The sequence below is a fragment of the Superficieibacter electus genome (assembly GCF_002915575.1).
GTDB lineage: Bacteria > Pseudomonadota > Gammaproteobacteria > Enterobacterales > Enterobacteriaceae > Superficieibacter > Superficieibacter electus.
This window is the reverse complement of the sequence record NZ_PQGD01000001.1, coordinates 287207-344877: the sequence shown is the minus strand read 5'-3', so window position 1 is coordinate 344877 and position 57671 is coordinate 287207. Positions and strand designations below refer to the sequence as shown.

Here is a 57671-nt window from a genome sequence, read left to right as displayed (position 1 = left end):
AAACGGTTCTGGTGCTTTCTTCTCTGGCCTATTTGATTATCACCGCGCTGTATCCTTTCTGTCATTCTATTGAAGTACTGCTGCTGGTTCGCGTACTGCATGGTGTCGCCTTCGGGGTGATTACGACAGTGAAGGGGACGATTTCAGCGCGGCTGATACCGGCCTCCCGACGTGGAGAGGGCATCAGTTTTTTCTCATTAGCAATGGGACTGGCAATGGTGGTAGGGCCATGGGTCGGTCTTAATATGGCGCGACATGCGCTTTATATTCCGGCGTTCTGGCTGTGCACCGCCGTCGCGTTGGTGGGCATCCTGCTGTCCTTTATTGTTGCGGTGCCACCGGTGATCCGCCATGCTGATGGCTCTGCGCCAAAACTGGGCTTCGCTGCCATGTTTGACCGTGGTGCGATGCCTTTCGCCGTCGTCACATTCTTTATGACTTTTGCTTATGCCGGCGTATCTGCTTTTCTTTCACTTTATGCTCGTGAGCTGGATTTGATGGCGGCGGCCAGTAATTTCCTGCTGTGCTACGCGGTGTTCCTGATGATATGTCGAACCTTTACGGGGAATATCTGCGACAAAAAGGGGCCAAAGTACGTGGTATATCCCTGCCTGTTGGCCTTTACCATTGGACTGGTGGTGCTTGGTTATACTCATGGCAGCGTGATGATGATCCTTTCCGGTGCGCTGATAGGCATCGGTTATGGGTCAGTGACGCCGGTTTTTCAGACCCAGATTATCAGCTCAGTTGAACCGCATAAAATTGGCGTGGCAAACTCACTGTTTTTTAATGCGATGGATGCAGGCATGGCCATTGGGGCTTTCATTATGGGCCTGATGGTGGAAGGCGCAGGATACCGGGCTATTTATCTGATGGGCGCGGTGGTGGTTATGCTTGCCGGCGCACTCTATATTGTACAGATGAAAAGGCGTGGAAACGTCAAACTGGTTTCCACACACGAATTGCATTAACGGTTACATTTCCAGTTCAATATCACCTTTTGCCCTGCAACAGCAGGGCAAAATTTCGCCGGGCTGGATAAATGCCAACGGCTGGGTCAGCCATTCTACCTGTCCCGCCACCAGCCGGGTGCGGCAGGAACCGCAGTAGCCCTCACGGCACTGATACTCCACCGTCACCTGATGAAATTCCAGCGCGGCCAGCAGCGACGGATGTTCATCCTGGCACAGCAGATGTGTGCCAGTGATGCGCAGTGTAACCCGGCTCATCAGAGTTGGAAGTCGCTCAGATCGTCAGTATTGACTTCAGAGTCAATCTGACCGACCAGATAAGAACTGACTTCCACTTCCTGCGGCGCGACCTGCACGTTGTCGGAGACCAGCCAGGTGTTGATCCACGGGATCGGGTTCGAGCGGGTCTGGAACGGCAAATCAAGCCCGACAGCCTGCATACGGATATTCGTGATGTACTCAATGTACTGGCACAGAATATCTTTGTTCAGGCCGATCATCGAGCCGTCGCGGAACAGGTAGCCTGCCCACTCTTTTTCCTGCAATGCCGCCTGCACAAACAGGTCATAGCATTCCTGCTTACACTCTTCGGCAATCTCTGCCATTTCCGGGTCATCGTTGCCGGAGCGCAGCAGATTCAGCATATGCTGGGTTCCGGTCAGATGCAGCGCTTCGTCACGGGCAATCAATCGGATGATCTTGGCGTTGCCTTCCATCAGTTCACGCTCGGCAAAGGCGAACGAGCAGGCGAAGCTGACGTAAAAGCGGATGGCTTCGAGCGCGTTAACGCTCATCAGGCACAGATAGAGTTTTTTCTTCAGCTCGCGCAGGTTAACGGTAATCGTTTTACCGTTTACCTGGTGCGTACCAACGCCGAGCAGATGCCAGTAGCTGGTCATCTCGATTAATTCATCGTAGTAGCTGGAAATGCCGTCCGCACGCTTCTGGATCTGCTCGTTGGTAACGATATCGTCAAACACGATCGCCGGATCGTTCACAATGTTGCGAATAATGTGGGTATAGGAGCGCGAATGAATCGTCTCGGAAAACGCCCAGGTCTCGACCCAGGTTTCCAGTTCCGGGATTGAAATCAGCGGCAGCAGGGCCACGTTCGGGCTACGGCCCTGAATGGAGTCCAGCAGCGTCTGATACTTCAGGTTGCTGATGAAAATATGTTTTTCGTGCTCTGGCAGCGCCTGATAGTCGATGCGGTCGCGGGAAACGTCCACTTCTTCCGGACGCCAGAAGAAGGAGAGTTGCTTTTCAATCAGCTTTTCAAAGATGTCATATTTTTGCTGATCGTAGCGTGCCACGTTCACCGGCTGGCCAAAAAACATAGGTTCCAGCAACTGGTCGTTTTTCGTCTGTGAAAAGGTGGTGTATGCCATGAATTGGAGTCCTTTATAGGATGAATGCCGGGTGGCGCTTTGCCTACCCGGCATCGTTCATCAGATCTTACATGCGCCGCTTTCGCAGCCATCATCCTGAATAGACGGTGCCAGGTCATCCTGGGCATCTTCCGCGCCATCGCGGGTGTTCTGATAGTACAGGGTTTTCACGCCAAATTTGTAGGCGGTAAGCAGGTCTTTCAACAACTGCTGCATCGGCACTTTTCCGGACGGGAAACGCGTCGGGTCATAGTTGGTGTTGGCTGAGATCGACTGGTCGATAAACTTCTGCATAATTCCCACCAGCTGCAGGTAGCCGTCGTTGTTTGGCATTTCCCACAGCAGTTCGTAATTGTTTTTCAGGTGCTCATAATCCGGCACGACCTGGCGCAGAATACCGTCCTTCGATGCTTTAATGCTGACATGGCCGCGCGGTGGCTCAATCCCATTGGTGGCGTTTGAAATCTGCGAGGAGGTCTCAGACGGCATCAGCGCAGAGAGCGTGGAATTGCGCAGGCCGTGGGTTTTCACGGATTCACGCAGTGCTTCCCAGTCATAATGCAGCGGCTCGCTGGTGATCCCGTCGAGATCTTTCTTATAGGTGTCGATCGGCAGAATCCCCTGCGCATAGGTGGTTTCATTAAACCACGGGCAGGCACCTTGTTCTTTCGCCAGCTCGTTCGACGCTTTCAACAAATAGTACTGAATGGCTTCGAAAGTCTGGTGGGTCAGATTGTTGGCGCTGCCATCAGAGTAACGTTTACCGTTTTTCGCCAGCCAGTAGGCGAAGTTAATCACGCCGATACCCAGCGTACGACGACCCATCGCACCGCGTTTGGCCGCCGGAATCGGGTAGTCCTGATAGTCGAGCAGGGCGTCCAGTGCGCGAACGGCCAGCACCGCCAGATCTTCGAGTTCGTCGAGGTTTTTAATCACCCCGAGGTTAAAGGCGGACAGCGTACACAGCGCAATTTCACCGTTTTCGTCATTAACATCGAGCAGCGGTTTGGTCGGCAGCGCGATTTCCAGGCACAGGTTCGATTGACGAACCGGCGCAACCTGCGGATCAAACGGACTGTGAGTATTGCAGTGGTCAACGTTCTGAATGTAGATACGACCGGTAGAGGCACGCTCCTGCATCATCAGCGAGAACAGCTCAACCGCTTTGATGCGCTGTTTACGGATGCTGTCATCTTGTTCATATTGGGTGTACAGACGTTCAAATTCATCCTGATCGGCGAAGAAGGCGTCGTACAGGCCGGGAACGTCAGACGGGCTGAACAGCGTGATGTCGCCGCCTTTGAGCAGACGGGTATACATCAGTTTATTGATCTGCACGCCGTAGTCCATGTGGCGCACGCGGTTGCCTTCAACGCCACGGTTGTTTTTCAGCACCAGCAGGCTTTCCACTTCCAGATGCCACATCGGGTAGAACAGCGTTGCGGCTCCGCCGCGCACGCCGCCTTGCGAGCAGGATTTGACCGCCGTCTGGAAGTGTTTGTAGAACGGAATACAGCCGGTGTGGAACGCTTCACCGCCGCGGATCGGGCTGCCCAGCGCACGAATGCGGCCGGCGTTGATACCGATACCGGCACGCTGAGAAACGTATTTCACAATCGCGCTGGAAGTGGCGTTAATGGAGTCGAGGCTGTCACCACACTCAATCAGTACGCAGGAACTGAACTGACGGGTCGGAGTGCGCACGCCGGACATAATCGGCGTCGGCAGAGAAATTTTGAACGTCGATACCGCATCATAAAAACGCTTCACGTAATCGAGACGGGTTTCGCGCGGATAGTTAGAGAACAGGCATGCGGCAACCAGAATATACAGGAACTGCGCGCTTTCGTAGATTTCACCGCTGACGCGGTTCTGCACCAGGTATTTTCCTTCCAGTTGCTTAACGGCAGCGTAGGAGAAGGTCATATCCCGATCATGGACGATAAACGCGTCCATCTGCTTGAACTCTTCTTCCGTGTAGTCTTCCAGCAGATGTGTATCGTACTTGCCTAGCTCAACCATTCTGGTCACGTGGTCGTGCAGTGCAGGCGGTTCAAACTGCCCGTAGGCTTTTTTACGCAGATGGAAAATCGCCAGGCGGGCGGCCAGATATTGATAATCCGGCGCATCGCGGGAAATCAAATCCGCTGCGGCTTTGATAATCGTCTCATGGATATCGGAAGTCTTAATGCCATCATAAAACTGGATATGCGAGCGCAGTTCTACCTGCGAAATGGAGACGTTATTCAGCCCATCTGCCGCCCAATCCAGCACGCGATGGATTTTGTCGAGATTGATGCGCTCAGTGCGACCGTCACGCTTTGTCACCAGCAGACTCTGATTCATGTGCTTTTTACCTGTCCGTGAAGAAATATCCCCCGCTTATCCACAAAACGTCGCTGTGACTAACTCTGTGGATAAATACTATATGTAGGGGGTGATGAATAAAATGAACGCTATATGGTGAGTATTCTAGTAAGGATTCTTTTGAGCACAAGAGTTGATTTTGAGGTTAAATTGAGGTTGCGAAAGCGTAAGAAAGGCAAAATCCACGTCACATAAGGGCTGGAGGGCATGTCAATAATCTGGAAAAAAAATAGATATTTTGATCGAGCGCTGATTTCTTCAACGAATAAAAAGATTGCGCCTTTTGATACCGCGCAATCTTTAGAAATTTTTTTGCTAACGTCAGTCGTTTTTCGCCGTGGTGTGCAACATGTAGTTAACGTCAACGCCAGGGGCGAGTTTAAACGTATTGCTCAGCGGATTATAATGCAGACCGGTCATATGGATCTCTTTAAGCGAGGTCTGATCCACCCAGCCCAGCAGTTCGGAAGGGCGAATAAATTTCTTCGCATCGTGCGTTCCTTTCGGCACCATGCGCAAAACATACTCAGCCCCAACCACCGCCATCAGCCAGGCTTTACCATTACGATTAATGGTAGAGAAGAAAACATGCCCGCCGGGTTTAACCAGTTGCGCACAGGCGTTCACCACGGATTGCGGGTCAGGTACGTGCTCAAGCATTTCCATGCAGGTGACCACATCATAGTGCTGCGCATGTTTTGCCGCATGTTCCTCGACCGTCTCCTGCACATAGTCTACCTCAATCCCGGATTCCAGTGCGTGCAGACGGGCTACCTGTAACGGCTCCGCGCCCATATCCAGCCCGGTGACGTTTGCACCTTCACGCGCCATACTTTCAGCGAGAATGCCGCCGCCGCAGCCGACGTCCAGCACCTTTTTACCAAACAAGCCACCTGAGCGCTCCGCGATGTAACCCAGACGCAACGGGTTGATTCGGTGCAGAGGTTTAAACTCGCCTTCCAGATCCCACCAGCGTGACGCCACCGCTTCAAATTTAGCAATCTCCTGATGGTCAACATTCGGGGCCACCGGGGTTTTTTCGGCATTCATTGGCACTTTTACTCCTTATTTGGCAAGTCGTTTGAGTATATCAGCACTGCGCGATGAAGAAAGCCTTCCCGCAGCGCCATTCCCTTTACCTGTCTCATTACGATTGTGTTATAATTTGCGACCTTTGAATCCGGGACACAGTAGAGGGATAGCGGTTAGATGAGCGACCTTGCGAGAGAAATTACACCGGTTAACATCGAGGAAGAGCTGAAGAGCTCCTATCTGGATTATGCGATGTCGGTCATTGTTGGCCGTGCGCTGCCGGACGTCCGAGATGGCCTGAAGCCGGTTCACCGTCGCGTACTATACGCCATGAACGTATTGGGCAATGACTGGAACAAAGCCTATAAAAAATCAGCCCGTGTCGTGGGTGACGTTATCGGTAAATACCACCCTCATGGTGATACCGCCGTTTACGACACCATTGTTCGTATGGCGCAGCCATTCTCCTTGCGTTACATGCTGGTAGATGGCCAGGGTAACTTCGGTTCTGTCGATGGCGACTCCGCCGCAGCGATGCGTTATACGGAAATCCGTATGTCGAAAATCGCTCACGAACTGATGGCCGATCTCGAAAAAGAGACGGTGGATTTCGTCGATAACTACGACGGAACGGAACGCATTCCAGATGTCATGCCAACTAAGATCCCGAACCTGTTAGTCAACGGTTCCTCGGGGATCGCGGTCGGGATGGCGACCAACATTCCGCCGCACAACCTGACCGAAGTGATTAACGGTTGTCTGGCGTATGTTGATGACGAAGACATCAGCATTGAAGGGCTGATGGAACACATTCCCGGTCCGGACTTCCCGACGGCGGCGATCATCAACGGTCGTCGTGGTATTGAAGAAGCCTATCGTACCGGGCGTGGCAAAGTGTATATCCGCGCCCGCGCGGAAGTCGAAGCCGACGCCAAAACCGGGCGTGAAACCATTATCGTGCATGAAATTCCGTATCAGGTGAACAAAGCGCGCCTGATCGAGAAAATCGCCGAACTGGTGAAAGACAAACGCGTTGAAGGCATCAGCGCACTGCGTGACGAGTCTGATAAAGACGGTATGCGCATTGTGATTGAAGTGAAGCGTGATGCGGTGGGTGAAGTTGTCCTCAACAACCTTTACTCGCAGACGCAGCTCCAGGTGTCCTTCGGTATTAACATGGTGGCACTGCACCATGGTCAGCCGAAGATCATGAACCTGAAAGAGATCATCGCCGCTTTCGTACGCCACCGCCGTGAAGTGGTGACGCGCCGTACTATCTTTGAACTGCGTAAAGCCCGCGATCGTGCGCATATCCTTGAAGCGCTGGCGATTGCGCTGGCCAACATCGACCCGATTATCGAGCTTATTCGTCGTGCGCCGACGCCGGCCGAAGCGAAAGCCGCCCTGGTGGCGCGCTCGTGGGATCTGGGTAACGTTTCTGCAATGCTGGAACGCGCAGGCGATGACGCCGCGCGTCCGGAATGGCTGGAGCCAGAGTTTGGCGTGCGTGACGGTCAATATTATCTGACTGAACAGCAGGCACAGGCAATCCTGGATCTGCGTTTGCAGAAACTGACCGGCCTTGAGCATGAAAAACTGCTCGACGAGTACAAAGAGCTGCTGGAACAGATTGCGGAACTGCTGCACATTCTGGGCAGCGCTGAACGGCTGATGGAAGTGATCCGCGAGGAGCTGGAACTGGTACGCGATCAGTTTGGCGATGCGCGTCGCACAGAGATCACCGCCAACAGCGCTGATATCAACATTGAAGATCTGATTAGCCAGGAAGACGTGGTCGTCACGCTTTCTCATCAGGGCTATGTGAAATATCAGCCGCTGACCGATTACGAAGCCCAGCGTCGCGGTGGCAAAGGCAAATCAGCCGCCCGTATTAAAGAAGAAGACTTTATCGATCGCCTGCTGGTGGCCAACACCCATGACACCATCCTCTGCTTCTCCAGCCGGGGTCGTTTGTACTGGATGAAGGTTTACCAGTTGCCGGAAGCCAGTCGTGGCGCACGTGGTCGTCCGATCGTCAACCTGCTGCCGCTGGAAGCCAACGAGCGTATTACCGCTATTCTGCCGGTACGTGAGTACGAAGAGGGCGTCAACGTCTTCATGGCAACCGCCAGCGGTACGGTGAAGAAAACGGCGCTGACCGAGTTCAGCCGTCCGCGATCTGCCGGTATTATCGCGGTGAATCTGAATGAAGGCGACGAGCTGATTGGCGTTGATCTGACCTCCGGGGCGGATGAAGTCATGCTGTTCTCGGCGGCCGGTAAAGTGGTGCGCTTTAAAGACAGCGCGGTCCGTGCGATGGGCCGTACGGCGACCGGCGTACGCGGTATCAAACTGGCGGGCGTTGATAAGGTTGTGTCGCTTATCGTGCCGCGCGATGAAGGCGCAATCCTGACCGTTACGCAAAATGGTTACGGTAAGCGTACCGCGCAAAGCGAGTATCCGACCAAATCACGTGGTACGCAGGGCGTTATCTCTATCAAGGTTACCGAGCGCAACGGTTCCGTGGTTGGCGCGGTCCAGGTCGATGATTGCGATCAGATTATGATGATCACCGATGCCGGTACGCTGGTGCGTACCCGCGTATCGGAAATCAGCGTGGTAGGTCGTAACACCCAGGGCGTGATCCTCATCCGCACGGCGGAAGACGAAAACGTGGTCGGTCTCCAGCGTGTTGCCGAGCCGGTGGATGATGAAGAACTGGATTCGATCGACGGCAGTGTTGCGGAAGGGGATGAAGACATTGCCCCGGAAGCAGATACTGATGATGACGTGGCGGACGACGCTGACGAGTAACGCACTATACAACGTATGACGCGTAAAAAAAGGGCTGGATCTTCCGGCCCTTTTTATTGCCGTTGCGGGTAGCGTGTTTTACCGCTACTTTATTTCCATTCGATTGTTCTGATGGCTGCTTCCTTTGAAATACCTTGCCTCTTTTCGTAGCACTCTTAAAATCTCGCGCTATATGTTTCGCGCGCTGGCGCTGCTGCTCTGGCTGCTTATCGCGCTGGCCTCCGTCTTTTATATCGTCAATGCTCTTCACGACCGCGAAGCGGAGATTCATCAGGAGTTCACCCTGAGTGCCGATCAGGCGCAGCGCTATATACAGCGCACGTCGGATGTGATGAAAGAGCTAAAATATATCGCTGAGAATCGTCTCACCGCCGAAAATGGCGTATTGACGGGACGTAACCGGCTTAATGATATGAATGTCCCGGAATTTGCGCCGCTATTTCCTGATTCTGACTGTACCTCCATGGGGACGGCATGGCGGGGATCGCTGGAGTCCATGGCGTGGTTTATGCGCTACTGGCGGGATAATTTTTCCGCCGCCTACGATTTGAATCGTGTATTCCTGATCGGCGGCGAAAATCTGTGTATGGCGAACTTTGGTTTGCGCGATATTCCGGTTGAGCGCGATGAAGCCCTGAGTGCCTTGCATGAACGGATCATGAAATACCGTAGCGCGCCCCAGGAAGAACGCAGTGATAATCTGTTCTGGATCAGCCGGGGACCGCGTCCTGGGGTAGGGTATTTCTATGCGCTGACCCCGGTCTACCTGGCAAACCGTCTTCAGTCGCTACTGGGCGTCGAGCAGACCATCCGGATGGAAAACTTTTTTACACCGGGTAATTTGCCCATGGGCGTGACCATTCTGGATGAAAATGGTCATTCCTTAATTTCCCTGACCGGACCGGAAAATACCCTGCAAATCGATTCCCGCTGGCTGCAGGAACGGATGTGGTTTGGCTATACCTCCGGCTATCACGAGCTGGTGCTGAAGAAAAATCTGCTGCCATCTTCGCTGAGTATCGTGTATTCAGTGCCGGTAGATGTCGTACTGGAACGTCTGCGGATGTTGATCATGAATGCGCTACTGCTGAACATCCTGGTTGGCATCGGCCTGTTCTGGCTGGCACGCCTCTATGAGCGCAGGCTGTTTATTCCGGCTGAAACGGATGCGCAGCGGCTGGAAGAACATGAGCAGTTTAACCGCAAAATCGTGGCTTCTGCCCCGGTAGGGATCTGCATTCTACGTACCCTTGATGGTACTAACATTTTGAGTAACGAACTGGCGCATGACTACCTCAACATGCTCACCCATGAAGACCGCCAGCGGCTGACGCAAATTATCTGTGGCCAGCAGGTTAACTTTGTTGATGTGCTGACCAGCAACAATACTAATCTGCAAATCAGCTTTGTTCACTCGCGCTATCGCAATGAGAATGTGGCAATTTGCGTGCTGGTCGATGTCTCTTCACGCGTCAAAATGGAAGAGTCGCTGCAGGAAATGGCCCATGCCGCTGAGCAGGCCAGCCAGTCGAAATCCATGTTCCTGGCAACCGTCAGCCATGAACTGCGCACGCCGCTGTACGGCATTATCGGTAACCTCGATTTGCTGCAAACTAAAGCATTGCCGAAAGGTGTTGATCGGCTGGTTACGGCAATGAATAACTCATCGGGACTGCTGCTGAAAATTATTAGCGATATTCTCGATTTTTCGAAAATCGAATCCGAGCAGCTAAAAATCGAGCCGCGTGAATTTTCGCCGCGCGAAGTGATGAGCCACATCACTGCCAATTACCTGCCGCTGGTGGTCAGAAAACAGCTTGGTCTGTATTGCTTTGTGGAGCCTGACGTACCGCTGCAAATGAAAGGCGATCCGATGCGCCTGCAACAGGTGATCTCCAATCTGCTCAGCAACGCGATTAAATTCACCGATACCGGCTGCATCATTTTGCATATCCAGCGTAGTGAAGAGTACTTGTCTATCCGCGTGCGTGACACCGGGGTGGGTATTCCGGCAAAAGAGGTTGTGCGTCTTTTCGATCCGTTTTTCCAGGTCGGTACCGGCGTGCAGCGCAACTTTCAGGGGACCGGGCTGGGGCTGGCGATCTGCGAGAAGCTCATCGGCATGATGGACGGCGATATTTCAGTGGATACTGAACCTGGTATGGGCAGCCAGTTTACGATCCGTATTCCGCTGTATGGCGTGGAGAATATGCCGGAAATCGTCCTGCACGGTCTGAGCGATAAGCGCTGCTGGCTGGCGGTAAACAATGCGTCGCTGTACCTGTTCCTGGAGAATCTACTCCAGCGTCAGGGCGTGCGGGTTGAGCGCTATGAAGGGCAATATCCCGATCATGAAGATACGCTGATCACCGACGGCACGGCACCACAGGCGTGGAGTGGCCGGGCGACGATCACCTTCTGTCGTCGCCATATCGGGATTCCTCAGGAGCGCTCACCAGGTGAGTGGGTACATAGCGTGGCATCGCCGCACGAATTGATCGCATTAATGGCGAGGATTTATAGCCTGGATGTGGAAGGTTCCCAGAGCGGCGCGGCGGCGTTGCCTGCGGGTGAAACGACGATGGCAGTTAATGACGACATGATGATTCTGGTGGTTGACGATCATCCGATTAACCGGCGTTTACTTGCCGACCAGCTCGGATCGCTGGGTTACCAGTGTAAAACGGCCAACGACGGTGTGGATGCGCTCAATGTATTGAGCAAAAATCACATTGATATCATTCTGAGCGACGTCAACATGCCGAATATGGACGGCTACCGTCTCACGCAACGTATTCGCCAGTTAGGACTGACGTTGCCGGTGGTAGGGGTGACCGCGAACGCGCTGGCAGAAGAGCGACAGCGTTGTCTGGAATCCGGCATGGATAGCTGTTTGTCTAAGCCCGTTACGCTGGATGTGCTGAAACAGACATTGACGACCTATGCGAGTCGCGTCAGAAAGGCCAGAGGGTAGGGACTTTACCCCGGCGATGTGCCGGGGTGAAAAGAGGATTATTCTTTATCGGCAGACGACAGCGTCACCGAGGAGAGATAATTCAGCAGGGCAATATCGTTCTCAACACCCAGTTTCATCATCGCTGATTTTTTCTGGCTGCTGATGGTTTTGATGCTGCGGTTGAGTTTTTTGGCAATTTCGGTGACCAGGAACCCTTCCGCAAACAAACGCAGTACTTCGCTTTCTTTCGGTGACAGACGTTTGTCGCCGTATCCGCCGGCACTGATTTTTTCCAGCAGGCGCGACACGCTTTCAGGCGTAAACTTCTTGCCTTTTTGCAGCGCTGCCAGCGCTTTTGGCAAGTCGGTTGGCGCACCTTGTTTGAGTACGATCCCTTCGATATCCAGTTCCAGCACCGCGCTCAGGATCGCCGGGTTATTATTCATTGTCAGTACAATGATGGAAATGCCGGGGAAATGGCGCTTGATATACTTGATCAAAGTGATCCCGTCGCCATATTTGTCGCCTGGCATGGAAAGATCGGTGATCAGCACATGAGCGTCCAGCTTCGGCAGGTTATTAATCAACGCTGTGGAGTCTTCAAATTCGCCGACAACATTCACCCATTCGATCTGTTCCAGAGATTTACGAATACCAAACAGGACGATGGGATGATCATCGGCAATAATTACGTTCATGTTGTTCATCTATAAGGCTACCTTGCTACAGTAAGCTCTTGACGTAAGCGTCAATGTCGCTGATGTATTTTTTTATGCCTGGAGCGTCTTTCTCACGAATGACCTGTTCCAGAGTTTCACATAGCTGCTTGCCGGGCACCAGATTAAGCATGGCAAATACTCCCTTCAGGCGGTGAGCCGTCTGCGCCAGCGCAGCGAAATCATCCGTTGCCGCTTCAGTATACAACTTCTTAACATCATCCGGTACCGTGTCAACAAACAGCGCATAATAGCCGCTGGCGTGAAGCTCGGCGTTTTCATTGTTTGCGCCGGGGGACTCCACACTCTCTTCCTGAGCCAGTTGCTCTTCTATCAGTTGCAGTACAGCATCCTGCATAGCATTGCTCATATTAAAGTTGACCCGCAGCTGACCGGGGCCAATTTTTCGCACGCCAGGCTCATCATCGCTTAAAAGCAAGCCTGCGGCTGTAAGATTAGACGGATTATCTGTTAAAAAGAGATCAAATTCTTGACTACCGCCTCTTTCGTCTAAAGAGATGCAGGTGGCTCCCCAGTTTTCCAGCTGTCTTACGACAATACTGCGGATTTCACTGGAAGTGATATCGATCATCGCAACGACGTCATCCAGCAGACGCTCGTCAGATTCCGTGTCCGGTGCGCTGGCAGCCATTTTTACATGCAATAAATAGCGCGTGCCCAGTTCGTCATGGGATTTGATATTAAGATGCCCGCCGAGTCTACGCGCCAACTGGTCGCAAAGCCAGAAGGTGAGCGCGTTAGCTTTACCGTACAAATCAGCCTGCGTGTCATTGAGGAACGGGAAGTGAAGATTGTCAATTTCACGCGGGGAGACACCGTTGCCGGTATCAAGAATGCGGAACGTTAAACGATCCTCCGCCGATTCATCGGCATTCACTTCGAGGGTGATCTTGCCGATAGAGGTGGCTGTAACCGCATACTGGATAAGCAGCAGCAGAATACGCCGCAGGGCATCCCGGTCGCCGTAACGTTGTTCGCTGGCAGACAAATTATTATTGATTAACAGTTGCAAACCTTTACGTTTCACTACCGGCAGAACGTCTGGCACCACTTCATTAATTAATTCCTGAATAGAAAATTCACGTGGGGCACTCTGCCAGCTGCCATCTTCCAGCATGTTCGCCAGTTGGATCTCATCGACCAGCCGCACCAGAACATCGGCGTGATGGGCGAGTTTCTGACTTTGCTCTGTGCCTAGCATCGCGGCTTGCGAGGCCAGGGCTTTGGCCGGTTGTTTCAGGGCTTCGCCAATATGATGCATAAACGCGACGCGGCCCTGCTGGTTTTTTTCATACAGCCGCTGAGCCTGCTTGAGTTTTTTACTCACCAGAACTTCTCTGTCCTGATCGCGGATAATAAATATTTGCGTGCGCGGCACGGCCTGACTGCGGAACTGGCGGATTTCATACAACTCATTGTTGATGGTTGCCTGGATCACGCCCTGATGCTGGTCCGCCATGCTGGTTATATTCTGCAAATTAAGATGCGGCAGCAAATGATCGGCGATTTTATTGCTCATGACTGTCCGGTTGGACTCGAGATCGTGTACCAGCAACCCTAATGGGAGCAGAGATACAATCTCTTCATTGATAGCGCGTAATACCCGGAGTTCATTATTAACAACCGCAGGCGCGGAGGGTTCGCCCTGCTGGCGTACCGGCTGATGACGAAAAGTGGTATAGCCAAACAGCGCCAGCGCCAGCAGGCCGATATTCAGCAGCAGCGGTAAAAGAATATTTTGCAGGGTGTCCAACAGCAGTGTGGCGAAAGGAACCTGCCACACCAGGCGCATGCCGGTGGAATTGATCGCGGAGGCAATCTCAATGCGCGAGCCATTAAGATTGACACTGGCACTGTCGGCCGCTTCTTTTTCCGCGCCACGCAGGGCTGACGGTGCGTTATCCTGTTCCAGACGGAAACTATCCAGCGGCATCGTGGGTGGGATAATATCGTTAACAGGCAAATCAAACGCAACGACCGTTGCCAGATGGCCCGGCTGATTAAACGTAGTACGTAACGTAAAGTAATAGCCATTTTGCCAGGCGAGGCGGCGCAGAGAGGAAAAACTTTCCCGCTCGTCCAGTGAATTGGCCTGCTGTAGCATCTCAGCGCGGCGGGAATCCACAATATTGCCTACGTTCGATTCTTTAAACCCGGAGGAGAGATCTTTCAGGGGCAGCGTTGAGACCAGAATCAAGCTGTTGTCCTGGCCGTTGAGATAATACATCGACCAGGGCACCGTTTCTGCGCCCCATAAGGTGTCGAGATAGGTTGACATCCGCTGGGTCATTTCCAGCGTCGAACTGTCGTGCGAGCCAAAAATAAGCGCTTCGGTTTTCCGGCGCGGTTTTTCAAGGTAGTACACATCCTGCTTCAGACGTGTTTCCTGTAACCCTTCTCCGGCGTTAAGCGGTGTGGCAGCAACGTTGTCATAAAGCTGCCAGGTGGCGTAACGCCAGGTATCAACCCGTTTATGGATTGCATGGGTGATGTCGACAACCTGATAGCTCTTATCTTTAAGCCAGGCGTTTACCGCGCTCTGGATCATCACACCCATTGTTACCAGTAATACAATGATCAGTAACAGGAAGTAGCGCGTGAGGCTCGTGGGCATTAAGGAAAACTTAGAAGGGCTCATTGTATCAGACTGACTCATTATGCATGTGTACCCGCACTGAAATAAGGAAAAACTCAGAGCCCGAGTGCAACTGAGAGACTGTATTGACCATGCTTTAGCGGCTAATCAACCCTGGCAAACTGATGTAAGCCTTTACGCTGCATGATTTTGTACTGCTGGCAGTATAAAGGGTACTGGCCGAATTTCCAGACTCTTAACGAGGTCGTTACGGACTTTTTACCATAGCAACAGGCTTTCAGCGTGCGCCGGGCATCTCTCATAACGACACTCTGTACCCTTCAGAAACGACAGCATATAAAGATCTGAGAGCACAAAATATCAAAAAAAAGGTGCTCAGACGAAGCGGTAATTATCACACTAAGTTATTAAAATGATTAATTAATAGTCGTTATAATTTCTTCTGGGTAGTACATCTTCAATGCAGAAACGTAAAGAAAGGTAAAAAAAAACCGGACGCGAAGCATCCGGTGGAAATAGGGGTAAACAGACATTCAGAACTGAATGACGGTAATAAATAAAGTTAATGATGATAGCGGTATCTATTCTAGTCGCCTTAGTGGTATTTGTTTTGGCAATCAGTGCTATAACCCGATCTGGGTATAATACATTGATTGTAAATGGAAATATTTATATTTTGATTATTGATGCGTAAATCTTTAGCTATTTGTGGCAAAAAAAAGTTCCCGGAAATTCACAAAATGAAACATCTACATGGAAAACTGAAACATCTTAGAAGTTTTCGTATCATATTCCAGTTGGATTATTCTGTATTTTGCCGCAAAATGGTTTCGCCGACGGGTTAGTGGGTAACCAATAACCAGTAAAGCAGTGGCAACTAAAAAAAGCATATAAAAGGCATATAACAGAGGGTTAATAACATGAAAGTTAAAGCACTATCCCTCCTGGTACCAGCTCTGCTGGTAGCAGGCGCAGCAAATGCGGCTGAAGTTTATAACAAAGACGGCAACAAATTAGACCTGTACGGTAAAGTTGATGGTCTGCACTATTTTTCCGATGATGACGGTAGCGACGGCGACCAGACCTACGTGCGTATCGGCTTCAAAGGTGAAACCCAGGTTAATGACCAGATCACCGGCTACGGCCAGTGGGAATACCAGGTTCAGGGTAACACTGATGAAGGTTCAAACGATTCCTGGACGCGTGTTGGCTTCGCGGGTCTGAAATTTAACGAAGCCGGTTCTTTCGACTACGGTCGTAACTATGGCGTTGTTTACGATGTGACCTCCTGGACCGACGTTCTGCCTGAGTTCGGCGGCGATACCTACGGTGCGGACAACTTCCTGCAATCTCGTGCTAACGGTGTAGCAACCTACCGTAACACCGACTTCTTCGGTCTGGTAGACGGTCTGAACTTTGCTGTCCAGTATCAGGGCAGCAACGGCAATACCAGCGGTGAAGATGCCGGTGGCCGCAGCGTGCTGCGTCAGAATGGTGATGGTTTTGGTGGTTCTTTAACTTACGATCTGGGTTCTGGTTTCAGCGTGGGTGGTGCGGTTGCCAGTTCTAAACGTACCTCTGACCAAAACGATCTGCCGGGTATCTACGGTAACGGCGATCGTGCGACCACCTACTCTGGCGGCCTGAAATATGACGCTAACAACGTCTATCTGGCAGCGCAGTATACTCAGTCTTATAACGCAACCCGTTTCGGTGGCAGCAGCGGTGCTGACGCGTACGGTTTTGCTGACAAAGCGCAAAACTTTGAAGCCGTGGCTCAGTACCAGTTCGACTTCGGCCTGCGTCCGTCCGTAGCTTACCTGCAGTCCAAAGGTAAAGACGTGAATAATGGCGTCGTTAACTATGGCGATCAGGATCTGCTGAAATACGTTGATGTAGGCGCGACTTACTACTTCAACAAAAACATGTCCACCTACGTTGATTATAAAATCAACCTGCTGGACGACAACGACTTTACCCGCGCAGCGGGTGTAAGCACTGACGATATCGTTGCGCTGGGCCTGGTTTACCAGTTCTGATGTGCTGACTTATCGATAAAGGGCCTGCGGGCCCTTTTTATTTGCGCACGGATCGATCGTTCTAAAACCGATGAACAGGTGTACTCTTACGCTCCTCAGTAAGAGGATAAAAATCAATGGAAACCACTTTTTTTCGCGCGGCGTTTTTGACCGCCGTTGTTTTACTTACCGGGTGTGACAATGCGCCGGTTTCTGCCCCATCCAGTGCCACGCCACCTACCGTACTGGAAGGGAAAACCATGGGGACCATGTGGCGGGTTAGCGTTATCAACGTAGAGCCTGAGCAAAAAGAGACCCTACGGCAAAAAATTCAGACCCAGCTTGATGCTGATGACCAGCTTCTTTCGACCTGGAAACCAGACTCCGCTTTAATGCGCTTTAACCATTCGCAGAGTACGACTCCATGGCCTGTCAATGAAGCGATGGCAGACATCGTCACCGAGGCACTGCGCGTTGGCGATAAGACGAATGGGGCGATGGATATCACCGTGGGGCCGCTGGTGAATTTATGGGGCTTTGGTCCGGATAAACAGCCGGTATCTACCCCGGACGATGCACAAATCGCCGACGCCAGAGCGCGTACCGGTCTCCAGCATCTCTCCGTTATTTCTCAGGCCGGGCAGCAGTATTTGCAAAAAGATATAGCCGATTTATTTGTTGATCTTTCAACGGTAGGAGAGGGCTATGCAGCCGATCATCTTGCCAGGCTAATGGAGCAGGAAGGCCTGTCTCGTTATCTGGTTTCCGTCGGTGGGGCCCTGGTCAGTCGCGGTATGAATGGTGAGGGCAAACCGTGGCGGGTGGCTATACAAAAACCGACCGATCGGGAAAATGCCGTTCAGGCAATTGTGGATATTAACGGCCACGGTATCAGTACTTCCGGTAGCTACCGCAACTATTATGAACTTGACGGCAAGCGTATCTCTCACGTTATCGATCCCCATAGCGGACGACCTATAACGCATCAACTGGTGTCGGTGACGGTGATTGCGCCCAGTGCGCTGGAAGCCGACAGCTGGGATACCGGCCTGATGGTGCTGGGGCCCGAGCAGGCAAAAGAGGTGGTCCGCGAGCAGGGACTGGCGGTTTATATGATAGTTAAAGAGGGAGATGCCTTCAAAACCTGGATGTCACCTCAGTTTTCCGCCTTTTTGCTCAGTGAAAAAAATTAAAAAGCAAGATTGTCGGTTTTTAATGGTCGGTGTTTTGCCAGAGTAGAGCTACCCTTATAGCAGGAGCCTGCTTATGAAACATCACACCATTAATGAAGATGAGCGCTGCTGGCAGGCGGTGCTCGATCGCGATACCCGCGCTGACGGTCAGTTTGTTTTTGCCGTCGTGACAACGGGCATCTTTTGTCGTCCTTCCTGCCGGGCGCGCCACGCGCTACGGCAAAACGTGCGTTTCTACGCTGATGCACCGGCGGCGCTGGCTGCCGGTTTTCGCCCCTGCAAACGCTGCCAGCCAGCGGGATTGTCACCGCAAATGAAGTACGCCGATCTGGTGGCGCGAGCCTGCCGCCTTCTGGAGCAGGACACGCCGGTCACGCTGGATAAACTGGCGCACGCTCTGGGAGTCAGTCCTTTTCATTTACACCGTCTGTTCAAATCGGCTACCGGCATGACGCCTAAAGCCTGGCAGCAGGCACACCGCGCCCGGCGTTTGCGTGACGCGCTGACAAAGGGTGAAGCTATTACCGAGGCGGTATTGAACGCCGGGTTTTCCGCCAGCAGCGCCTTTTATCGTCATGCCGATGCCACCCTCGGCATGACCGCGCGTCAGTACCGCAGCGGGGGCGACGCGCTAAGCATCCGCTATATTCTTGAACGTTGTTCCCTGGGGCGATGTCTGGTTGCCACCAGCGAGCGTGGCGTATGTGCGATTTTGCTGGGTGAAGATGATGAGGCGCTGACGGCTTCACTGAAAGCGATTTTCCCACTGGCGCAATGTAGGCCAGGGGACGCGGAATTTATTGCACAGCTGCGTCAGGTGATTGCCCGACTGGACGGTAATCCTGCGCCTCTTACACTGCCGCTGGATATTCGTGGCACGGCTTTCCAGATGCGCGTCTGGCAGGCATTGCGGGACATTCCCGCCGGTGAGACCCGAAGTTATCAACAAATCGCGCAGGCAATTGGTCATCCCCGCGCCGTGCGTGCCGTTGCCAGCGCCTGCGCGGCGAATAAACTGGCATTAGTGATCCCTTGTCACCGGGTTGTCCGGGGAGATGGATCGCTCTCTGGCTATCGCTGGGGTGTGGCGCGAAAAGCCGCTTTATTACGCCGCGAAACGCAGCAGGAGGAGTAATGCTCGATCTGTTCGCCGATGCTGAACCCTGGCAGGAGCCGCTGACCTCCGGCGCAACCATTCTGCGCCGTTTCGCCCTCAGTCGTGCAGCCTCGTTGCTGGCGGCGATCGATGAAGTCGCCCGCATCTCGCCGTTCCGCCAGATGATCACGCCCGGCGGCTATACCATGTCGGTGGCGATGACCAACTGTGGGCCGCTGGGCTGGACTACCGACAGCCGGGGTTACTTTTATTCTCCTCGCGATCCGCTAACCGAGGCGTTCTGGCCGCCATTGCCAGATATCTTTCGTACGCTTGCCGATGACGCGGCAACGGCGGCAGGTTATCCCGATTTTATTCCGGATGCCTGCCTGATCAACCGCTATCTGCCAGGAACAAAGTTGTCGCTACATCAGGACAAAGATGAAAAAGAACTTCGCGCACCCATTGTATCGGTGTCGTTGGGGCTACCGGCCATTTTTCAGTTCGGGGGCCTGAAACGAAGCGATCCTCTGCAGCGCACGTTGCTGGAGCATGGAGATGTTGTGGTATGGGGCGGTCCATCGCGGCTTTTTTATCATGGCGTTCAGCCGGTGAAAGAGGGCGATCATCCTGCCACCGGACGCTGCCGCTACAATCTTACTTTCCGTCAAACGGGCATAGTTGAATAAAAATAAGAATTATTCTTGATGTCAGCGGCGAGCAGTTTACACTGCTGGCTGATTTTGTTGCGGATGATATTTATGGAACTTCTCCTGCTTGTCTGGCGTCAGTATCGCTGGCCGTTTATCGCGGTCATGGCGCTGAGTTTAGTCAGCGCTGCGCTTGGCATTGGGCTTATCGCCTTCATTAACCTGCGTCTGATCGAATCTGTAGACACAACGCTACTCGTGTTGCCGGAATTCCTCGGGCTGCTGGTGCTACTGATGGCAGTAACGCTTGGCTCACAGCTGGCGTTGACGACGCTCGGCCATCATTTTGTTTACCGCCTGCGCACCGAATTTATTAAACGCATCCTTGATACTCAGGTTGAGCGGATTGAGCGGCTGGGCAGCGCGACATTGTTGGCAGGGTTGACCAGCGATATTCGCAATATCACTATCGCGTTTGTTCGCCTGCCTGAGCTGGTGCAGGGGATCATCCTGACCGTAGGTTCAGCCGCCTACCTGGCAACGCTCTCCACAAAGATGCTGCTGATTACCGCGCTGTGGATGGCATTAACCATCTGGGGTGGCTTTGTGCTGGTTGCGCGCGTGTACCGGCATATTGCCACATTGCGTGAAACCGAAGATAAGCTCTATCACGATTATCAAACCGTTCTTGAAGGCCGCAAAGAGTTAACGCTTAACCGCGAGCGTGCGGAGCATATTTTTAATAACATCTATGTGCCAGACGCGAAAGAGTATCGCCATCATATTGTTCGCGCCGACACCTTCCATCTGAGTGCGGTGAACTGGTCCAATATTATGATGCTGGGCGCAATCGGGCTGGTGTTCTGGATGGCAAACAGCCTTGGCTGGGCCGATACCAACGTTGCGGCCACCTATTCATTGACACTCTTATTCCTGCGCACGCCGCTGCTTTCCGCGGTTGGCGCATTGCCGACGCTGCTTAGTGCTCAGGTTGCATTTAATAAACTCAGAAAATTCGAGCTGGCCACGTACCAACCTGAATTCCCACAGCCGAAAAGGCATTCTCAGTGGCAGACCCTGGAGCTACGGGATGTAACGTTCAGCTACCAGGAGAATACGTTCTCCGTGGGGCCGATTAACCTGACGCTCAATCGCGGTGAGCTGGTATTTCTGATTGGCGGTAACGGTAGCGGTAAATCCACCCTCGCCATGCTGCTGACCGGGTTGTATCAGCCGGTATCCGGGCAGATTTTACTGGACGGCATGCCGCTGGCAGCAGACAGTCCGGAAGACTACCGGAAACTTTTTTCGGCGGTATTTACCGATGTCTGGTTGTTCGATCAACTGTTAGGCGCAGAAGGTAAGCCTGCCGATCCGCAACTGGTTGACCGCTGGATAAAACAGCTGAAGATGGACCATAAACTGACGCTGGATAATGGCAAAATCCTCGATCTCAAACTGTCGAAAGGGCAGAAAAAACGCGTGGCGCTACTATTGGCACTGGCGGAGGAGAGAGAAATTATTCTGCTGGACGAGTGGGCTGCCGATCAGGACCCGCATTTCCGCCGTGAATTTTATCAGGTTATTCTGCCGTTGATGCAGGCAATGGGCAAAACCATTTTCGCCATCAGCCATGACGATCACTATTTTATCCATGCCGACAGACTGCTGGAAATGCGTGACGGCCAGCTTGCTGAGCTAACCGGCGAGGAACGGGCCCAGGCTTCGCGAGATGCCGTAGCCCGTACGGCCTGAAAACAGTGCCTCCTGTTCAACAGGAGGCACCACCGCTTATTTTTTCCGCACTCATTCACTCCGTTTATCATTAATGGTCAACGCCGCGCTATGCTTAATGCGCCAGGCACCTTGCCTGACGTAATAAAATGACCCAAGGATCTCCCGATGTCCGTTTCGACAAACAACAGCGCCCGGTTGCGCGATGAAGAGCGTGCGCGCCTGATCTGGCTGCTCACCACCGATAAAGCCATTACCTCCTCACTGCTGAATAAATTAACCCTCGTTGAGCAGTTCGACAGTGGCGCGCTGGAAAATCAAATTGCCGAAGTTGGCGTTCTGGTTGAACACCTGAAGCCGGCCGATCTTGCTGACACCCTGGAAGCCCTGCCAGCCGAAGAACGACGCGCGCTATGGCTGTTGATTAGCGAAAATAAGCGCGGGCAGGTGTTACTTGAGGCCTCCGAAAACGTCTGGGACGATCTTATCGATCAGATGAGTGATAAAGCGTTGCTGGAAGCGATGAATACGCTTGATATTGATGAGCAGATTTATATCGTTCAGCACCTGCCGCGCAACCTTACGGGCCGCCTGCTGGCTACGCTGTCTCCGGCTGAACGTGCGCGCGTACGTCAGGTAATGAATTATGATCCCGGCAGCGTTGGCGCGATCATGGAATTTGAAGTCATTACTGTGCGCCCGGACGTGACGTTGGGTACGGTCCAGCGTTATCTGCGCCGGCTGGGCAAGATGCCTGAGAATACGGATAAACTGTTTGTGACCGACAGGGAAAACAAACTGCTTGGCGAGCTGGAGCTAAAAACGATCCTGATTTCCCCTGCCGGGATGAAAGTTGGCGATGTAATGGAGCGCGATATCCTGGCCTTCCATCCCGACGAAAACGCAGAAAAAGCCGCGCGAACCTTCGAGCGTGATAACCTGATAAGCGCAGCGCTGGTCGATCCTGCCGGCAAGCTGATGGGCCGTATTACCATTGATGAAATTGTTGATGTGGTATATCGCGAGACGGATAACGATTTGCGTCAGATGGGCGGCTTAAGCGGCGATGAAGACGTTTTTGCCCCGGTGCATAAAGCGGTAAAAACGCGCTGGGCGTGGCTGGCGGTCAACCTGTGTACCGCGTTTATCGCCTCGCGGGTGATCGACGGTTTTGAACATACCATTTCAAAGCTGGTGGCGCTGGCCTCGCTGATGCCGATTGTCGCGGGCATCGGTGGCAATACCGGTAATCAGACCATTACGATGATCGTGCGGGCGCTGGCACTGCAATATATTCAGCCTGGCAACTTTTCCTTTCTGATCCTGCGCGAGATGGGCGTTGCGCTGATCAACGGTCTGGTCTGGGGCGGGATCATGGGCGGTGTGACCTGGGCACTGTATGGCGATCCGGCGCTGGGCGGGGTGATGATGCTGGCAATGGTGCTGAATCTGCTGGTGGCTGCGCTAATGGGCGTGCTGATCCCAATGGTGATGACCAAATTCGGTCACGACCCGGCGGTCGGCTCAAGCGTGATGATCACTGCCATCACCGATACCGGGGGCTTTTTTATTTTCCTTGGTCTGGCGACGATTTTTCTGCTTTAAGCCGGTATTTTCGCTTAATGTGGTACGGTACCACCGCCATGGTCATTACGCCCGCCAGCACGCCGATCGCCAGATTCCCCGTTGATACGGTGGCGGCGACGGTCACTACCATCACCACGGTTTCCGGCCACGGCGTGCTTTTCAATGTGCCGGGCTGGATACTGTGCCAGCTAAAGGTTTTTAGCGCGACAATCACCATGATCCCCGCCAGTACCGCCATTGGAATTTTTGCCATGACCTCACTTAATGCCGTCACCAGCAGCAGGAGGACGATCCCGGCGGCGAGGGTAGAAAGGCGGCTACGTGCGCGTCCCATCTCCACGTTCACAATCGTTTGACCAATCATCGCACATCCGGCGATACCGCCATAAAAGCCTGCCAGAATGTTGGCGATACCGAGGCCCGTGCTTTCCCGATGCTTATTCGAGGGGCTAATGGTCAGATCGTCCACCAGTTTTGCGGTCAGTAGCGACTCCATTAATCCGACAAAGGCAATGCTTAATGCGCATGGCCAGATTATGTTCAGCGTCGTGAGATCCAAAGGCACCTGCAGCTCGCTAAGGCCAGGCAGACCACCGCTCATTGAACCTGCATCCCCCACGGTGGGCAGCAGTTGGCCGGTGGTAACGGTAAAAATCGTCAGCAGCACAATGGCAATCAGCGGCGACGGAATACGTTTTGTCAGGCGCGGTACCCACAGGACAATCAGCAGCGTCAGCACAAACAGCCCGATGACCAGCGGATTCCGGCTCCAGAAGTGGGGAATCTGAGCGAAAAATATCAATATTCCCAGCGCATTAACGAAGCCGGTCATCACCGCCTGCGGGATAAATCGCATCAGGCGCGCCATACCGCTCAGGCCAAAAATAATCTGAATAATTCCTGCCAGAACTACCGCAGGCAGAATATAACCCACACCGTGTTGGTGAACCATTGGCCCGATGACCAGTGCTACAGAACCGGCTGCTGCGGTCACCATCGCCGGACGCCCCCCGAGCACGGACATAGCGAGACACAATACAACTGAAGCGATCAGGCTCACTTTTGGGTCGACGCCGGCGATAACAGAAAAAGAGATGACTTCCGGGATCAGCGCCAGGGCCGTGATCACCCCGGCCAGAGATTCGCGCAGCAGTAACGCGGGCGAACGTATTACGCCTGCAATGGTACCCGGTTGGGCAGGTGAGAAAGACGATTGAGTTTCAGGCATACCGATCCGCAAACAATATAAAGGCATCCATAACAATTAACAGGCGTCCGTGCGGAATATCACAAAACGCAGGATAGTAACGGCTGGCTCAACGCAGGACCAGCATTTTTTATCATTTGCGCTTTTCAGTTATTAAACATTTTTATAACTATCCATAAAACTAAATTTAAAGTTTAAACAATATTTAATTTGTTAAGCGGCGGTGATAACGTGGAAACCCCGAATCGTTTCACCTGCATATCTCAGAACGTGAGTTCCGTAAGGCAATTACTACGATGAAAAGAAAAACGGCCATCAACAGTGTCGGGGAGAAAGATCGGCTTATGAACGCCATCGCCGCTTCCCGTGAACAGGTTACCGATGTGTTGTTAATTGGTGGTGGCATCATGAGCGCCACGCTGGGGACGTATCTACAGGAACTGGAGCCGACGTGGTCTATCACCATGGTTGAGCGCATGGAGAGTGTTGCTCAGGAAAGCTCAAATGGCTGGAATAATGCCGGTACGGGGCATTCTGCCCTGATGGAACTGAACTATACTCCGCAAAACCCGGATGGCTCCGTCAGTATTGAAAAAGCGGTACAAATTAATGAGGCCTTTCAGCTTTCACGTCAGTTTTGGGCGCATCAGGTCGGGCGCGGCGTTCTCAGGCATCCGCGCAGTTTTATTAATAGCGTACCTCACATAAGCTTCGTCTGGGGCGAGGAACATGTTAATTTTCTGCGTGCACGTTATACGGCGCTTCAGCAAAATCCGCTGTTCCAGGACATGCGGTACTCGGAAGATCATCAGCAAATTAAAGACTGGGCACCGCTGGTGATGGAAGGGCGTAATCCCCAGCAAAAAGTGGCGGCAACGCGCACCGGCAATGGTACAGACGTCAATTATGGCGAAATCACCCGCCAGCTTATTGCTGCGCTGCAGACACGGGATAATTTTTCTTTGCAGCTCAGTACGCAGGTCCGGGACTTTAGACGTAACGCTGATAAAAGCTGGACCGTGCGGGTATCCGATACGCATAACCCTAAAATCAGCCGTTTGATCCGGGCAAAATTCATTTTTATCGGTGCGGGCGGTGCAGCGTTAAAATTGCTACAAAAAACCCGTATCCCACAGGCGAAGGACTATGCGGGTTTCCCGGTGGGCGGACAGTTTCTGGTATGTGAAAACCCTGATATTGTCGGGCACCATCTGGCAAAAGTGTACGGTCAGGCTTCCACCGGCGCACCGCCGATGTCGGTTCCTCACATTGATACCCGCATAATTGACGGTAAGCATGTAGTGCTGTTTGGACCCTTCGCCACTTTTTCGACCCGTTTTCTCAAACACGGCTCGCTGTGGGATCTGCTCAGCTCTACTAACACTTCAAACCTGCTACCGATGATCCATGTCGGGATGGATAACCTTGCGCTGGTGAAATATCTGGTCGGTCAGGTCCTGCAAAATGATGAGGACCGCTTCTCGGCGTTACGTGCTTATTACCCGCAGGCGAAGAAGGCTGACTGGCGGCTATGGCAGGCCGGCCAGCGAGTGCAGATTATCAAACGCGAGGCGAAAACGGGGGGAGTGCTGCGACTCGGTACCGAAGTGGTATGTGACGATGAAGGCACGGTGGCCGCTCTGTTAGGTGCTTCTCCCGGTGCTTCGACTGCCGCCGCCATCATGCTCGAGCTGATGGAAACTGTGTTTGCGCAGAAAATGGCATCGACGGCGTGGCAGGAGGCGTTAAAGCAGATCGTACCGGGCTATGGAATACCCTTTAACGGACGTCAGGCCACTTCGCAGGAGATGCTGGCCTGGACCAGTAAGGTGCTGGAACTGGATTATGCCCTGCCGTGTCAGCCGGATGCGATACCGCAGACGCCACGCGCGCTGCCAGTCGTGAGCATCGCGCCTGTTGCAGATATCGCGCTGTAAAATAGTGAAAGCGCCCGACACCAGGGGCGCTTACTCCGCTACCAGCCACATATCGGCTTCGTCGAACATCTCTTCCAGCATGCGGTTCAGTTTTTCCCGATCGCTTTTACTGGCATCGCTGTTCAGCCCGTTGGCCTGCATGGGTTTTACCCGCACGTCAGCGTCGGGAAAGAGTCGATGAACGCGACGCGTCAGTTCCTCAAGGATAATTTCCCGCGCGTTGGGAAGGCCAGCCACGTTACGCTTATCATAAACCAGTTCTACAAACATTTTACCGCCTCTGAAATACTGTCTTTATGTACAGCAATTTACCAGCCGCGGCGAGAAAGTACAGTGCTTTCGTGGGCTTTTTGTGCGCAGGGTCATCGGTCAATACAGGTCAATCTTATTATGCCAGAACATGGCATCATCGCCATGTTCTTACAGCGCTATTTGTCATTGTGTAAGTAAAGCAATTACGTATCTGTTAGTAGTAACGAGCGACCATAACCCCGTCCTTCAACGGGGCATTATAAAAGCGGTGTTCAGGATCACTATGGTGTAAAAGCCGTGGGTAGGGTCGATTGGGAACGTAGAGATAAGGCGATATACAATAAGGAAATGAGAGTATAAAAAAACCAACCTTGCGGTTGGTTTTTTAAGGGTTCTTTGGTCGGCACGAGAGGATTTGAACCTCCGACCCCCGACACCCCATGACGGTGCGCTACCAGGCTGCGCTACGTGCCGATTTGTGGGCTAATACTACCTCTTTCACCGACGATTGCAAGCCACCAACCTACTGACTGATTTATAATTAATCAATTAGTTAGCAACAAACCGTTTTTCGTCCGTCAGCACTTGCAACAGCAAACTCATTTGCGGTTTATGGTCGTGTATTTTCTCACCCCGGGCGTTCCAGGTCTTATAGTCGCCATTGTGGCTCAGCACGACCGTTTCCTGCGGCGTGGTGATCGCCAGCGTATTGCCGCTGGCTGCCGTTACCCAGTTATAACGACGAGTCACGCTGAACAGATCCTGGCCCTGAGAATATTCATTAGCTGGCGTAGTGACCCGTAGCAGACGCTGCATCAGCGTCGCCATTACGTCTTTATGGTCGGTGAGGGTGTTTATACGCTGCGCAGGCGTTCCCGGCCAGTGAATGACCAGTGGAACCTGAAGGTGGGCGCGAGACCAGTCAAACTCATTACGCTGGTTATCCAGCGGGACGCCGTGACCCGCAGTGATAATCACCACCGTGTTATCAAGCTTGCCAGAGGCTTTCAGGGCTTCCAGTACGCGGGAAATCTGCGTGTCGACGTCAGCGGCGGCCCGGGCATAGCGACGGGTAAAGGCTTGCTGATTGCTCTCATCGACGCTGGTACCATTCAGCGCGATCCATGAGAACCAGCGATTATCTTCCTGGGCGTAGCGATCGAGCCAGTTGATCCACTGGTTAGCTGTTTGTGTATCCGACTGCGTCCTGGCTGGAGGCAGTGAAAAATCAGACAGCAACGCCTGGCGATAAAGCGGGCTGCTAAAGCCGTCGGACGAGAAAAGACCTAACTGATAGCCCTGTTGATTTAGCGCAGTGACCAACGCAGCAGGAATTCGCGACGAGAGTACGCCATCCATATAGCCTGGTGAAATACCATAAAACAGGCCGAAAATGCCGTTGTCGGTGCTGTTCCCCGAGCTCATGTGCTGAGTAAAGTTAATATTCTGCTGGGCGAAGCTGGCAAGCCATGGCATCTGCTGTTCATAGCGTGAATAGTTGAGACCGTCCACGGTGATCAGCAATACGTTCTGGCCGGTACCCATATCGCGATAATGCAGATCGCTTAGCGGATACTGAACGGAAACGGCTTCCGGATCGCCCTGCTCGATCAGTCGACGCTGATAATCCTGTGCATCCAGCAGCCCGTGTTTCTCCAGGAACCGACGAGCGGTCATCGGGTAGGAAAGCGGCAGGTTAGCGCGCTGCATGGTGATCGGGCGATAGAAATTGGCGTCGGCCCAGATATAAATGCTGTGCGAGCCAATAAAGGCGACGAAAAACAGTGCCACCACCGGCCGGGCATAGCGTCGCCGACGCGTCAGGCTGCGCAGCTTCTGCCAGCTCCAGGTGGCAAACAGCATTTCAATCAGCAAAATCACCGGCACGCTAATAAACATGAGTTGCCAGTCGCGGGCGGTTTCATTTTGATCGGGATTAAACACCAGCTCCCAGACGATGCGATTAAGATGCAGGTGAAAGCGCGTGAACACTTCGCTATCAATGAGCAGCAGCGTCATCCCGCAGGTCGCAAGGATAGCGGAAATAAAACGCATCAGCCGCTGCGACATCACCACGAACGTCAGCGGGAAAAGGATCAGCAGGTAGGTAGCGAACACCAGGAAACTGAAATGCCCGACAATACTCAGGTACGAATAGATCCGCCCGGCAAGCGTGGTCGGCCAGTCGGCGACAAAAAGATAGCGGCTGCCGATCGCCGTTGCCAACAGGATGTTGAACAAGGCAAACCAGTGCCCCCAGCTAACCATCTGGGAGACTTTTTCACGGTAGCGCTGACGATGAGTCACCATATGCAGTCGTTCGTTTTCCTTAGTGCGCCTGTTCGTCGCTGACCGAGGATTGCAGCGCCTGGGCAAAAGAACGGGCGATAGCCTGACGCTGAGCCGGTGCGACGCTGGTATTAATCAGATTCGTCACCATGTTTCCCAACACCATCAATGAAAGATCGGTGGGGGTTTTGTGTTTTTCTAATACATTGACCAGCTCGCTCAGCAGTTGTTCAACGTGTTCATCACTATAGCGGGAGTGTTGTGGCATAAATCAAAATCAGTCTGTTCATGAAAGGGCAACATATTACCGTAGCAACAGCTTTTTTTCCCCTTTTTTTCACCTTACACTGTGGGGCCCGGCGGTGGTTGAATACCGTTCGGTCTAAAAGGAGAGTTTACCATGAGTCTGGATATCAACCAGATTGCCCTGCATCAGTTAATCAAACGTGATGAACAAAGCCTTGAGCTGGTGCTGCGCGATTCATTGCTTGAGCCAAATGCCGCCGTCGAAGAAATGATGGCCGAGCTGCACCGGGTCTATAGCGCCAAAAATAAAGCTTACGGTTTGTTTAGCGAAGAGAGCGAACTGGCGCAGGCGCTGCGTTTGCAACGCCAGGGCGAGGAAGATTTCCTGGCCTTCAGCCGTGCGGCAACCGGGCGACTGCGCGATGAGCTGGCGAAATATCCGTTTGCTGACGGTGGCATCGTTCTGTTCTGCCACTACCGTTATCTGGCGGTGGAATATCTGTTAGTCGCTGTGCTGAACAACTTAAGCAGCATGCGCGTTAATGAAAATCTGGATATCAGTTCCATTCACTATCTGGATATTAATCATGCGGATATTGTCGCCCGTATCGATCTTACTGAATGGGAAACCAACCCGGAATCCACGCGCTACCTGACGTTCCTCAAGGGGCGGGTAGGGCGCAAGGTCGCCGACTTCTTTATGGATTTCCTCGGTGCCAGCGAAGGGTTAAATGCTAAAGCGCAAAACCGCGGTCTGCTGCAGGCGGTGGACGACTTTACCGCCGAGGCTCAACTGGACAAAGCAGAACGCCAGACCGTGCGTCAGCAAGTGTATGATTATTGCAGCGAGCAGCTTCAGGCGGGGGAAGAAATTGCCCTGGAATCATTGTCAAAAGAGCTGTCCAGCGTCAGCGACGTCAGCTTCAGCGAATTTACCGCTGAGAAAGGCTATGAGCTGGAAGAGAGTTTCCCGGCAGACCGTAGCACGCTGCGTCAGCTCACCAAATACGCCGGTAGCGGCGGTGGATTAACGATTAACTTTGACGCATTACTGCTTGGTGAACGTATTTTCTGGGACCCGGCCACTGATACGCTGACCATTAAAGGCACGCCGCCGAATCTGCGCGATCAGCTTCAACGCCGTACTTCTGGTGGAAAGTGAGCCTTCAGCCATAAAAAAACCCCGCCGGAGCGGGGTTCTTCTTAACTTGTCAGCGATTACGCGCGAACGAAGTCGATGTGAGACAGTTTTGGCTTGAACGGATGACGCTGTACAGCCTGAACTTTCACGTTTACTTCTTTGCCATCGATAACCAGAGTCTGCACTTCGCTGTAGAATTCAGCTTTAGCTTGCAGGTTCATCACTTTGTCGTGATCCAGTTCGATAGCGATCGGAGCTTCAGTTCCACCGTAAACGATAGCCGGGAACTTGTTAGCTGCGCGCAGGCGGCGGCTCGCACCCTTACCCTGCTCTTTACGTACTTCTGCGTTGATAGTAGACATTTATTTCTCTCTTCATTAAATCCTGCTACAGGCGACCCAGTAACAGGTAAGCGATCTGCTTTGCGTATGCAAAAGCGGGCGGTATTCTATACCTGAACGCCTGTCACAGCAATGAAAAGCGCGATTAACCGCGTAATTCATTCGCCCGCCGGAAACGGCCGGCGTAGTCAAACAGCTTTTCGCGCACCTGCCAGTACTGACCCTTCTTACGTGCCACCACAAAATCCGGATGGCGGAGCAGGGATTGCTGAGCGACGAGATCCGCTGCAGTGCTCCAGCGTAGCGGCACGCCGGGTGTGCGGGTATGCGGACGAATAAAAAGCTGTTCGAAAGCGGTCCGCTGTGCCGGGGTGTGCAGACGGAAACGTTCACTGACGTCGGCACCATCTTCATCGTAATACGTGATTTTTAGCCATTCCCCTTTTTCGTCGCTGCCGTATTGCAGGGCCATCCCGCCACAGCGTAGTACCAGCGCATCCTTTAATTTCAGCGCCGCTTTCAGCATATCGTCGGGATCAACCAGCACCGTATCGCACTCACGGCAGCGGCGGGCGGCAATATCATTTTCGGCGTTACATTGCGGACAATTTTTGAAGCGAAAACGATAGTCGCACTGTTCGCGATGGCCTTCGTCATCCTCAAACCAGCCCTGGCAGCGGCGACCGAAATGCTCAATAAGCGTGCCGTCTGCAGTGGTTTTCCCCCAGAACGTATTGGCAAAGCCGCAGGCAGGGCAAAAAACCTGTACCGGCACGTTGTCGCTCTTGCCTTTTGGCGCACCTACCTCTGGGGCATATAAATCGTGTGGGTTGCCCGCATAATCAAGAATCAAGCAGTCGATCTTGCCTGGCGAGAGGCGCAGTCCACGACCCACAATTTGCTGATACAGGCTGACCGATTCCGTAGGACGCAGAATAGCGATTAAATCCACATGTGGCGCGTCAAAGCCTGTGGTCAGTACCGAGACGTTGACCAGGTAACGAAACTGCTGCGCCTTAAATGCGTTAATCAGCTCATCACGCTGTGCACCCGGTGTTTCGCCGGTAATAAGCGCAGCCTCATTAGCGGGCAGCAGGCCAAGGATTTCCCGCGCATGCTCGACGGTGGCGGCAAAAATCATTACCCCTTTGCGCGACTGGGCGAATTCAATAATCTGGCTGATGATGTGCGGCGTGACCCGCTGCTGTTTTTTCAGCTCGCGGTTGAGATCCGCCTCACTGAAAAGACCATTACTTTGCGCCTGAAGGCGGCTGAAATCGTAGTGGACGATCGGCATATCCAGCCGCTCTGGCGGCGTCAGATAGCCATGTTTAATCATATAGCGCAGCGGCAGCTCATAAATACAGTCGCGGAACAGCGCCTTTTCATCACCGCGCACCATCCCGTGGTAATGAAAACGATAAATCCAGCCTTTGCCGAGACGAAAAGGCGTGGCGGTAAGCCCTAGCAGCCGCAGGCGGGGGTTCGCCGCAGATAAATGCGCCAGAATTTGTTGATACTGACTGTCGGTATCATCGCTAATGCGGTGGCATTCATCGACAATCACCAGGGAAAACTCGCCCTGGAATGCTTCAAGATTACGCGCTACCGACTGTACGCTACCAAAAACCACTTTACCGTGACTCTCTTTGCGCTTCAGACCAGCGGCGAAAATATCTGCTTCCAGCCCCAGCGCCAGATATTTAGCATGGTTCTGCTCGACCAGTTCTTTAACATGGGCAAGCACCAGTACGCGCCCACGCGCCACTCTTGCCAGTTCGGCAATGACCAGGCTTTTACCGGCCCCTGTTGGCAGTACAATGACTGCGGGTTCCTGATGCCTGCGAAAATGGGCGAGGGTGGCATTCACCGCTTCCTGCTGATAGGGACGAAGAATAAAGGTCATAATCATCTTAAATAGTACGCCACGGTGCTTTTTCCCTTGAGCGGCGGGCATTGCCCGCTATACTGGGGGGTGTAACACCGCTTCTTTTTTCGGACAGCGTAGTCCGACTCCAGGCATAATTACAGGCAAAAATAATTCATGCGACTTGATAAATTTATCGCTCAGCAGCTTGGCGTAAGCCGTGCTATTGCCGGGCGTGAAATTCGTGCCAACCGTGTCACGGTAGATGGCGAAATAGTAAGGGACAGCGCCTTTAAACTTCAACCAGAACATGAGATAGCCTACGACGGCAACCCGCTTGCCCAGCAGCATGGCCCGCGCTATTTCATGCTGAATAAACCGCAAGGGTACGTCTGCTCCACTGACGATCCGGATCATCCGACGGTGCTTTATTTCCTCGACGAGCCGGTGGCTTACAAGCTGCACGCTGCAGGCCGTCTGGATATCGACACCACGGGACTGGTGCTGATGACCGATGATGGCCAATGGTCGCATCGTATCACGTCTCCACGCCATCACTGTGAAAAAACCTATCTTGTGACGCTGGAATCGCCGGTAGCAGAAGACACCGCAGAGCAGTTCGCCCGCGGTGTACAACTACATAATGAAAAAGATCTGACTAAACCTGCCACACTAGAGGTCATTACCCCAACCGAGGTACGTCTGACCATTAGTGAAGGACGTTACCACCAGGTCAAACGCATGTTTGCGGCGGTGGGCAACCACGTGGTGGGCCTGCATCGTGAACGTATCGGCGGCATTGTACTGGATGCCGATCTTGCGCCGGGTGAATACCGTGCGCTGACAGAAGACGAAATTGCCAGTCCTGGCATGCCATAACAGGAGTTACGGGTGACGACAAAGCAGCGCTCCTCGCTGGGTATCGTGTTTATTCTTGGCCTGTTGGCCATGCTGATGCCACTTTCGATTGATATGTATTTGCCTGCTTTGCCGGTCATTTCCGCGCAGTTCGGCGTGCCCGCCGGTAGTGCACAAATGACGCTCAGCACCTACATTCTTGGTTTTGCGCTCGGTCAGCTGCTTTACGGGCCGATGGCGGATAGCCTTGGGCGTAAGCCGGTGATCCTCGGAGGCACGCTGGTTTTTGCTGCCGCCGCCGCCGCGTGCGCGCTGTCGCAGTCCATCGACTACTTAATTATTATGCGCTTTTTCCATGGCCTGGCGGCGGCTGCGGCTAGCGTGGTGATTAACGCCCTGATGCGCGATATTTATCCGAAGGAAGAATTTTCGCGCATGATGTCGTTCGTGATGCTGGTGACGACCATTGCACCGCTGGTGGCCCCGATGGTGGGAGGGGCGGTGCTAATCTGGTTTAGCTGGCATGCGATTTTCTGGATACTCGCGATTGCCGCGCTACTGGCCTCGGCGATGATTTTCTTTTTTATCGACGAGACGCTGCCCGTTGAGCGACGGCAGAAATTTCATATTCGCACCACCGGGGGCAACTTTGCCTCGCTGTTTCGCCACAAGCGCGTATTGAGCTATATGCTGGCCAGCGGATTCAGTTTTGCCGGGATGTTCTCATTTTTAAGCGCCGGACCGTTTGTTTATATCGAGCTTAACCATGTCCTGCCACAGCATTTTGGCTATTACTTTGCGCTGAATGTGGCTTTCCTGTTCGTCTTAACCATCGTTAACAGCCGATTTGTGCGGCGGGTCGGGGCGCTTAACATGTTCCGCGCCGGGCTGTGGGTGCAGTTTGCCACAGCGGTGTGGCTGGTGGTATGTGGGCTTTTCGATGTCGGCTTCTGGTCGATGGTGGTGGGGGTCGCGGCGTTTGTCGGCTGCGTGTCGCTGGTGGCGTCAAATGCAATGGCGGTGATCCTGGATGAGTTTCCGCATATGGCGGGAACCGCCTCTTCTCTGGCCGGCACCTTTCGCTTTGGCATTGGCGCGATTGTCGGCGCGCTGCTGTCGCTGGCGACGTTTACTACTGCCTGGCCAATGATCCTCTCTATTGCCTTTTGTGCAGCCAGTTCTGTCCTCTTTTGCTCGTACGCCAGCCGCAGTAAAAAGCGCGCCCGCTAATCTTTTCCGGGGACGTTATCACGTCCCCGTTCCTCTGATTACGCCTTAATTGTTTATTTTTTGTAAAATCAATTTATGTAAAAAGTCACGTTAATGTTGTTAAAAAGGTTGTTTTAGATCACAAAAAACGGTACATATAGCGCCAAAAGGCTCCTGTAACGCTGATTAAACTCTCGATAATTGAGCTGCTTGACCCTTACTGGTTGTGGATGAAAGCGTTTTCTTCAGGATGCACGACGAATTGTCAACCATGTGTTAATATTGATGTGAATCAATTGTTAATTTTTACTGCTTCCGGGGATACTAAAGTGACGCATCAACAACTCTCTATCGTTCACCGTTTGCCGCAGAGCTATCGCTGGCTGTCGGGATTTGCGGGTTCCAGAGTTGAACCGATTCCGCACAGTGCGCCACCCTGTGAGAACTGTCTTGTCGCGTTAAAACTGCTGAGTCCGGACGGAGATAACGCCTGGCCGGTGATGCATACCCTGAGCCAGGCATTGAGTGATATTGAGGTCGATTGCTCCGTGCTTGAATGCGAAGGCGAGCCTTGTCTGTTTGTTAACCGACAGGATGAGTTTGCGGCTACCTGTCGGCTAAAAAATTTCGGCGTGGCGATTGCCGAGCCATTTTCAGGGTACAATCCTTTCTGATTGTCAGCTTAAGGTTAATAGCTGACGGGTATAGTCCTGTTGCGGCTCACTAAAGACGCGTCTGCACTCGCCTTGCTCTATCACTTCCCCCTGACGCAGTACGATCACCTGATGGCACAGTGAGCGTACGACGTGTAGATCGTGGCTGATAAAGATATACGCCAGCCGATGCTTCTCCTGTAATGATTTCAACAGCGTAAGGATTTGGGCCTGCACGGTGCGATCCAGCGATGACGTTGGTTCATCAAGAATAATCAGCTCCGGTTTCAGAATCAGCGCGCGGGCAATTGCGATTCGCTGACGCTGTCCACCTGAGAACGCCGCAGGATAACGATGGCGCATTTCCGCATCCAGGCCCACTTCCTGCATCACCGCAATCACCTGCTTTTCACGCTCCTGTACGCTCAGAGTCGGTTGATGTACCCGCAATCCTTCCTCAATAATTTGCAGTACGTTCAGGCGTGGATTAAGTGACGAGTTGGGGTCCTGAAATACGACCTGAATACGATGACGTACTGGCAAAAGTTGTTTACGGCTGAGCCCATTCAGCGGTTTACCGTCAAACAGGATACGACCTTTTGAGGCAATTAGCCTGAGCAATGCCATGCCGGTAGTGCTTTTCCCCGAGCCCGATTCGCCAACCAGTCCCAGAGCTTCACCCGGGCACAGGGAAAAACTCAGGTTCTTCACCACACGATTGTGATCGACAACGCGTCGTAGCAACCCTTTACGCACCGGAAATTCGACGCACAGATCGTCTACCTCAAGCAGAGGCGTATTTTCTGCTGGCAGGGGCACCGGATCACCCGATGGTTCACTGTTCAACAGGCGTTGAGTGTAGGGATGTGCGGGGGCAGCAAATAACGTAGTGGCGCGGTTCTGCTCGACGCAGCGGCCGTTTTGCATCACCGCCACGTTATCTGCCAGCTTACGCACTATGCTCAGGTTATGGGTGATGAACAGCAGCCCCATATTGAGTTCCTGGCGCAATTCGCGCAGCAGTTTAAGGATTTGCGCCTGCACCGAGACGTCCAGTGCGGTGGTCGGTTCATCGGCAATCAGTAACTCCGGGCGCGTTAACAGCGCCATGGCGATCATGACTCGCTGGCGCTCGCCGCCCGAGAGCTGGTGCGGATAATCCGCGAGGCGACGGGCGGCATTGCGGATACCTACACGATCAAGACAGGTAATTATTTCTCCACGAGCGGCTTCTCTGCGCATTCCGCGGTGCAGGGATAACACTTCATAAAGCTGTTTTTCCAGCGTATGCAGCGGGTTAAGTGAAACCATGGGTTCCTGAAAAATCATCGCGATCCGGTTACCGCGAATACCGCGCAGCGTGTGTTCATCCGCATGTAATAATGACTGGCCATGAAAACGGATATCGCCCTCGGGCCAGCTCACTGGCGGGGAGGGAAGAAGACGCAGGATTGACAGCGCCGACACCGTTTTACCTGAGCCGGATTCGCCCACCAGCGCCAGCGTTTCGCCGGCTTCCACCTGAAGTGAGAGATCGCTGACCACGGTGCGGGTTTCACCCTGCTGGGTAAACGCAATTGAAAGCCTGTCGATGGCTAAGAGTGGATGCGTCATCTTACACCGCCTTATTAGGATCGAAGGCGTCGCGCACGGCTTCACCAATAAAAATCAGCAGCGTTAGCAAAATCGCTACCGACAAAAACGCCGTTATGCCAAGCCAGGGAGCCTGTAAATTATTCTTGCCCTGCAACAGCAATTCACCCAGCGAGGGCGAGCCGATTGGCAGACCAAAGCCGAGAAAATCCAGCGACGTGAGGGTGGTTATCGAGCTGCATAAAATAAACGGCAGAAAGGTGAGGGTGGCGACCATTGCATTGGGGAGCATATGGCGGAAAATAATTCCGCTGTCGCTCACGCCCATTGCTTGTGCGGCACGGATGTAGTCATAGTTACGGGTGCGCAAAAACTCCGCACGCACAACGCCGACCAGCGCCATCCAGCCGAAAAGCACCGTAATGCCCAGCAGCCACCAGAAACCTGGCTGGATAACACTTGAGAGCAAAATGATTAAAAACAGCGTCGGCATGCCCGACCAGACTTCAATAATACGCTGACCCCACAGATCAATCTTGCCGCCGTAATAGCCCTGAACTGCACCCGCCACCACGCCCAGTACGCTGGTACATAACGTGAGCATCAGACCAAACAGCAATGAGATCCGCGTGCCGTAGAGAATGCGCGCCAGCACATCTCCGCCATTGGCGTCAGTTCCCAGCCAGTTTTGTGCCGAAGGTGGTGCGGGAAAGGGTTTGTCGCTGGAAAAATTGATGCTGTTAGCACCAAAGCGAATGGGAGCCCACACGACCCAGCCGTGTTCGGCGAGCTGTTTTTTTAGCCACGGGTCCTGATAGTCTGCGGCAGTAGTAAACGGGCCGCCGAAATCACGTTCGCTGTATTGCTTTAACACGGGCACATACAGGCTTCCCTGATACTGCACCAGCAGCGGTTTATCATTGGCGATAATTTCTGACAGCAGGCAGCAGATAAAAATCACCATAAAAATCCACAGCGACCAGTAGCCGCGACGATTATGGCGAAAGCGTGCCCAGCGGGCCTGGTTGATGGAGTTTAAATGACGCATCAGCGGCCCTCAAAATCAATACGCGGATCGACAAATGTATACGTGATATCGCTGAGAATGTTCAGCAATAGCCCTACCAGGGTAAAGATATAGAGTGTGCCAAACATTACCGGATAATCGCGGGAGATGGTCGATTCATAGCCCAACAGCCCCAGCCCATTAAGGGAAAACATGACTTCAATTAATAATGAGCCGGTAAAAAACATACTAATAAAGGTGGCCGGGAAGCCCGCGATCACCAGTAGCATGGCGTTACGAAAAACGTGTTTCCAGAGGATATTCTTCTCACTAACGCCCTTTGCTCGCGCCGTGACTACGTATTGTTTGCGGATCTCATCAAGAAACGAATTTTTGGTCAGCATTGTCAGCGCGGCAAAACCCCCTATCACCGTCGCCAGCACGGGCAGGGTAATGTGCCACAAATAGTCGGTAATTTTCTGATACCAGGGAAGGGTATCAAAGTTGGAAGAAACCAGACCGCGCAGCGGGAAAATGTCGTAGTAGCTGCCGCCGGCGAAAAAGACAATCATCAGAATGGCGAACAAAAACGCCGGGATCGCATAGCCGATAATAATAAATGCGCTACTCCAGGTATCAAACCGACTACCGTTTTGCACCGCTTTACGGATGCCAAGCGGTATGGAAACCAGATAAATAATCAGCGTGCTCCACAATCCGAGGGTGATCGAGACGGGCAGGCTTTGTTTGATAAGATCCAGCACCGACGCGCTGCGAAACAGGCTGTCGCCAAAATCAAAGCGCACGTAGTCCCACAGCATTTTGAAATAGCGTTCATGCAGTGGTTTATCAAAGCCATAGCGATGGGTGATTTCGGCGATCACTTCCGGGTCGAGGCCGCGTCCACCCCGGTAATGGCTTTCACTGAGGTTGCCAACGCCGGGGCGGGCACGTGAGGTACCGAGGCCACCATCACCCGCGCCCGGTAAGCCGCCCGTTTTACCCATTTCAATATTAGCGATTGCCTGATCGACCGGCCCGCCCGGCGCAATCTGCACGATAAAAAAGTTAATGGTGATAATCGCTAACAGGGTAGGGATCACCAGTAATAAGCGGCGAAGTAGATAAGCGCCCATGCCTGCTCCTTAACGTCTGGCTGCGGGTAATTTTGCCGCTTTGTTAACATCGTACCACCAGTTATCGAAACCCACTGAATAGAGCGGGCGCGTGGCCGGATGTGAAAATTTATCCCAGTAGGCCAGCCGGTCTTTCGCCATATACCACATGGGTAACATATAGTAGTTCCAGGTCAGTACACGATCCAGCGCACGTCCCAGCGGTAACAGTTTCTCTTCATTTCCGTGCGCGCGAATAATCTGTGCGATTAATGCATCAATGACCGGGCTTTGCACCCCCGGCGCGTTATAGCTGGAATTGATATATTCGGAGGCCCAGGTGATCTGTAAATCAGAACTCGGCCACGGCATCGCCTGTACCAACCGTGGCATCATGTCGTAGTCACGGTTACGCATGCGACTGGTGAGCTGGGAGTTATCAATCTGGCGGATATCCATGATCACGCCAATCCGCGCCAGATTGTGTTTAAACGCCAGCACCCATTGATCGTTACCGCCAGAGGGGAGCAGCAGTTCGAAGCGCAGTGGTTTACCGGTTTGACTATTCACCCGCTGCTGGCCTTTCATGACCCATCCGGCCTGGGTTAACAAATCGCTGGCTTTGAGCAGATTCTCACGGTCATAGCCATCAGCATTGGATTTTGCTGGCTGATAAACTGAGGTAAATACTTCAGGAGGCAGATCTTCTTTCATTGGGGCCAGCAGCGTCAGTTCATCCGCATCAGGATAGTGGCGAGCGGCATATTTTGTATTCAGGAAATAGCTGTCTGGCCGGCTATAGGCGTTATAAAACAGCGACTTGTTCATCCATTCAAAATCGAACGCCAGAGAGATAGCTTCCCTTACTTTTCTGTCGCTAAAAACCGGACGCTGAATATTAAAGGCCAGCCAGCGAGCATCCTGAGCGGCATCGCTTTCCATCTCTTCTTTAACAATATTGTGATTAGCAAAATTTTTGCCGATGTAGCGGGTAGCCCAGTTTTTGGCACTACCCTCAGTGCGAAAATCAAATGCACCGGCTTTAAAGGCTTCAAAAGCCACGTTGTCGTCCAGATAATAATCGTAGCGGAGGGTATCAAAATTCCAGCGTCCCCGGTTAACCGGAAGGTCGGCTGCCCAGTAGTCTTTCACCCGTGAGTAGGTGACATATTGCCCCATCCGCCAGGCGCTAATTTTGTAGGGGCCGCTTGCCAGTGGCGGCCGTGAAAGCGGTTCATTGAGCTTATGATTGCGCCAGAATTTTTCCGGCATCACCGGCAGCGAGAAGAGGCTTAACATATTTTCTTTGCCCGGCTGCGCAAGCTCGATGCGCACCGTAAGAGGGGCAATGGCTTTAAAGGTCGTTCCTTTGTAGATCAGGCGAAACTGCGGCACGCCCTCGGTCATAAATTTATTAAAAGTAAAAACGACATCCTGTGCAGTTATTGGCGTGCCGTCGTGGAATCTGGCCCGGGGAGTAATGTTCAGCTCGACCCATGAAAAATCATCGGCATAGCGTGCTGATTCCGCGACCAGGGGATAGTAGCTGCCCGGCTCATCATCTGACGTTGTGAAGAGCGTGTCGTAAAGCGCGCCTGTGCGCTCAGCCGGGTTGCCGCGCGTAGCGAAACGGTTAAAGTTATCAAACGTACCAATCGCCGCTATTGTCACCGCGCCGCCCTTGGGTGCCGCAGGATTGACATAATCAAAATGCGTAAAGTTGACGGCATATTTCGGCTCGCCGATAACCGCAAACGCAGTGCTTTCTTTAATGGTTTGCGCCTGAACAGCCAGGCTGAATAGCGCGGTGAGTAAGAAACAGAGGCGTACTAACATACCTTAACGGTCATCCTTTGTGTGCTCAGTTCCCCTGAACGGAACTATTATCCCTGAATAGTAATTGACGGCTGAGAAGAACGGAAATATTTTGCAGGCTCGTCATGTGCGGCCACCAGTTGCATGAGCGTTAGCGGGCGACTGATCCAGTAACCCTGAAGATAATTAACGCCACGCTCGCATAGCCAACTGGCCTGCTCGGGGGTCTCTACACCTTCGGCAACGGTGGTGAGATGCATCCGCTTTGCCAGCGATAATACCGTATCCAGTACCGGCGATGTTATGGTTTCTGTGCCGATAGCGGCAATAAATCCGCGATCGATTTTCAAATAATCAAAGCGGAAGCGCTCCAGATAAATGAGTGCGCTGTGCCCGGTCCCAAAGTCATCAATGGCGATGAGAAATCCCTCTTCATGCAGCCAGTCAAAGAGTTGTGTAGCGACTTTCTCATTAAGCATATCGCGCTCGGTCATCTCCAGCACCAGTTGAAAGTGACTGGCAGGCAGGGAGCTGACAAAGCTGCGGATATCCTGGCAAAAACTGTCAGCGTGCAAATGCCCGGGAGCAATATTGACCCCCAGCCGCGAGCCTGGCGGGAGCACATTTTGTAGGGTTAGTGCATCGTGAGCAATGAGTTTAAACAAGTGCCGGGTCAATGGCACAATCAAATTTTGCGTTTCAGCGAAATGAATAAAAACATCAGGGGGGATCTCGCCAGCCTCAGGGTGTTTCCAGCGCATCAGCGCCTCAACACCCGCAATTTTCATGGTGCTGGAATCAATAACGGGCTGATATACCACATAAAATTGGTTATTTCTGATGGCGGCAAGCAATTCTTTCCCGGGATGGCGGCGCAACGTAATAATATAAAAGCAGAGCACGCATGAAATCAGTGCGCTCATCACTGCCAACAGCAAAGTAAATTGCAGATTTTCTTTCGGCCAGGCACTGGCGTAGAGATAAACGTTGAGCGGTAACCCGTCAAGTCTTACCTCGCGAACCGGGGGCTGATTCAATTTATACGGGTCAACCAATTGATGCGAAAAAGAAGAGATCGCAACATGGTCAAAACCAACCGCAATGCCTGAAAAATCATCGCGCCGCGAAGGATAGAGCAGCAGCGGGGTCAAATTCGCATTTAGTGATGTGAACACACCGCTGTCTGCCTGCTGTGGATTACGCATCCATAAGGCAATCGCCGTTTTGCCAGGCATCATCGGCGTTCCCGGCAGAACGGAAATATCAATGGGTTTACGAATATCTATGCCAGGTACCAGATCATCAAGCGCTGAATCCATGGCCCCGGTGGCGGAAGAACAGACCACACGGCCGCGATTGATAAGTAAAAACGCGCGCACATTAAGCGTAAACGCTGCACGTGTCGTTAATTCAGAGACAATATCCGCACACGGATATTGCGTTAGTGGTTGTAGCGCGTCAATGGTACTGTGCAGTTCGTGAAAGGCATCGTTGAGATAGTGCTGCAGATGACCGGTAATATTATCAAATCGGGTCTCCCGCTCATGATATATAGCTGCAAAATGCGCACAGCCGACCAGCAAGCCAACCAGCAGCCCTGACAGAATACTGATCAACCATACCCGGCGGCCGGTTGAAAAGTAGTGAGTTAACATAAAGTGACACTATCCGAGACGATGGATGCGATTCCGCAATTGCGGTATTTCAGACATGGAACGTTGTAAGCATAGCTCAGACGTTATATCAGCAGGAGGCAGGCAAAAAAAAACACTGCGTAAGCAGTGCTTTTCTTTTGTTTTCTGTTGTCAGCCAAGGGAAAACCGACAACAGAAGACATCAAGAACGACTCAGGACACGGCGCGCTTCGTTATAGCGCTTTTTCCAGTAAGGCTCGTCCATGCTGGAAATGGTCACACCGCTGCTGGTGGATGCATGAACAAACTGGTTATTGCCGATATAGATACCGACATGGCGTCCCGTAGAACCTGCACGAAACAGCACCAGATCGCCAGTGCGCAAGTGATTGCGGGATACAGATTTGCCCATTTCCTGCTGCTCATAGGTTGAGCGGGGGAGATCCATACCAAACTGCTCACGGAAAGTACGCTGTACAAAACCGGAACAATCAATGCCTTTTTTGGTGCTGCCACCGAGGCGATAGCGTACGCCTTTCCAGTCAGCATACTGATCCATTAAGCGCGATTTAACATCAAGGTTACGCACCATGGATTCAAATTCATCCTGAGAGGCTTGCAGTGAAGAGGTATCTTCGACCACAGCATGCGTCTCAGGATGCATATTTTTTGCGGTATTCGTAGAACTACATGCAGAAAGCAAAGCCGCGACTGCTAACGCGGGGATAGCCCGCCAGATGTATCTCAAAATCGGCTGAGATGTGACCATGTTGTTTATTTTCCCTTGAAGTCCTTAACGAAGAAATCGTTATAAAAATGCCAACCGTGACGAGACTAATTACCTGCGCACAACGAGACAATTCTTTCTGTTCAAATTTGTGCTGAAACGCACAAATTTATCCAAACTGAGAATAATTTATCTCTGAAAGGCAAAACGTAAACGAGATTACCCTATCACCACCTGCATTGCGAGTGCTTTCAACCGTTTTTTTATAAGAAAAAATGATACAGAAAGTTAAAAAGTTGAATTGGCGTAAAAGTGAGCGATTTTGCATAATCAGACATCATTTCATTGAGTTACATTTGCATGACTATGACCAGACGATGACAAAGATGGCCTGATGCTGACAAAAGCTTAAAAACAGCGCAAATTAAAAACTAATGACAGACGATAATTATGGTTATTTATTTGTTAATTTTTTGTTTGTTTTTTCCAGGCAAATAATGATCCATAAAGCAAATCATTTTGTCACTTACCGGTGTTAACAATATCCAGGGCAGGGCAATGAGTACCGATGAGAATGAACCAATCACAATATCAGTCAACCAGTGAGCTCCAATCATCACCCGCGGGAAGGCGAAAATGACAAATATCAGTAGCGCCAGTTGACAAGTCTTTTGACCAAAATAGCGCCACATAAACGAACAGAAGATAAGCAGCATCATGCCGTGATCGCCCGGGAAGCTATCTTTTGAGGCATCTTTGGTTGAGAGCGGCAGAAAATCGCTGACCCGAAGTGCATCGTGGAAAAATAATGTCGGGCTGGCCCGCTTCACCGGCATCAATGCCTGAGCCAACTGGTTAACGATGATGGCGGTCAATAGCATCACCAGGCCAATGATGACGATTCGACGACGCTCAGACGGTGCGCCCCGTAACCAGAATCGCAACATGAGTGTGCCCATAGCCAACAGAGAGCAGCCATCAAAGGCACGGTTGTTAGTGATGGCCAGAAACCAGACCCAGGCGCGGTGATGAGCCAGTGGTCGATTAAAAAAATGAAAAATAGCGGAGTCAAGGGTAAACCATAACCCATGATTTACCGGCAGATACCAGCACAGGAAAAGAACAAATCCCGCTGCGTTCAGCAGCAGGATTCGGGAAAGTTGAATTTTCATTAAAAAAGGCCACGTATAATGTTAACGTCCGCAACCTTAGCGGGATCAGCTTAAACGAAGCTTCAACAGTGCGCTTTGCAGTGCATTCCAGTCTGCCTGCGCTTCAGTAATCAGTTCAATTCGGCTGTCCGGTGGAGCGACATTTTGAGTTTCAATGTGCAGGTCCTGCCCCTGCCGATTAATGCGCACCAGTCCTTCCGCAATGCGCATGACGCCTTTTACCCGGTCAACGGGAGCTAGCCGTGCCCACTCCAGTAGACCAATGGTGTCAAACTGCGTATCAGCATCGAAGATCCAGCCACAAGCCTGGTAACCTTGTCCGCTGTTGAGACTACGCTGCCAGCGCTGGTGTGCCGGTAAATTAAGTGCCGCAAGTCCTTTTTTGAGCGCGTGACCATGCGCATGTCCGGCAGCGGAGGGGAGCGGTGTCATATTCAGCCGGGGTTTATCCAGCAGCGCGGCAGGAATATTTCCCTGCTCGCTAAAAATCAGTTCACGCGAAGCGCCGTGGTGCTGCCACCACTTTTCCAGCGCCTGCTGGCTCTCTTCACTCGCCCGATCGGATTTATTTGCCACGATAATGTCTGCCGCCGCCAGCTGATCGCGGAAATTTTCATTATGTAGCGTCTTCTCATCCAGCAAGCTGCGAGGGTCCAGCACACAGAATGTAGCCTGTAATTCAATCCAGGGTTCATAAACCGGGGCAGTAAGAATGTCGAGGATCTGTTTGGGATGCCCAAGCCCGGTAGGTTCTATTAATAGCCGGTCAGGTTTACCCTGACGCAAGAGGGTATTTAGCCCGACCTGCATCGGCAGGCCATTGACGCAGCACATACAACCGCCAGGAATTTCTTTTAGCAGCGCGCCGCTTCCTGCTAGCAGCGCGCCGTCGATACCCACTTCACCAAATTCGTTGACCAGCACGGCCCATTTTTCATTCGCGGGTTTATTTGCCAGCAAATGCAGGATGGAGGTGGTTTTCCCGCTGCCGAGAAACCCGGTGATAAGATTGGTTTTAGTCACGTAAGCTCCGTACAATATAACAACTTTGTCACAGCTTACCGCAAAGCGTCTGACGGCGTTAATCGTTCAGTGTGTCTATCAGCGCAAGACGCGCCCCTTTCTCACATAAGCGCTGCCAGGCGCGTTGGATCGCCGCAACGAATGCCGTGTTTGCCGGCAGGTCGCTGGCAAAAATTTCCGTCAGCGACAGAAGGGCGGTTACACGCTGTGTTTCATCGCTGTTGGCAACGAGAGCGCGAATTTTATCGGCCAGCGGATCGCGCACTTCAATGGCGTTTCCTGCATCATCCGTCCCGCTCACATAGCGCATCCATCCTGCGATACCCAGTGCCAGTAAAGGCCAGGCGTCCTTACGCTCCAGGTGAATACGAACACTTTCCAGCATTCGCTGGGGCAGTTTCTGACTACTGTCCATTGCTATTTGCCAGGTACGATGTTTCAGGGCTGGGTTGGAGAAACGTTCAATCAGACTGTCGGCGTAGGCGCTCAGATCGACGTCAGTGATATTCAACGTCGGGGCCTGTTCTTCAGACATCAACCGACGGGCGGCGTGGCGAAATGGCGCATCCTGCATACAGTCACTGATATGCTGGTGCCCGGCCAGATAGCCCAGGCAGGCGAGAAAAGTGTGGCTGCCGTTTAGCATCCGCAGCTTCATCTGTTCCCATGGCATCACATCGTCAACCATTTGCACGCCCGCCAGCTCCCATTGTGGGCGGCCCGCAACAAAATTATCTTCAATCACCCACTGAATAAACGGCTCACAGCTAATCGCGCAGGGATCGAATACGCCCAGGTATTCAGCAATTTCCTTCAGTGATTCTTCCGTGGCGGCAGGCACAATGCGGTCTACCATCGTGGCAGGAAACGTCACGTTTTGTGCGATCCATGCCGCCAGTTGCGCATCGCGGCGTTGCGCCATCCCCAGAACAGCATTTTTAACAATATGCCCGTTATCAGGAATATTATCGCAGGAAAGGACGGTGAAGGGAGGAAGCCCGCGTTCACGGCGGCGTGCAAGTGCTTCTACCAGAATGCCTGGCGCGGAGTGCGGTTCAGAAGGATTAGTAAGATCGTGAATAATACGCGGCTGATTTTCATCCAGGCGGCCGGTGGCCGGATCGATACAGTAGCCTTTCTCGGTGATAGTCAGTGAAACAATCGCCACCTGTGGCTCACAAAATTTCTCGATAATCGTGGCGAGCGAATCCAGCTTTGCATTCAGGCATTCATTGACGGCACCCACAATCAGGGCCTCATTACCGTGCGCGCCTTTTTCCAGCACGGTGTAAAGATGATCCTGCTGGCGAAGCTGGCTCATCAATACATCGCCGCTGAACAGGCTAATTTCGCAGATACCCCAGTCGCCCCCTGTCACGTTCAGTACCTGGTGGGTCAGCAACGCCTGATGCGCGCGATGAAATGCGCCAAAGCCAAAATGGACAATACGGGAACGGAGTGGCTGTCTGTCATAGCACGGTAATTTTATGCTGTCAGGGAGGGCAACGGAGGCGATATTCTTCATTATTAATACACTCTTGCAACTAAAGGTTAACAAGTGACAGTGTAAAGTTATATGACAGCAAAATGAATTGGTGAGCCTTAAATATCGCGGTAATGTGAGCTGGATCAATCATCAGTCGGCGATAAATTGACGTTAAAAAGGAAACATGTATGGTAGTCATCATGAGTATTTTTTAATTGGTATAACAACTTGAGAGGGTGAGGCTATGGAGCAAACCTGGCGTTGGTATGGGCCTAACGATCCAGTATCGCTGGATGATGTGCGTCAGGCTGGCGCAACTGGCGTAGTCACCGCATTACATCACATTCCTAATGGTCAGGTCTGGCCGGTTGAGGAAATCAAACAACGCCAGGCCCTGCTGGCGGAAAAAGGGTTAACCTGGTCGGTGGTTGAGAGTATTCCGGTACATGAAGAGATCAAAACCCATACCGGGCAGTACGACACCTGGATTGCCAACTATCAGCAAAGTATCCGCAATCTGGCTGCCTGCGGTGTGGATACCGTGTGCTACAACTTTATGCCTATTCTCGACTGGACGCGTACTGACCTCGAATACACGTTGCCGGATGGCTCTAAAGCGCTGCGCTTTGACCAGATCGCCTTTGCCGCGTTTGAGTTACATATTCTTAAGCGTAAAGGGGCAGAAGCTGATTACAGCGATCAGGAACAGCAGCAGGCGCAGGCTTATTTCAACGCCATGAGCGGCAACGATATTGAAAAGCTGACGCGCAATATTATTGCCGGGCTGCCGGGAGCGGAAGAGGGCTATACCCTGGATCAGTTCCGCGCACGGCTGGCGGAATACGATCATATCGATAAAGCGCAGTTGCGTGAGAATATGGCCTATTTTCTGCGCGCAATTGTGGCTGTGGCTGAGGAGGTGGGCGTCCGTCTCGCAGTGCATCCTGACGATCCGCCGCGTCCAATCCTTGGGCTGCCGCGTATTGTTTCCACCATTGACGATATGCAGTGGCTGAAAGAGACCGTTGACAGCATTAATAACGGCTTTACGATGTGCACCGGCTCTTACGGCGTGCGTGCAGACAACGATCTGGTGCGGATGGTCGAAACCTTTGGCGATCGCATCCACTTCACCCATCTGCGTTCCACCTGCCGTGAAGAAAATCCTAAAACGTTCCACGAGGGATCGCACCTTCAGGGTGATGTGGATATGGTAGCAGTGGTAAAAGCGGTACTCACTGAAGAACTGCGGCGTAAAAAAGCAGGCGATCTGCGGCCGATCCCGTTCCGCCCTGACCACGGTCATCAGATGCTTGACGATCTGCGTAAGAAAACCAATCCAGGTTATTCCGCTATTGGTCGTCTGAAAGGCATGGCTGAAGTGCGCGGCGTTGAGCTGGCACTTAAACAAACGCTATTCCCTGAACTGCTGTAAAAAGTAAAAAGGCGATAGTGGCATACGCCGTTATCGCCTCAGAATGCTGACAAACGTTATACCGTGGAATGATGCCTGGCGGCGCTTCGCTTGCACAGGCCTACGGGTTACGTATAACTTATTGATATTGAAAATTTCGTTTGCCCGCGCAAGCGCAGCGCCGCCGGGCAACGTGGCAGGGTGTCTGCGTGCGGGAGACGTCGCCGGACACAGACCACGTAAACACTTAATCCGCGCGACCCATATAGCGACATTCTTCGATATGGATACGGATTTTTTCACCGGTAGTCAGATATTCAGGCACCTGAACCACCAGGCCGGTAGACATGGTTGCAGGTTTGGTGCGCGAGCTGGCAGAAGCGCCTTTAATGCCCGGTGCCGTTTCGATGATTTCCAAATCTACGGTTTGCGGCAGTTCCAGTGCCAGGAGCTGGCCATCCCACGTTAATACCTGCATATCCGGCATTCCGCCTTCCGGAATGAACTGAAGCTCTTCTTCAATCTGATCTTTAGTGAAGGTATAAGGCGTATAATCTTCTTTATCCATAAAGACGTATTCGTTACCGTCAACATAGGAAAAGTCAACGAAACGGCGGGTCAGGGTCACGGTATCCAGAATATCGTCACCTTTAAAACGTTCTTCAACCTTCAGGCCAGTACGCACATCGGAAAAACGCATTTTGTACAGCGTTGCAGCACCACGGGCGCTGGGTGACTGAATATCAATGTTTTTAACAATCAGCAACTTGCCGTTGTAATTCAGCACCATACCTTTTTTAATTTCATTCGCTCTTGGCATTGCAGTAATCCTGTTTACAGAGATGTAGAAAATATCGCGTCAAGGTACTCGCGCCGGGCCTTTCAGGCAAGTGGATTTGCAGGGTTTTGCTATCATCGTGCAAGAGATGATACTGTGCGATCTGTTGCCTGCCTGAAAAGAGAATTTTATGCAATGTCGTGCGGACTGCGGTGCCTGCTGTACAGCCCCCTCGATCTCCAGCCCGATCCCCGGCATGCCGGAGGGCAAGCCGGCGAATACGCCCTGTGTTCAGCTTGATGAGCATCTGCGCTGCAAAATTTTTGCCTCGCCGCTGCGACCAAAAGTGTGCGCTGGTCTGCAACCGGCAGCGGAGATGTGCGGCAAGACGCGTGAACAGGCGATGATTTTTCTTATCGAACTGGAAACGCTGACTGCGCCTTAAACGTCTTTAATCCGCATCAGACAGGCGAAACCCGCCACGCACATTCCCAGCGCAATCCAGAACACCGCATGGTAGCTCCACAGTTCTGCCACCACGCCCGCCAGCGATCCGGCGATGATCCAGCCAACACGCGTGGTATTACTGTAAAGCGTGGTCGCCGATCCTGCCTGCCCGGGCATCAGATCCTGAAAATAGAGCATCCCGATGCCCGCCAGAATACCAATATAAATAGCGTTCAGTAACTGCATAGCCAGCAGCAGGGCAGGGGTGTGAACCGTGAGCATACCTACATAAAACAGTAAACCGGCCACAATGGCGATACGCATCAGAAAGCGTTTACCAAAACGCTTCGCGTAGTATCCGGCAATCAACATCGTCGGGATCTCAAGCCCGGCGGCGGTCCCCATCATTAATCCTGCCAGTTTTTCCGGCAGGTGCAGTTCATTGATGATAAACAGTGGCATATTGATGATGTACAGACTATTAGTGCCCCACATCAGCGTACAAATCACAAACAGTAACAGGGCATCGCGACGGTTACGGCGCGGCGCTTCAATACTGCCTGAGGCCGCCACCTTCAGCTTCGGCATGGTGGGTAAAAACAGCCAGACCATCACCCCACACACGACAAACGCGACGGCGGCGCTGAGGTACATCACGGTAAAGCCAAATCCCATCGCCAGTGCATAAGCCAGCGGAGGGCCGATCACCCATGCCAGCGAGACCTGCGCGCGGAGAATGGAACTGAACATGACGGCTTCACGCCCGGTACGATCGGCATGTTCACGGGCGAGGGCAAACATTTGTGGGTTCGCCGTTGAGCCAAAACTGCTCAGAAATACGCCGATAAACAGCAAAATAAAATAATTGCGATTCCATGCGAATAACACGCATGCCAGCACGCCAAGCACGCAGCAAAAAACAATCAGACTTTTACGGTCGCCCTTACGGTCTGAGCGGCCCGCCAGAAACTGGCTCACCAGAATGCCGATAACGGCGCTACCGGTAAAAAAGAAACCGACCATCGCCGGACGGACATGCACCTCATTGGTCAAAAACAGACTGAGCGTCGGCGTTTGTAGCGCACCGGCGATACCGGTTAAAAAGGCAACGATCAGAAAGGAGGCGGAGGTGAAATCAAAAGCGCGCGGCGAGGCGGCGGCGGGATTATTTTGCATCAGTTTTTTTAAGCGTAATGGAGTGACGCGGGAGTTTACGCCGCCTGATTAAAAATAAACAGAGCGTGAAATCAAAACAGGCACGATAAATCAAAACGCATTTTCAACGCTGTTCCGCTTCGTTGCTGAACAAGCTGAAACTGAAGAATAATAACGCCAGCAAACTTCAGCAACTATGACCCCGAAAGGAATAAAATGTGCTGTACCTCTAAATTCTGTCATTCAAATCATAACATTTCTTGCAGGGAAAGCGGGAAAGCACCAGAATTCTTGAAACGTTTCAGCGTCATCTTACCATCAGCCGTTACCGGGATGGCGCATTTTTTCTCATTATAGCTGAAACGATTCAATTCAGCAGAGAGGAGACCCATGTTCCAGTTATCTGTACAGGATATCCACCCTGGCCAACAGGCAGGGAATAAAGAAGAGGCCATTCGTCAGGTTGCCGCCGCGCTCGTGCAGGCAGGTAATGTGGCTGAGGGCTACATTAACGGTATGCTGGCTCGCGAACAGCAAACGTCCACTTTCCTTGGCAACGGTATTGCCATCCCACACGGTACGACGGATACCCGCGATCAGGTACTAAAAACCGGTGTTCAGGTTTATCAATTCCCGCAGGGCGTCACCTGGGGGGAAGGCCAGACTGCCTACGTGGCCATTGGTATTGCTGCCAGTTCCGATGAACATCTTGGTCTGCTGCGTCAGCTGACGCACGTCTTAAGCGATGATTCTGTTGCAGAACAGCTGAAAACCGCGACCACGGCAGAAGAGCTACGTGCGTTGCTGATGGGCGAAAAGCAGAGCGAAATGCTGAAGCTGGATAACGACACGCTAACCCTGGATGTAGTTGCCAGCGATCTGGTGACGTTGCAGGCGCTGAATGCTGGTCGTCTGAAAGAAGCCGGCGCGGTTGATGCTGGTTTTGTGGCTCGCGCAATTACCGAACAGCCGCTGAACCTCGGTCAGGGCATTTGGCTGAACGACAGCGCTGAAGGCAACCTGCGCAGCGCCATCGCCGTTAGCCGTGCCGCTTCGGCCTTCGAGGTGAATGGTCAGCCAGCCTCATTGCTGGTCACGGTCGCCATGGCGGATTCGCAGCCAACGGCGGTACTGGATCGTCTGAGCCAGTTGCTTCTCACCAATAAAGCCGACCGTCTGCTTAATGCTGATGCCGCCACGTTGCTGGCATTGCTGACCAGCGACGATGCTCTGGCTGACGATGTGCTGAACGCCGAATTTGTGGTCCGCAATGAGCACGGTCTTCATGCCCGCCCGGGAACGATGCTGGTCAACACCATTAAACAATTTAACAGTGAGATTACCGTGACCAACCTCGACGGTAGCGGCAAGCCTGCGAATGGACGCAGTCTGATGAAAGTGGTTGCGCTGGGTGTGAAAAAAGGCCATCGCCTGCGCTTTACCGCTCAGGGCGAAGATGCTGAACAGGCGCTGACCGCGATTGGCGCAGCCATTGCCGCTGGTCTCGGGGAGGGCGCAGCATGAGCCGTCGCGTCGCAACCATCACGCTAAACCCGGCCTATGATCTGGTAGGGTTTACGCCTGAAGTCGAGCGTGGTGAGGTCAATCTGGTGCGTACGACCGGCCTGCACGCGGCAGGTAAAGGTATTAACGTTGCAAAAGTACTGAAAGATCTGGGTATTGATGTCACCGTGGGCGGTTTTCTCGGTAAAGATAATCAGGATGGCTTTCAGCAGCTTTTCAGCGAGCTTGGCATCGCCAATCGCTTCCAGGTCGTGCAGGGGCGTACCCGCATCAACGTAAAACTGACTGAAAAAGATGGCGAAGTCACCGACTTTAACTTTTCTGGCTTTGAAGTCACACCTGCTGACTGGGAACGTTTTGTCGCTGATTCCCTGAGCTGGCTCGGGCAGTTCGATATGGTGTGCGTCAGCGGTAGTCTGCCAACCGGCGTCAGCCCGGAAGCGTTCACTGACTGGATGACGCGCCTGCGCAGTCAGTGCCCGTGCATTATTTTTGACAGCAGTCGTGAAGCACTGGTCGCTGGTCTGAAGGCGGCCCCGTGGCTGGTTAAACCTAACCGCCGCGAGCTAGAAATTTGGGCGGGACGTAAACTGCCTGAAATGAAAGATGTGATCGAAGCCGCCCATGCGCTGCGCGAGCAGGGTATTGCTCACGTCGTTATTTCACTGGGTTCAGAAGGCGCGCTGTGGGTTAACGCGTCGGGCGAGTGGATCGCCAAACCGCCTTCCGTCGAGGTCGTCAGCACCGTTGGCGCGGGCGATTCGATGGTTGGCGGCCTGATCTACGGCCTGCTGATGCGTGAATCCAGCGAACATACTTTACGTCTGGCCACTGCCGTTGCAGCACTGGCGGTAAGTCAGAGTAATGTTGGTATTACCGATCGTACCCAGTTAGCCGCGATGATGGCGCGCGTTGACTTACAACCCTTTAATTAACAGCAGGAGAGGCATAATGAAAACGCTGCTGATTATTGACGCCGGTCTCGGACAGGCTCGCGCTTATATGGCGAAGACTCTGTTAAGTGCTGCGGCGCAAAAAGCACATGTTGAAATCACCGACAACCCGAACGACGCGGAACTGGCGATTGTTCTGGGCTCGGCCCTGCCTGCGGACAGCGCGCTGAACGGTAAACAGGTTTTTCTTGGCGATATCAATCGTGCGGTGGGGCATGCGGAGCTGTTTCTGAGCGAAGCTAAAGCGCAGGCCACGCCGTATACCGCTCCCGTCGCGGCTCCTGTAGCGTCCGCAACCCCAGCGGGTCCGAAACGCATTGTTGCTGTAACCGCGTGTCCGACGGGTGTGGCGCATACGTTTATGGCGGCGGAAGCCATCGAAACCGAAGCGAAAAAACGCGGCTGGTGGGTAAAAGTAGAAACCCGTGGCTCCGTAGGCGCGGGCAACGCTATTACGTCAGAAGAAGTGGCGCAGGCCGATCTGGTGATTGTGGCGGCGGATATCGAAGTGGATCTGGCGAAGTTTGCCGGTAAGCCGATGTATCGCACCTCTACCGGACTAGCGCTGAAGAAAACCGCGCAGGAACTGGATAAAGCGCAGGCGGAAGCCCGTCCTTATCAGCCTGCGGGGCAGACTCAGACGGGCGGCGAAACCAAGAAAGAGAGCGCAGGCGCTTATCGTCATCTGTTGACCGGCGTGTCTTATATGCTGCCGATGGTCGTGGCAGGCGGTCTGTGTATCGCGCTTTCCTTCGCGTTCGGGATTAAAGCCTTTGAAGTGAAAGACACCCTCGCGGCTGCGCTGATGCAGATCGGTGGTGGCTCTGCATTCGCGCTGATGGTACCGGTGCTGGCGGGCTTTATTGCCTTTTCCATTGCCGACCGTCCGGGCCTGACGCCGGGTCTTATCGGCGGTATGCTGGCGGTCAGCGGCGGTTCCGGCTTCATCGGCGGGATCATCGCGGGCTTCCTCGCGGGCTATGTGGCGAAACTGATCAGCACGCAGGTGAAACTGCCGCAGAGTATGGAATCGTTGAAACCTATCCTGATAATCCCACTGTTCTCCAGCCTGATTGTCGGTCTGGCAATGATTTACCTGATTGGCAAGCCGGTGGCGGGTATCCTGCAGTGGCTGACCGTCTGGCTGCAAAACATGGGCACCGCGAATGCCGTTCTGCTGGGCGCGATCCTCGGCGGCATGATGTGTACCGACATGGGCGGTCCGGTGAACAAAGCGGCTTACGCCTTTGGTGTCGGCCTGCTGAGTACCCAGACCTATGCGCCGATGGCGGCGATCATGGCAGCCGGGATGGTTCCACCGCTGGCAATGGGCGTGGCAACGCTGGTAGCCGGTCGTAAGTTTGACAAAGGTCAGCGCGAAGGTGGGAAAGCGGCACTGGTGCTGGGACTGTGCTTTATCTCTGAAGGGGCAATTCCGTTTGCCGCCCGTGACCCGATGCGTGTTCTGCCATGCTGCATTGTTGGTGGCGCGGTGACGGGGGCTATCTCCATGGCGATTGGCGCAAAACTGATGGCTCCGCACGGTGGTTTGTTTGTACTGCTGATCCCGGGTGCGATCACGCCGGTGCTTGGCTACCTGCTGGCGATCATCATCGGTACGCTGGTGGCGGGCCTGTCCTACGCGTTCCTGAAACGTCCGGATGCGGAGACAGTGGCGAAAGTCGCTTAATCTTGTTGGGTTGTAAAAAAAGGGCCGATTGTCGGCCCTTTAAATTGCTGACATAGTCATGGTCTTAAGACCGGGACTTTGACCTAATAAGGTCAGTGCAATTAATGGACTGATCGCCATGCTCAGGCACCCTTCTCCACAGCAATGCCAGTTTGAAACCTTCATCTTTGATGAACTGGTTCCCTAAGACCACCTGGTGCTCAAAATTAATGCTGTTATCGATTGAGTTCATCCGCGATACCATAAACACCTTTGCAATGCCGATAACGGCAGAACGACTATTGACCCGGTACGCCTGATTAAGATGATGTTGCTGGGATATCACCCTGGCATCACGTTAGAGCGTCATCTGGTGAAGGGAATCCAGGTAACAACGCCTACTACTGGTTCCAGCGCATGAACCTGACGAAGAAAACACAATACCTCCACTACCAGCAAGGTCCGTAGCCGCTGTTTCAATGCCAGTGACGCCTTCCTGAAGATTTTTGATCATATCGTAGAGCAGGCGCTGGCGTGTGGTTTGGCGGCCATAGAGTGTTACCGCAATGCAAAACTGAAAAATATCGCGCTCGTGACCTGCGATCGCTTATAATACAGAATTCGTACACTAACATGGAGGAATGTCAGCAGTCTGAGGGCCCGACTTGTCGGCCATTTTTAATGAAAAAATATAATACGATAAATGTGGCTGGTTTTTTGCGTGGGATAACAGGGGCTCATAGATATAATTTCGTGTAACTTTAGCAGTAATGTCAGGGGGAAAATATGCTGTATAGTATTTAAGCTCTTTTTCAATGTCGTGTTCATCGCGCTTTTGGGTTTTAAAAAAAATATCCCCAGTAAGGGAAATATTTATTGTAATTGGATTGCGATTATTGGCAAAATCTGCGCGACTTTTATAATATTTTACGAATACTTCGCCATTCTTTTGGTAAGCATAAAATATATTTGCATCATGTGGTTTTTTAAACTTTTGATTCAAAAAAAAAGCATCTGTAACTAGTTTGTTAATTCTGTCTTTATAAGATAAGTAAAAATATGTTTCGCTCATATCATTGTTTTCATAAATCCTGTTCCATTTCCCTTTATACATAATTGACTTCGCATTTCGTATCCATTGACCATTATTATCTTTATTTTTAGTATAGGTAATCATATTAATAACAAGGTGGTTGAGTATATCCTGATCGCCATAAATCTCAAATTCAGGAAGTTTTTTAAAACAACCGGGTAGTAAAAATATAAATAACAATATGGAAAAAATATGAAACATCTTAATCATTTGGCTTATTTTTCCTGTGATCATTGAAAATGCTTTGGTCGACAGACTTTACAAGGGCACCGTTCTTGAAACATTGCATAGGAAGTGCCTTTATGGGCTTTTTTTCATCTGGAAAAAGGGCATCCCACCCGTTATCTTCCTTATCAGCTACCATATATGTTGGAGAAAAAGACCATCCTATATTGAACGTTCGTATTAGTGATGTTTCTCTTATATCGGGATAGTATGAAGGGTATGTGTATTCTGTCTGTCCCCAAATATCAACATTTCTGAAATTGGCAAGTTTAGATAGTTTGCTGGCGAAACCATCGCCGGAATCTTTATCTTGGAAACTGCTACGACAACCATACATAACAAACATAGCACCTGTATCGGTCCAGTTGAAATTAATATCATCCCATCCCCGTACTATATTCAATTGTTGTGGGTAGCCGTTAACAGCAGGAGTGTTTACAGTATATTGAGTTGTCGGGCCATCTACTTTCCCTACGTGTGAAAATATGCCTATCTCTTTTACCTTTGCTTTATCTATTCCGCCATTTTGATCGATGCGGTTTGCTATAATTTTTTTGATTTGATCGAACCTACTGATTGATACGGGATAAACTTTATGTGTTTCTTTTTTATATTCTGGTGAATATAAAATATTAAAATAACGGGTCATACAAGACTCTTCAAAAAGTGAACATCGACTATCATCTTTTTCGTTAACCCAAAATAACAAGGTGAGCTCTTTTATCCGAGTTATTTTTTGGTGAATGATGTTGTTATCTTGTGTACTGGTTGTTCCAGTAGTCACTTTCTTATCTGGCATCGATTATTCATCCTTAAAATATTCATGACATTTATTAATCTGAGTGAACATCAAACTTTAGACGTTCACTCAAGTTATATTAAGCACAAATATCAGAATTACTATTATTTTTTACTCTTTCACCCTACCTTCTGCTGCGCCTTCAGCCACGCAATCTCTTGCGCCCAGATATCCGGGTTTACCGTTTCCAGAATTAATGGAATACCGTCGAAACGCTCATCCTGCATAATCCAGCGAAATGCGTCGTGGCCGATATTACCTTCGCCCAGGCTATGATGACGGTCAACCCGGCTGGCAAACTGGCTTTTTGCATCATTGAGATGCATCCCGCGCAGGTAAGTGAAGCCAACAATACGTTCAAATTCAGCGAAGGTTTTAGCCGTTGCTTCCGCGCTGCGTAAATCATACCCGGCGGCAAAAGCATGGCAGGTATCAATGCACACGCCAACGCGGGATTTATCCTCAACGCCGTCAATAATGGCCGCCAGATGTTCAAACCTGAAACCGAGATTACTGCCTTGTCCGGCAGTATTTTCAATCACTGCCGTTACGCCCTGGGTTTTTTCCAGCACGATATTAATAGACTCTGCAATACGCGCGAGGCATTCCTCCTCCGGAATCTGCTGTAAATGGCTACCGGGATGGAAATTTAATAGCGTTAACCCCAATTGCTGGCAACGTGTCATCTCATTTAAAAAGGCTTCGCGGGATTTTTCCAGCGCTTCAGCGACAGGATGACCGAGATTAATCAGATAGCTATCATGGGGCAGGATTTGCGCGGGGGAATAATGATATTTCTCGCAGGCCGCTTTGAAGTCTGCAATGTTTGCATCGTTTAACGGTGCAGCGCGCCATTGACGCTGATTTTTGGTGAACAGAGCAAAGGCGGTTGCCTCGATTTCAG

Annotated in this window: 45 protein-coding genes, 1 tRNA gene and 1 pseudogene (2 of these 47 running past the window's edge); 20 read left to right on the top strand and 27 right to left on the bottom strand. The window is 52.2% G+C overall.

The genetic code is table 11. The annotated features are described in order from the left end of the window. Positions 1–971, top strand: the 3' portion of a protein-coding gene (locus CHU32_RS01655) for an MFS transporter (protein WP_103674338.1). 220 nt of this gene lie to the left of the window's left edge; 971 of the gene's 1191 nt are visible here — the last part of the coding sequence; its start codon lies off the left edge, out of view; its stop codon occupies positions 969–971. Between the two features lie 3 nt (positions 972–974). Here CHU32_RS01655 and yfaE read toward each other — a convergent pair whose 3' ends face one another. The 4 genes from yfaE to ubiG form a co-directional block, all read right to left on the bottom strand. Further along, the gene (gene yfaE / locus CHU32_RS01650) at positions 975–1229 is read right to left on the bottom strand and encodes a class I ribonucleotide reductase maintenance protein YfaE (RefSeq protein WP_103674337.1); all 255 of its coding nucleotides are present in this window, start codon (positions 1227–1229) and stop codon (positions 975–977) included. Further along, positions 1229–2359: a class Ia ribonucleoside-diphosphate reductase subunit beta gene (gene nrdB, locus CHU32_RS01645; RefSeq protein ID WP_103674336.1), complete on the bottom strand. Its 1131-nt coding sequence runs from the start codon at positions 2357–2359 to the stop codon at positions 1229–1231. The genes yfaE and nrdB overlap by 1 nt, the downstream gene beginning before the upstream one ends. A gap of 60 nt (positions 2360–2419) precedes the next feature. After that, the gene (nrdA, locus tag CHU32_RS01640) at positions 2420–4705 is read right to left on the bottom strand and encodes a class 1a ribonucleoside-diphosphate reductase subunit alpha (RefSeq protein WP_103750765.1); all 2286 of its coding nucleotides are present in this window, start codon (positions 4703–4705) and stop codon (positions 2420–2422) included. Between the two features lie 342 nt (positions 4706–5047). Beyond that, positions 5048–5776: a bifunctional 2-polyprenyl-6-hydroxyphenol methylase/3-demethylubiquinol 3-O-methyltransferase UbiG gene (gene ubiG / locus CHU32_RS01630; RefSeq protein ID WP_103674334.1), complete on the bottom strand. Its 729-nt coding sequence runs from the start codon at positions 5774–5776 to the stop codon at positions 5048–5050. A gap of 159 nt (positions 5777–5935) precedes the next feature. Here ubiG and gyrA point away from each other — a divergent pair, with 159 nt between their 5' ends. Together gyrA and rcsC are read left to right on the top strand one after the other, a co-directional pair. Then, complete coding sequence (gene gyrA / locus CHU32_RS01625; RefSeq protein WP_103674333.1) at positions 5936–8572, top strand: DNA topoisomerase (ATP-hydrolyzing) subunit A; 2637 nt, start codon at positions 5936–5938, stop codon at positions 8570–8572. Positions 8573–8696: 124 nt separating this feature from the next. Beyond that, a complete protein-coding gene (gene rcsC / locus CHU32_RS01620) occupies positions 8697–11546 on the top strand; it encodes a two-component system sensor histidine kinase RcsC (protein WP_103674332.1) in 2850 nt (949 codons plus the stop codon). Between the two features lie 38 nt (positions 11547–11584). On the opposite strand, the gene rcsB is transcribed toward rcsC, so the two are convergent. Next, on the bottom strand, positions 11585–12235 hold the full coding sequence (rcsB, locus tag CHU32_RS01615; RefSeq protein WP_103674331.1) for a response regulator transcription factor RcsB: 651 nt from the start codon (positions 12233–12235) through the stop codon (positions 11585–11587). Positions 12236–12251: 16 nt separating this feature from the next. Next, positions 12252–14921 (bottom strand): phosphotransferase RcsD, encoded by a 2670-nt coding sequence (rcsD, locus tag CHU32_RS01610; protein WP_103674330.1) that lies wholly within the window; start codon positions 14919–14921, stop codon positions 12252–12254. Positions 14922–15781: 860 nt separating this feature from the next. On the opposite strand from rcsD, the gene CHU32_RS01600 reads away from it, so the two are divergent. From CHU32_RS01600 to mgtE, 6 genes are all read left to right on the top strand, one after another. Continuing rightward, positions 15782–16900 (top strand): porin OmpC, encoded by a 1119-nt coding sequence (locus CHU32_RS01600; protein WP_103674329.1) that lies wholly within the window; start codon positions 15782–15784, stop codon positions 16898–16900. 116 nt (positions 16901–17016) lie between these two features. Next, positions 17017–18072 (top strand): FAD:protein FMN transferase ApbE, encoded by a 1056-nt coding sequence (gene apbE / locus CHU32_RS01595; protein WP_103674328.1) that lies wholly within the window; start codon positions 17017–17019, stop codon positions 18070–18072. 73 nt (positions 18073–18145) lie between these two features. Next, entirely contained in the window at positions 18146–19207 is a 1062-nt protein-coding gene (ada, locus tag CHU32_RS01590; RefSeq protein ID WP_103674327.1) for a bifunctional DNA-binding transcriptional regulator/O6-methylguanine-DNA methyltransferase Ada, read from the top strand. Further along, on the top strand, positions 19207–19857 hold the full coding sequence (gene alkB, locus CHU32_RS01585) for a DNA oxidative demethylase AlkB (RefSeq protein ID WP_103674326.1): 651 nt from the start codon (positions 19207–19209) through the stop codon (positions 19855–19857). The genes ada and alkB overlap by 1 nt, the downstream gene beginning before the upstream one ends. Positions 19858–19929: 72 nt before the next feature. Next, positions 19930–21573: a multidrug ABC transporter permease/ATP-binding protein gene (locus tag CHU32_RS01580; protein ID WP_103674478.1), complete on the top strand. Its 1644-nt coding sequence runs from the start codon at positions 19930–19932 to the stop codon at positions 21571–21573. A gap of 147 nt (positions 21574–21720) precedes the next feature. Next, the gene (mgtE, locus tag CHU32_RS01575; RefSeq protein WP_103674325.1) at positions 21721–23157 is read left to right on the top strand and encodes a magnesium transporter; all 1437 of its coding nucleotides are present in this window, start codon (positions 21721–21723) and stop codon (positions 23155–23157) included. Here mgtE and CHU32_RS01570 read toward each other — a convergent pair. Then, complete coding sequence (locus CHU32_RS01570) at positions 23120–24367, bottom strand: SulP family inorganic anion transporter (protein ID WP_103674324.1); 1248 nt, start codon at positions 24365–24367, stop codon at positions 23120–23122. The genes mgtE and CHU32_RS01570 overlap by 38 nt on opposite strands. A gap of 323 nt (positions 24368–24690) precedes the next feature. Here CHU32_RS01570 and mqo point away from each other — a divergent pair, with 323 nt between their 5' ends. Next, positions 24691–26283, top strand: coding sequence for a malate dehydrogenase (quinone) (mqo, locus tag CHU32_RS01565; protein ID WP_245880167.1), 1593 nt, complete (start codon positions 24691–24693; stop codon positions 26281–26283). A gap of 30 nt (positions 26284–26313) precedes the next feature. Here the strand turns inward: mqo and CHU32_RS01560 are convergent, their stop codons facing one another. The 4 genes from CHU32_RS01560 to CHU32_RS01545 form a co-directional block, all read right to left on the bottom strand. Continuing rightward, positions 26314–26553 carry a DinI family protein gene (locus tag CHU32_RS01560; protein WP_103674322.1) on the bottom strand — a complete coding sequence of 80 codons (240 nt, stop codon included), beginning with the start codon at positions 26551–26553 and terminating at the stop codon, positions 26314–26316. Between the two features lie 379 nt (positions 26554–26932). Then, positions 26933–27009 (bottom strand) — tRNA-Pro (locus CHU32_RS01555). Positions 27010–27084: 75 nt separating this feature from the next. After that, positions 27085–28845 carry an LPS biosynthesis-modulating metalloenzyme YejM gene (gene yejM, locus CHU32_RS01550; protein ID WP_103674321.1) on the bottom strand — a complete coding sequence of 587 codons (1761 nt, stop codon included), beginning with the start codon at positions 28843–28845 and terminating at the stop codon, positions 27085–27087. 19 nt (positions 28846–28864) lie between these two features. After that, positions 28865–29092 carry a YejL family protein gene (locus CHU32_RS01545; RefSeq protein WP_049841267.1) on the bottom strand — a complete coding sequence of 76 codons (228 nt, stop codon included), beginning with the start codon at positions 29090–29092 and terminating at the stop codon, positions 28865–28867. Positions 29093–29224: 132 nt separating this feature from the next. On the opposite strand from CHU32_RS01545, the gene yejK reads away from it, so the two are divergent. Further along, entirely contained in the window at positions 29225–30232 is a 1008-nt protein-coding gene (gene yejK, locus CHU32_RS01540) for a nucleoid-associated protein YejK (RefSeq protein WP_103674320.1), read from the top strand. Between the two features lie 56 nt (positions 30233–30288). Here the strand turns inward: yejK and rplY are convergent, their stop codons facing one another. Continuing rightward, positions 30289–30573 carry a 50S ribosomal protein L25 gene (rplY, locus tag CHU32_RS01535; protein WP_103674319.1) on the bottom strand — a complete coding sequence of 95 codons (285 nt, stop codon included), beginning with the start codon at positions 30571–30573 and terminating at the stop codon, positions 30289–30291. A gap of 124 nt (positions 30574–30697) precedes the next feature. Continuing rightward, on the bottom strand, positions 30698–32458 hold the full coding sequence (radD, locus tag CHU32_RS01530; protein WP_103674477.1) for a DNA repair helicase RadD: 1761 nt from the start codon (positions 32456–32458) through the stop codon (positions 30698–30700). 138 nt (positions 32459–32596) lie between these two features. Between radD and rsuA the strand changes: the two genes are divergently transcribed. From rsuA to CHU32_RS01515, 3 genes are all read left to right on the top strand, one after another. Next, on the top strand, positions 32597–33298 hold the full coding sequence (gene rsuA / locus CHU32_RS01525; protein WP_103674318.1) for a 16S rRNA pseudouridine(516) synthase RsuA: 702 nt from the start codon (positions 32597–32599) through the stop codon (positions 33296–33298). A 12-nt stretch (positions 33299–33310) separates the two neighbouring features. Next, complete coding sequence (locus tag CHU32_RS01520; RefSeq protein WP_103674317.1) at positions 33311–34507, top strand: Bcr/CflA family multidrug efflux MFS transporter; 1197 nt, start codon at positions 33311–33313, stop codon at positions 34505–34507. Positions 34508–34815: 308 nt separating this feature from the next. Continuing rightward, a complete protein-coding gene (locus tag CHU32_RS01515; protein ID WP_103674316.1) occupies positions 34816–35160 on the top strand; it encodes a YejG family protein in 345 nt (114 codons plus the stop codon). A 3-nt stretch (positions 35161–35163) separates the two neighbouring features. On the opposite strand, the gene yejF is transcribed toward CHU32_RS01515, so the two are convergent. The 9 genes from yejF to CHU32_RS01470 all read right to left on the bottom strand — a co-directional run bounded on the left by yejF (position 35164) and on the right by CHU32_RS01470 (position 46749). Further along, the gene (gene yejF / locus CHU32_RS01510) at positions 35164–36753 is read right to left on the bottom strand and encodes a microcin C ABC transporter ATP-binding protein YejF (protein ID WP_103674315.1); all 1590 of its coding nucleotides are present in this window, start codon (positions 36751–36753) and stop codon (positions 35164–35166) included. Between the two features lies 1 nt (position 36754). Beyond that, positions 36755–37780 carry an ABC transporter permease gene (locus CHU32_RS01505; protein ID WP_103674314.1) on the bottom strand — a complete coding sequence of 342 codons (1026 nt, stop codon included), beginning with the start codon at positions 37778–37780 and terminating at the stop codon, positions 36755–36757. After that, positions 37780–38874 carry a microcin C ABC transporter permease YejB gene (locus CHU32_RS01500; protein ID WP_103674313.1) on the bottom strand — a complete coding sequence of 365 codons (1095 nt, stop codon included), beginning with the start codon at positions 38872–38874 and terminating at the stop codon, positions 37780–37782. The genes CHU32_RS01505 and CHU32_RS01500 overlap by 1 nt, the downstream gene beginning before the upstream one ends. A 9-nt stretch (positions 38875–38883) precedes the next feature. Next, positions 38884–40689: an extracellular solute-binding protein gene (locus tag CHU32_RS01495; protein WP_103674312.1), complete on the bottom strand. Its 1806-nt coding sequence runs from the start codon at positions 40687–40689 to the stop codon at positions 38884–38886. A 47-nt stretch (positions 40690–40736) separates the two neighbouring features. Further along, the gene (locus tag CHU32_RS01490) at positions 40737–42323 is read right to left on the bottom strand and encodes a cyclic di-GMP phosphodiesterase (protein ID WP_103674311.1); all 1587 of its coding nucleotides are present in this window, start codon (positions 42321–42323) and stop codon (positions 40737–40739) included. 181 nt (positions 42324–42504) lie between these two features. Beyond that, positions 42505–43071 (bottom strand): bifunctional murein DD-endopeptidase/murein LD-carboxypeptidase, encoded by a 567-nt coding sequence (mepS, locus tag CHU32_RS01485; protein WP_103674310.1) that lies wholly within the window; start codon positions 43069–43071, stop codon positions 42505–42507. Between the two features lie 416 nt (positions 43072–43487). Continuing rightward, positions 43488–44201, bottom strand: a complete 714-nt coding sequence (locus CHU32_RS01480; RefSeq protein ID WP_103674309.1) for a phosphatase PAP2 family protein — start codon at positions 44199–44201, stop codon at positions 43488–43490. A 45-nt stretch (positions 44202–44246) separates the two neighbouring features. Continuing rightward, on the bottom strand, positions 44247–45224 hold the full coding sequence (locus tag CHU32_RS01475) for a CobW family GTP-binding protein (protein ID WP_103674308.1): 978 nt from the start codon (positions 45222–45224) through the stop codon (positions 44247–44249). Positions 45225–45282: 58 nt separating this feature from the next. After that, the gene (locus CHU32_RS01470; protein WP_103674307.1) at positions 45283–46749 is read right to left on the bottom strand and encodes a mannitol dehydrogenase family protein; all 1467 of its coding nucleotides are present in this window, start codon (positions 46747–46749) and stop codon (positions 45283–45285) included. A 205-nt stretch (positions 46750–46954) separates the two neighbouring features. On the opposite strand from CHU32_RS01470, the gene uxuA reads away from it, so the two are divergent. Then, entirely contained in the window at positions 46955–48145 is a 1191-nt protein-coding gene (gene uxuA, locus CHU32_RS01465) for a mannonate dehydratase (RefSeq protein WP_103674306.1), read from the top strand. A 226-nt stretch (positions 48146–48371) separates the two neighbouring features. Here uxuA and yeiP read toward each other — a convergent pair whose 3' ends face one another. Further along, complete coding sequence (gene yeiP / locus CHU32_RS01460; RefSeq protein ID WP_103674305.1) at positions 48372–48944, bottom strand: elongation factor P-like protein YeiP; 573 nt, start codon at positions 48942–48944, stop codon at positions 48372–48374. Positions 48945–49092: 148 nt separating this feature from the next. Here yeiP and CHU32_RS01455 point away from each other — a divergent pair, with 148 nt between their 5' ends. After that, the gene (locus CHU32_RS01455) at positions 49093–49347 is read left to right on the top strand and encodes a YkgJ family cysteine cluster protein (RefSeq protein WP_103674304.1); all 255 of its coding nucleotides are present in this window, start codon (positions 49093–49095) and stop codon (positions 49345–49347) included. On the opposite strand, the gene setB is transcribed toward CHU32_RS01455, so the two are convergent. Then, positions 49344–50525, bottom strand: coding sequence for a sugar efflux transporter SetB (gene setB, locus CHU32_RS01450; protein WP_103674303.1), 1182 nt, complete (start codon positions 50523–50525; stop codon positions 49344–49346). The two genes, CHU32_RS01455 and setB, sit on opposite strands and share 4 nt — an antisense overlap. Before the next feature lie 369 nt (positions 50526–50894). Here setB and fruB point away from each other — a divergent pair, with 369 nt between their 5' ends. The 4 genes and pseudogenes from fruB to CHU32_RS28505 form a co-directional block, all read left to right on the top strand. Next, the gene (gene fruB, locus CHU32_RS01445) at positions 50895–52028 is read left to right on the top strand and encodes a fused PTS fructose transporter subunit IIA/HPr protein (RefSeq protein WP_103674302.1); all 1134 of its coding nucleotides are present in this window, start codon (positions 50895–50897) and stop codon (positions 52026–52028) included. After that, on the top strand, positions 52025–52963 hold the full coding sequence (fruK, locus tag CHU32_RS01440) for a 1-phosphofructokinase (RefSeq protein WP_103674301.1): 939 nt from the start codon (positions 52025–52027) through the stop codon (positions 52961–52963). Before fruB ends, fruK begins: the two co-directional genes overlap by 4 nt. 16 nt (positions 52964–52979) lie before the next feature. Then, positions 52980–54671 carry a PTS fructose transporter subunit IIBC gene (gene fruA, locus CHU32_RS01435; protein WP_103674300.1) on the top strand — a complete coding sequence of 564 codons (1692 nt, stop codon included), beginning with the start codon at positions 52980–52982 and terminating at the stop codon, positions 54669–54671. A gap of 118 nt (positions 54672–54789) precedes the next feature. After that, positions 54790–55197, top strand: a pseudogene (locus CHU32_RS28505) (transposase); the annotation flags it as partial. Positions 55198–55278: 81 nt separating this feature from the next. On the opposite strand, the gene CHU32_RS01430 reads toward CHU32_RS28505, so the two are convergent. From CHU32_RS01430 to nfo, 3 genes are all read right to left on the bottom strand, one after another. Beyond that, complete coding sequence (locus CHU32_RS01430) at positions 55279–55953, bottom strand: hypothetical protein (protein ID WP_103674299.1); 675 nt, start codon at positions 55951–55953, stop codon at positions 55279–55281. Continuing rightward, on the bottom strand, positions 55946–56767 hold the full coding sequence (locus tag CHU32_RS01425; protein WP_103674298.1) for a hypothetical protein: 822 nt from the start codon (positions 56765–56767) through the stop codon (positions 55946–55948). The genes CHU32_RS01430 and CHU32_RS01425 overlap by 8 nt, the downstream gene beginning before the upstream one ends. Positions 56768–56886: 119 nt before the next feature. Next, a protein-coding gene (gene nfo / locus CHU32_RS01420) for a deoxyribonuclease IV (RefSeq protein WP_103674297.1) crosses the window boundary here: on the bottom strand, positions 56887–57671 show its 3' portion. The gene runs 64 nt beyond the window's last position; the window shows 785 of its 849 coding nt (coding positions 65–849); the start codon falls outside the window, past its right edge; the stop codon is at positions 56887–56889.

What these genes read in the sequence shown, in the direction of transcription:
- setB (WP_103674303.1), bottom strand. Translation starts at nt 50,525, where the DNA reads ATGCAAAATAATCCCGCCGCCGCCTCGCCGCGCGCTTTTGATTTCACC.
- CHU32_RS01455 (WP_103674304.1), top strand. Translation starts at nt 49,093, where the DNA reads ATGCAATGTCGTGCGGACTGCGGTGCCTGCTGTACAGCCCCCTCGATC.
- alkB (WP_103674326.1), top strand. Translation starts at nt 19,207, where the DNA reads ATGCTCGATCTGTTCGCCGATGCTGAACCCTGGCAGGAGCCGCTGACC.
- yejM (WP_103674321.1), bottom strand. Translation starts at nt 28,845, where the DNA reads ATGGTGACTCATCGTCAGCGCTACCGTGAAAAAGTCTCCCAGATGGTT.
- fruK (WP_103674301.1), top strand. Translation starts at nt 52,025, where the DNA reads ATGAGCCGTCGCGTCGCAACCATCACGCTAAACCCGGCCTATGATCTG.
- CHU32_RS01495 (WP_103674312.1), bottom strand. Translation starts at nt 40,689, where the DNA reads ATGTTAGTACGCCTCTGTTTCTTACTCACCGCGCTATTCAGCCTGGCT.
- CHU32_RS01430 (WP_103674299.1), bottom strand. Translation starts at nt 55,953, where the DNA reads ATGATTAAGATGTTTCATATTTTTTCCATATTGTTATTTATATTTTTA.
- CHU32_RS01470 (WP_103674307.1), bottom strand. Translation starts at nt 46,749, where the DNA reads ATGAAGAATATCGCCTCCGTTGCCCTCCCTGACAGCATAAAATTACCG.
- CHU32_RS01500 (WP_103674313.1), bottom strand. Translation starts at nt 38,874, where the DNA reads ATGGGCGCTTATCTACTTCGCCGCTTATTACTGGTGATCCCTACCCTG.
- ada (WP_103674327.1), top strand. Translation starts at nt 18,146, where the DNA reads ATGAAACATCACACCATTAATGAAGATGAGCGCTGCTGGCAGGCGGTG.
- yejF (WP_103674315.1), bottom strand. Translation starts at nt 36,753, where the DNA reads ATGACGCATCCACTCTTAGCCATCGACAGGCTTTCAATTGCGTTTACC.
- CHU32_RS01490 (WP_103674311.1), bottom strand. Translation starts at nt 42,323, where the DNA reads ATGTTAACTCACTACTTTTCAACCGGCCGCCGGGTATGGTTGATCAGT.
- yeiP (WP_103674305.1), bottom strand. Translation starts at nt 48,944, where the DNA reads ATGCCAAGAGCGAATGAAATTAAAAAAGGTATGGTGCTGAATTACAAC.
- CHU32_RS01560 (WP_103674322.1), bottom strand. Translation starts at nt 26,553, where the DNA reads ATGTTTGTAGAACTGGTTTATGATAAGCGTAACGTGGCTGGCCTTCCC.
- CHU32_RS01570 (WP_103674324.1), bottom strand. Translation starts at nt 24,367, where the DNA reads ATGCCTGAAACTCAATCGTCTTTCTCACCTGCCCAACCGGGTACCATT.
- mgtE (WP_103674325.1), top strand. Translation starts at nt 21,721, where the DNA reads ATGTCCGTTTCGACAAACAACAGCGCCCGGTTGCGCGATGAAGAGCGT.
- mqo (WP_245880167.1), top strand. Translation starts at nt 24,691, where the DNA reads ATGAACGCCATCGCCGCTTCCCGTGAACAGGTTACCGATGTGTTGTTA.
- CHU32_RS01480 (WP_103674309.1), bottom strand. Translation starts at nt 44,201, where the DNA reads ATGAAAATTCAACTTTCCCGAATCCTGCTGCTGAACGCAGCGGGATTT.
- fruA (WP_103674300.1), top strand. Translation starts at nt 52,980, where the DNA reads ATGAAAACGCTGCTGATTATTGACGCCGGTCTCGGACAGGCTCGCGCT.
- CHU32_RS01505 (WP_103674314.1), bottom strand. Translation starts at nt 37,780, where the DNA reads ATGCGTCATTTAAACTCCATCAACCAGGCCCGCTGGGCACGCTTTCGC.
- nrdB (WP_103674336.1), bottom strand. Translation starts at nt 2,359, where the DNA reads ATGGCATACACCACCTTTTCACAGACGAAAAACGACCAGTTGCTGGAA.
- yejK (WP_103674320.1), top strand. Translation starts at nt 29,225, where the DNA reads ATGAGTCTGGATATCAACCAGATTGCCCTGCATCAGTTAATCAAACGT.
- rsuA (WP_103674318.1), top strand. Translation starts at nt 32,597, where the DNA reads ATGCGACTTGATAAATTTATCGCTCAGCAGCTTGGCGTAAGCCGTGCT.
- CHU32_RS01600 (WP_103674329.1), top strand. Translation starts at nt 15,782, where the DNA reads ATGAAAGTTAAAGCACTATCCCTCCTGGTACCAGCTCTGCTGGTAGCA.
- fruB (WP_103674302.1), top strand. Translation starts at nt 50,895, where the DNA reads ATGTTCCAGTTATCTGTACAGGATATCCACCCTGGCCAACAGGCAGGG.
- apbE (WP_103674328.1), top strand. Translation starts at nt 17,017, where the DNA reads ATGGAAACCACTTTTTTTCGCGCGGCGTTTTTGACCGCCGTTGTTTTA.
- CHU32_RS01545 (WP_049841267.1), bottom strand. Translation starts at nt 29,092, where the DNA reads ATGCCACAACACTCCCGCTATAGTGATGAACACGTTGAACAACTGCTG.
- rcsB (WP_103674331.1), bottom strand. Translation starts at nt 12,235, where the DNA reads ATGAACAACATGAACGTAATTATTGCCGATGATCATCCCATCGTCCTG.
- nrdA (WP_103750765.1), bottom strand. Translation starts at nt 4,705, where the DNA reads ATGAATCAGAGTCTGCTGGTGACAAAGCGTGACGGTCGCACTGAGCGC.
- yfaE (WP_103674337.1), bottom strand. Translation starts at nt 1,229, where the DNA reads ATGAGCCGGGTTACACTGCGCATCACTGGCACACATCTGCTGTGCCAG.
- mepS (WP_103674310.1), bottom strand. Translation starts at nt 43,071, where the DNA reads ATGGTCACATCTCAGCCGATTTTGAGATACATCTGGCGGGCTATCCCC.
- uxuA (WP_103674306.1), top strand. Translation starts at nt 46,955, where the DNA reads ATGGAGCAAACCTGGCGTTGGTATGGGCCTAACGATCCAGTATCGCTG.
- CHU32_RS01425 (WP_103674298.1), bottom strand. Translation starts at nt 56,767, where the DNA reads ATGCCAGATAAGAAAGTGACTACTGGAACAACCAGTACACAAGATAAC.
- rcsD (WP_103674330.1), bottom strand. Translation starts at nt 14,921, where the DNA reads ATGAGTCAGTCTGATACAATGAGCCCTTCTAAGTTTTCCTTAATGCCC.
- gyrA (WP_103674333.1), top strand. Translation starts at nt 5,936, where the DNA reads ATGAGCGACCTTGCGAGAGAAATTACACCGGTTAACATCGAGGAAGAG.
- radD (WP_103674477.1), bottom strand. Translation starts at nt 32,458, where the DNA reads ATGACCTTTATTCTTCGTCCCTATCAGCAGGAAGCGGTGAATGCCACC.
- ubiG (WP_103674334.1), bottom strand. Translation starts at nt 5,776, where the DNA reads ATGAATGCCGAAAAAACCCCGGTGGCCCCGAATGTTGACCATCAGGAG.
- CHU32_RS01580 (WP_103674478.1), top strand. Translation starts at nt 19,930, where the DNA reads ATGGAACTTCTCCTGCTTGTCTGGCGTCAGTATCGCTGGCCGTTTATC.
- rplY (WP_103674319.1), bottom strand. Translation starts at nt 30,573, where the DNA reads ATGTCTACTATCAACGCAGAAGTACGTAAAGAGCAGGGTAAGGGTGCG.